Annotated in this window: 57 protein-coding genes (1 of these 57 cut by a window edge); 26 read left to right on the top strand and 31 right to left on the bottom strand. The window is 56.9% G+C overall.

The genetic code is table 11. The annotated features are described in order from the left end of the window. The 8 genes from MJ257_RS15220 to serS all read right to left on the bottom strand — a co-directional run. A protein-coding gene (locus tag MJ257_RS15220) for a glycosyltransferase family 2 protein (protein ID WP_240270036.1) crosses the window boundary here: on the bottom strand, positions 1 to 128 show its beginning. It extends 1249 nt beyond the left edge of the window; only the first 128 of its 1377 coding nucleotides appear in the window; the start codon lies at positions 126 to 128; its stop codon lies off the left edge, out of view. Between the two features lie 87 nt (positions 129 to 215). After that, positions 216 to 608: a hypothetical protein gene (locus MJ257_RS15215; RefSeq protein ID WP_240270035.1), complete on the bottom strand. Its 393-nt coding sequence runs from the start codon at positions 606 to 608 to the stop codon at positions 216 to 218. Further along, positions 608 to 925, bottom strand: a complete 318-nt coding sequence (locus MJ257_RS15210) for a hypothetical protein (protein WP_240270034.1) — start codon at positions 923 to 925, stop codon at positions 608 to 610. Before MJ257_RS15210 ends, MJ257_RS15215 begins: the two co-directional genes overlap by 1 nt. Beyond that, complete coding sequence (locus tag MJ257_RS15205) at positions 903 to 1799, bottom strand: ABC transporter ATP-binding protein (protein ID WP_240270033.1); 897 nt, start codon at positions 1797 to 1799, stop codon at positions 903 to 905. Before MJ257_RS15205 ends, MJ257_RS15210 begins: the two co-directional genes overlap by 23 nt. Beyond that, positions 1789 to 2172 carry a GntR family transcriptional regulator gene (locus MJ257_RS15200; RefSeq protein WP_240270032.1) on the bottom strand — a complete coding sequence of 128 codons (384 nt, stop codon included), beginning with the start codon at positions 2170 to 2172 and terminating at the stop codon, positions 1789 to 1791. The genes MJ257_RS15205 and MJ257_RS15200 overlap by 11 nt, the downstream gene beginning before the upstream one ends. 463 nt (positions 2173 to 2635) lie before the next feature. Then, entirely contained in the window at positions 2636 to 3349 is a 714-nt protein-coding gene (locus MJ257_RS15195) for a guanylate kinase (protein ID WP_240270031.1), read from the bottom strand. 106 nt (positions 3350 to 3455) lie between these two features. Beyond that, a complete protein-coding gene (locus MJ257_RS15190) occupies positions 3456 to 4574 on the bottom strand; it encodes a C40 family peptidase (protein ID WP_240270030.1) in 1119 nt (372 codons plus the stop codon). Positions 4575 to 4651: 77 nt separating this feature from the next. Further along, positions 4652 to 5944 carry a serine--tRNA ligase gene (serS, locus tag MJ257_RS15185; protein WP_240270029.1) on the bottom strand — a complete coding sequence of 431 codons (1293 nt, stop codon included), beginning with the start codon at positions 5942 to 5944 and terminating at the stop codon, positions 4652 to 4654. A 312-nt stretch (positions 5945 to 6256) separates the two neighbouring features. Between serS and pcp the strand changes: the two genes are divergently transcribed. Continuing rightward, on the top strand, positions 6257 to 6865 hold the full coding sequence (gene pcp / locus MJ257_RS15180; RefSeq protein WP_240270028.1) for a pyroglutamyl-peptidase I: 609 nt from the start codon (positions 6257 to 6259) through the stop codon (positions 6863 to 6865). 510 nt (positions 6866 to 7375) lie between these two features. On the opposite strand, the gene MJ257_RS15175 is transcribed toward pcp, so the two are convergent. From MJ257_RS15175 to MJ257_RS15165, 3 genes are all read right to left on the bottom strand, one after another. Beyond that, positions 7376 to 7939: a hypothetical protein gene (locus tag MJ257_RS15175; RefSeq protein WP_240270027.1), complete on the bottom strand. Its 564-nt coding sequence runs from the start codon at positions 7937 to 7939 to the stop codon at positions 7376 to 7378. A gap of 97 nt (positions 7940 to 8036) precedes the next feature. Then, a complete protein-coding gene (locus MJ257_RS15170; protein ID WP_240270026.1) occupies positions 8037 to 8828 on the bottom strand; it encodes an isocitrate lyase/PEP mutase family protein in 792 nt (263 codons plus the stop codon). Further along, positions 8803 to 9882, bottom strand: a complete 1080-nt coding sequence (locus MJ257_RS15165; RefSeq protein ID WP_240270025.1) for a bifunctional transcriptional activator/DNA repair enzyme AdaA — start codon at positions 9880 to 9882, stop codon at positions 8803 to 8805. The genes MJ257_RS15170 and MJ257_RS15165 overlap by 26 nt, the downstream gene beginning before the upstream one ends. A 282-nt stretch (positions 9883 to 10164) precedes the next feature. Between MJ257_RS15165 and MJ257_RS15160 the strand changes: the two genes are divergently transcribed. Together MJ257_RS15160 and aguB are read left to right on the top strand one after the other, a co-directional pair. Further along, a complete protein-coding gene (locus MJ257_RS15160; RefSeq protein ID WP_240270041.1) occupies positions 10165 to 11208 on the top strand; it encodes an agmatine deiminase family protein in 1044 nt (347 codons plus the stop codon). 29 nt (positions 11209 to 11237) lie between these two features. Then, the gene (gene aguB / locus MJ257_RS15155) at positions 11238 to 12116 is read left to right on the top strand and encodes an N-carbamoylputrescine amidase (RefSeq protein WP_240270024.1); all 879 of its coding nucleotides are present in this window, start codon (positions 11238 to 11240) and stop codon (positions 12114 to 12116) included. Between the two features lie 86 nt (positions 12117 to 12202). Here the strand turns inward: aguB and MJ257_RS15150 are convergent, their stop codons facing one another. Continuing rightward, a complete protein-coding gene (locus MJ257_RS15150; protein WP_240270023.1) occupies positions 12203 to 13249 on the bottom strand; it encodes a hypothetical protein in 1047 nt (348 codons plus the stop codon). A 130-nt stretch (positions 13250 to 13379) separates the two neighbouring features. Here MJ257_RS15150 and MJ257_RS15145 point away from each other — a divergent pair, with 130 nt between their 5' ends. Next, a complete protein-coding gene (locus MJ257_RS15145; RefSeq protein ID WP_240270022.1) occupies positions 13380 to 14339 on the top strand; it encodes a DMT family transporter in 960 nt (319 codons plus the stop codon). Positions 14340 to 14416: 77 nt separating this feature from the next. Here the strand turns inward: MJ257_RS15145 and MJ257_RS15140 are convergent, their stop codons facing one another. From MJ257_RS15140 to MJ257_RS15130, 3 genes are all read right to left on the bottom strand, one after another. After that, the gene (locus MJ257_RS15140) at positions 14417 to 15907 is read right to left on the bottom strand and encodes an aminotransferase class V-fold PLP-dependent enzyme (protein ID WP_240270021.1); all 1491 of its coding nucleotides are present in this window, start codon (positions 15905 to 15907) and stop codon (positions 14417 to 14419) included. A 137-nt stretch (positions 15908 to 16044) separates the two neighbouring features. Then, positions 16045 to 16524 carry a DsrE/DsrF/DrsH-like family protein gene (locus tag MJ257_RS15135; RefSeq protein ID WP_240270020.1) on the bottom strand — a complete coding sequence of 160 codons (480 nt, stop codon included), beginning with the start codon at positions 16522 to 16524 and terminating at the stop codon, positions 16045 to 16047. 365 nt (positions 16525 to 16889) lie between these two features. After that, entirely contained in the window at positions 16890 to 17249 is a 360-nt protein-coding gene (locus MJ257_RS15130; protein ID WP_240270019.1) for a DUF5412 family protein, read from the bottom strand. A gap of 312 nt (positions 17250 to 17561) precedes the next feature. Between MJ257_RS15130 and MJ257_RS15125 the strand changes: the two genes are divergently transcribed. Beyond that, positions 17562 to 18419 carry a M23 family metallopeptidase gene (locus MJ257_RS15125; protein WP_240270018.1) on the top strand — a complete coding sequence of 286 codons (858 nt, stop codon included), beginning with the start codon at positions 17562 to 17564 and terminating at the stop codon, positions 18417 to 18419. A 112-nt stretch (positions 18420 to 18531) separates the two neighbouring features. After that, a complete protein-coding gene (locus tag MJ257_RS15120) occupies positions 18532 to 19038 on the top strand; it encodes a hypothetical protein (RefSeq protein WP_240270017.1) in 507 nt (168 codons plus the stop codon). 59 nt (positions 19039 to 19097) lie between these two features. On the opposite strand, the gene MJ257_RS15115 is transcribed toward MJ257_RS15120, so the two are convergent. After that, a complete protein-coding gene (locus tag MJ257_RS15115; protein ID WP_240270016.1) occupies positions 19098 to 19940 on the bottom strand; it encodes an aldo/keto reductase in 843 nt (280 codons plus the stop codon). Further along, complete coding sequence (locus tag MJ257_RS15110) at positions 19937 to 21178, bottom strand: MFS transporter (RefSeq protein WP_240270015.1); 1242 nt, start codon at positions 21176 to 21178, stop codon at positions 19937 to 19939. Before MJ257_RS15110 ends, MJ257_RS15115 begins: the two co-directional genes overlap by 4 nt. Positions 21179 to 21365: 187 nt before the next feature. Between MJ257_RS15110 and MJ257_RS15105 the strand changes: the two genes are divergently transcribed. The 9 genes from MJ257_RS15105 to MJ257_RS15065 all read left to right on the top strand — a co-directional run bounded on the left by MJ257_RS15105 (position 21366) and on the right by MJ257_RS15065 (position 29609). Continuing rightward, positions 21366 to 21737, top strand: coding sequence for a winged helix-turn-helix transcriptional regulator (locus tag MJ257_RS15105; RefSeq protein ID WP_240270014.1), 372 nt, complete (start codon positions 21366 to 21368; stop codon positions 21735 to 21737). Between the two features lie 42 nt (positions 21738 to 21779). Beyond that, positions 21780 to 22481: a response regulator transcription factor gene (locus tag MJ257_RS15100; RefSeq protein WP_240270013.1), complete on the top strand. Its 702-nt coding sequence runs from the start codon at positions 21780 to 21782 to the stop codon at positions 22479 to 22481. Then, a complete protein-coding gene (locus MJ257_RS15095) occupies positions 22474 to 23583 on the top strand; it encodes a sensor histidine kinase (RefSeq protein WP_240270012.1) in 1110 nt (369 codons plus the stop codon). Before MJ257_RS15100 ends, MJ257_RS15095 begins: the two co-directional genes overlap by 8 nt. Before the next feature lie 98 nt (positions 23584 to 23681). After that, the gene (locus tag MJ257_RS15090; protein WP_240270011.1) at positions 23682 to 24599 is read left to right on the top strand and encodes a carbohydrate ABC transporter permease; all 918 of its coding nucleotides are present in this window, start codon (positions 23682 to 23684) and stop codon (positions 24597 to 24599) included. Between the two features lie 88 nt (positions 24600 to 24687). Further along, on the top strand, positions 24688 to 25542 hold the full coding sequence (locus MJ257_RS15085) for a carbohydrate ABC transporter permease (protein WP_240270040.1): 855 nt from the start codon (positions 24688 to 24690) through the stop codon (positions 25540 to 25542). An 18-nt stretch (positions 25543 to 25560) separates the two neighbouring features. Beyond that, entirely contained in the window at positions 25561 to 26700 is a 1140-nt protein-coding gene (locus tag MJ257_RS15080) for an efflux RND transporter periplasmic adaptor subunit (RefSeq protein WP_240270010.1), read from the top strand. A gap of 39 nt (positions 26701 to 26739) precedes the next feature. After that, the gene (locus tag MJ257_RS15075) at positions 26740 to 28059 is read left to right on the top strand and encodes an ABC transporter substrate-binding protein (protein ID WP_240270009.1); all 1320 of its coding nucleotides are present in this window, start codon (positions 26740 to 26742) and stop codon (positions 28057 to 28059) included. A 187-nt stretch (positions 28060 to 28246) separates the two neighbouring features. Beyond that, entirely contained in the window at positions 28247 to 28603 is a 357-nt protein-coding gene (locus MJ257_RS15070; RefSeq protein WP_240270008.1) for a PadR family transcriptional regulator, read from the top strand. Next, positions 28581 to 29609: an HAAS signaling domain-containing protein gene (locus MJ257_RS15065; protein ID WP_240270007.1), complete on the top strand. Its 1029-nt coding sequence runs from the start codon at positions 28581 to 28583 to the stop codon at positions 29607 to 29609. The genes MJ257_RS15070 and MJ257_RS15065 overlap by 23 nt, the downstream gene beginning before the upstream one ends. A 66-nt stretch (positions 29610 to 29675) precedes the next feature. Here MJ257_RS15065 and MJ257_RS15060 read toward each other — a convergent pair whose 3' ends face one another. The 8 genes from MJ257_RS15060 to MJ257_RS15025 all read right to left on the bottom strand — a co-directional run bounded on the left by MJ257_RS15060 (position 29676) and on the right by MJ257_RS15025 (position 40552). Then, positions 29676 to 31043, bottom strand: coding sequence for a sodium/glutamate symporter family protein (locus tag MJ257_RS15060; RefSeq protein ID WP_240270006.1), 1368 nt, complete (start codon positions 31041 to 31043; stop codon positions 29676 to 29678). Positions 31044 to 31055: 12 nt separating this feature from the next. After that, positions 31056 to 32267, bottom strand: a complete 1212-nt coding sequence (locus MJ257_RS15055) for a lysophospholipid acyltransferase family protein (RefSeq protein WP_240270005.1) — start codon at positions 32265 to 32267, stop codon at positions 31056 to 31058. Between the two features lie 127 nt (positions 32268 to 32394). Then, on the bottom strand, positions 32395 to 34221 hold the full coding sequence (locus MJ257_RS15050; RefSeq protein ID WP_240270004.1) for an S-layer homology domain-containing protein: 1827 nt from the start codon (positions 34219 to 34221) through the stop codon (positions 32395 to 32397). Between the two features lie 8 nt (positions 34222 to 34229). After that, positions 34230 to 34448 carry an S-layer homology domain-containing protein gene (locus MJ257_RS15045; RefSeq protein WP_240270003.1) on the bottom strand — a complete coding sequence of 73 codons (219 nt, stop codon included), beginning with the start codon at positions 34446 to 34448 and terminating at the stop codon, positions 34230 to 34232. Positions 34449 to 34655: 207 nt separating this feature from the next. Further along, positions 34656 to 36059, bottom strand: a complete 1404-nt coding sequence (locus tag MJ257_RS15040; protein WP_240270002.1) for an NAD-dependent malic enzyme — start codon at positions 36057 to 36059, stop codon at positions 34656 to 34658. A gap of 3 nt (positions 36060 to 36062) precedes the next feature. Further along, entirely contained in the window at positions 36063 to 37331 is a 1269-nt protein-coding gene (locus MJ257_RS15035) for a Glu/Leu/Phe/Val family dehydrogenase (protein WP_240270001.1), read from the bottom strand. A gap of 703 nt (positions 37332 to 38034) precedes the next feature. After that, a complete protein-coding gene (gene pruA, locus MJ257_RS15030; protein WP_240270000.1) occupies positions 38035 to 39606 on the bottom strand; it encodes an L-glutamate gamma-semialdehyde dehydrogenase in 1572 nt (523 codons plus the stop codon). 31 nt (positions 39607 to 39637) lie between these two features. Next, positions 39638 to 40552 carry a proline dehydrogenase family protein gene (locus MJ257_RS15025; RefSeq protein ID WP_240269999.1) on the bottom strand — a complete coding sequence of 305 codons (915 nt, stop codon included), beginning with the start codon at positions 40550 to 40552 and terminating at the stop codon, positions 39638 to 39640. A gap of 229 nt (positions 40553 to 40781) precedes the next feature. Here MJ257_RS15025 and MJ257_RS15020 point away from each other — a divergent pair, with 229 nt between their 5' ends. Together MJ257_RS15020 and MJ257_RS15015 are read left to right on the top strand one after the other, a co-directional pair. Beyond that, positions 40782 to 42614, top strand: coding sequence for a sigma-54 interaction domain-containing protein (locus MJ257_RS15020; protein ID WP_178022322.1), 1833 nt, complete (start codon positions 40782 to 40784; stop codon positions 42612 to 42614). A gap of 129 nt (positions 42615 to 42743) precedes the next feature. Then, complete coding sequence (locus MJ257_RS15015) at positions 42744 to 44162, top strand: hypothetical protein (RefSeq protein WP_240270039.1); 1419 nt, start codon at positions 42744 to 42746, stop codon at positions 44160 to 44162. 345 nt (positions 44163 to 44507) lie between these two features. Here the strand turns inward: MJ257_RS15015 and MJ257_RS15010 are convergent, their stop codons facing one another. After that, positions 44508 to 45185 carry a PDDEXK family nuclease gene (locus tag MJ257_RS15010; protein ID WP_240270038.1) on the bottom strand — a complete coding sequence of 226 codons (678 nt, stop codon included), beginning with the start codon at positions 45183 to 45185 and terminating at the stop codon, positions 44508 to 44510. 655 nt (positions 45186 to 45840) lie between these two features. On the opposite strand from MJ257_RS15010, the gene MJ257_RS15005 reads away from it, so the two are divergent. The 6 genes from MJ257_RS15005 to MJ257_RS14980 are packed head-to-tail and all read left to right on the top strand — an operon-like array spanning position 45841 to position 50123. Continuing rightward, positions 45841 to 46044 (top strand): hypothetical protein, encoded by a 204-nt coding sequence (locus MJ257_RS15005; RefSeq protein WP_372489814.1) that lies wholly within the window; start codon positions 45841 to 45843, stop codon positions 46042 to 46044. Between the two features lie 30 nt (positions 46045 to 46074). After that, entirely contained in the window at positions 46075 to 46827 is a 753-nt protein-coding gene (locus MJ257_RS15000) for a hypothetical protein (protein ID WP_240269998.1), read from the top strand. Continuing rightward, complete coding sequence (locus tag MJ257_RS14995) at positions 46824 to 48026, top strand: glutathionylspermidine synthase family protein (RefSeq protein ID WP_240269997.1); 1203 nt, start codon at positions 46824 to 46826, stop codon at positions 48024 to 48026. Before MJ257_RS15000 ends, MJ257_RS14995 begins: the two co-directional genes overlap by 4 nt. Further along, the gene (locus tag MJ257_RS14990) at positions 48027 to 48668 is read left to right on the top strand and encodes a hypothetical protein (protein WP_240269996.1); all 642 of its coding nucleotides are present in this window, start codon (positions 48027 to 48029) and stop codon (positions 48666 to 48668) included. It begins immediately after the preceding gene. Continuing rightward, positions 48665 to 49057: a DUF350 domain-containing protein gene (locus MJ257_RS14985; RefSeq protein ID WP_240269995.1), complete on the top strand. Its 393-nt coding sequence runs from the start codon at positions 48665 to 48667 to the stop codon at positions 49055 to 49057. Before MJ257_RS14990 ends, MJ257_RS14985 begins: the two co-directional genes overlap by 4 nt. Before the next feature lie 43 nt (positions 49058 to 49100). Further along, the gene (locus MJ257_RS14980; RefSeq protein ID WP_240269994.1) at positions 49101 to 50123 is read left to right on the top strand and encodes a potassium channel family protein; all 1023 of its coding nucleotides are present in this window, start codon (positions 49101 to 49103) and stop codon (positions 50121 to 50123) included. Between the two features lie 129 nt (positions 50124 to 50252). Here the strand turns inward: MJ257_RS14980 and MJ257_RS14975 are convergent, their stop codons facing one another. The 3 genes from MJ257_RS14975 to MJ257_RS24915 form a co-directional block, all read right to left on the bottom strand. After that, entirely contained in the window at positions 50253 to 51539 is a 1287-nt protein-coding gene (locus tag MJ257_RS14975; protein WP_372489813.1) for an MFS transporter, read from the bottom strand. 116 nt (positions 51540 to 51655) lie between these two features. Then, complete coding sequence (locus MJ257_RS14970) at positions 51656 to 52651, bottom strand: ABC transporter substrate-binding protein (RefSeq protein WP_240269993.1); 996 nt, start codon at positions 52649 to 52651, stop codon at positions 51656 to 51658. A 92-nt stretch (positions 52652 to 52743) separates the two neighbouring features. Continuing rightward, positions 52744 to 53586: an AraC family transcriptional regulator gene (locus tag MJ257_RS24915; protein ID WP_240269992.1), complete on the bottom strand. Its 843-nt coding sequence runs from the start codon at positions 53584 to 53586 to the stop codon at positions 52744 to 52746. A 137-nt stretch (positions 53587 to 53723) separates the two neighbouring features. Between MJ257_RS24915 and MJ257_RS14960 the strand changes: the two genes are divergently transcribed. Further along, entirely contained in the window at positions 53724 to 54446 is a 723-nt protein-coding gene (locus MJ257_RS14960) for a glycosyltransferase (protein WP_240269991.1), read from the top strand. 64 nt (positions 54447 to 54510) lie between these two features. Here MJ257_RS14960 and MJ257_RS14955 read toward each other — a convergent pair whose 3' ends face one another. Beyond that, positions 54511 to 54693: a DUF2524 domain-containing protein gene (locus tag MJ257_RS14955; RefSeq protein WP_240269990.1), complete on the bottom strand. Its 183-nt coding sequence runs from the start codon at positions 54691 to 54693 to the stop codon at positions 54511 to 54513. A gap of 62 nt (positions 54694 to 54755) precedes the next feature. Continuing rightward, positions 54756 to 55217: a MarR family winged helix-turn-helix transcriptional regulator gene (locus MJ257_RS14950; RefSeq protein WP_240269989.1), complete on the bottom strand. Its 462-nt coding sequence runs from the start codon at positions 55215 to 55217 to the stop codon at positions 54756 to 54758. 273 nt (positions 55218 to 55490) lie between these two features. On the opposite strand from MJ257_RS14950, the gene MJ257_RS14945 reads away from it, so the two are divergent. Together MJ257_RS14945 and MJ257_RS14940 are read left to right on the top strand one after the other, a co-directional pair. Then, a complete protein-coding gene (locus tag MJ257_RS14945) occupies positions 55491 to 55973 on the top strand; it encodes a glutathione peroxidase (protein ID WP_240269988.1) in 483 nt (160 codons plus the stop codon). A gap of 183 nt (positions 55974 to 56156) precedes the next feature. Then, a complete protein-coding gene (locus tag MJ257_RS14940) occupies positions 56157 to 56831 on the top strand; it encodes a hypothetical protein (RefSeq protein ID WP_240269987.1) in 675 nt (224 codons plus the stop codon). Positions 56832 to 56989: the final 158 nt, after the last annotated feature.

Raw genomic sequence — 56989 nt, 5'->3', positions numbered from 1 at the left:
GTGGATCCGTCGTTGACGACCACCACCTCGAATTGGTCATGCGGATAGGTCTGGGTTTCGAACGCCGTTAACGTCAGCATCAAAGGCAGCGCCTTATTATAGCTGGGGATGATGACACTATATTTCATTGGACAGGGATCACCTCGGGCATCGTGATTTCGTACCCATTATACGAATCCCCAGCGGCGGCGAAAGGGACAAAGAACCAGGCCCGGTTACTTTATTTTTATGCGGACCCGTTTCATCGTGGCCCATATGATTCCGAGCGTAAGAGCTGCTAGAAGCAACGTTCCCAGCAAGGATCCCCAAACCGGCAAATGGCCAATATAGACGACGCGGTTAAGGAGATCCTTGAGTTCCAAATCCCACATGGACTCGGACGCAAACAGAACAGCCAGGGCCAGAACGATATACAGCATGCCTCCAAGCTTGCCGAACCGGTAAAAGCCGGCACCGATCACATAACCCGCTAAATAATATACCAGGGCGTTCAAAACGTAGACGATCACGGTCAGCAGCCAGGAGGCGTCCTCCCCCAGGAAGGAAACCTTCTCCGGCGCGGGAATCAGCCAATGCTGCAAGCTGCCGAGCACCCCTACACCCCCCATCAATACCAAAGCCACCGTCGCAGCGGCCAGAGAGGAACCGTAGAAATAAGCTTTTCGCGTACCCCAAATCTAGCGTAAAAACTCAGGAAGCCGGATACCGAGATGATCCCGATGACGAGCATAAACACCTTGGACGGTTGAAAAGCAAACGTTATGAAATTTTGCGCATTGATTTCGATTAACGCATACGCCAAGATGACGAAGCTGATAAACCAGGCGGACCAAGTCAACTGGAGCCAGGACATATCCGCGGCGACCCGAAGCGCACGTCCTGCATGATGAATGGGCTGGGCTTTACTGCTCGGATTGGACTTCATGGGAATCCTCCTCCCCGGTTAAGTGGATAAACAAATCCTGCAGCGGAACCGGCCCGATGTCGAGACCTTTGCCCGCAGCGGCTCTGCGCCGAGCGTCGTCGATCTCCCCATAGACCATGGCGGCTTTCGTTCCGCCTAGCTGTTGAACGTTCAGCACCTTCATGCCCTGCACAAACTCGTCGACGTCGGCGGCCGCTCCGGTGATGGATGCACCGCGGTCCAGCAAACGGTCGATCGGCTCCTTAAGCAGCATTCGTCCTTTGTGCAAAATCACCACGTCCTCGAACAAATAGTCCATCTCCGATACGAGGTGGGTGGACAGGATGATCGTCCGCGGGTGGCCCGCCTGATCCTCCAGCAATTGCTTGTAAAAAATCTCCCGGGTCGGCGCGTCCATTCCGCGGTAGACCTCGTCAAAGATCGTCACCGGCGTTCGGCTCGCCAGCCCGATGGCGGCATTCAGCGCCGACTGCATCCCGCTGGAGAGCTTCTTGATCGGCACGTCCTGCGGCAGGCCGAACAATCGTACCAGCTCCTCGGCATATGCCCGGTCAAAATGAGGGCGGTATCGCTCAGCTACCAGCAGCATGCCCCTCACTTTTTCGCTTTCTTCACTGTAGTCGGTTTCAAAAACGAAGCTGACCTGAGCCATCGTCTCGGCGTGCTCGAACGGATTCCGGCCGCCGATGCGCACCTGTCCTGCCGTCGGCTCCATATAGGAAGCCAGCAGGGAGAGCAGAGTGGTTTTGCCCGCGCCGTTTCTGCCCAGCAGACCATAAATTTTTCCGGCTTCCAGCTCTAAGGTAATATCGGTTAGTGCGGGGTGGCCGCCAAAATGGACACTAACCCGCTCTAGCGTAATGTCAAAGCTCATGTTTGATCCCTTCCTTTGCTTTGGTGATCAGTAGATTCATTTCACCCTCGGCAATGCCCAGCTTCGCGGCTTCCCGCATCATCGGAAGGACATATTCATCGAGAAACCGTTCTTTGCGCTGCGTGAGCAGCATTTCCTTTGCCTTCTCGGCCACAAACATGCCAACCCCTCTCTTCTTGTACAAAATACCGGCGTCCACCAGCAAATTGATGCCTTTGGCAATCGTCAGGTGATTGATTTTGTAAAACTGCACCAGCTGCGTCGTTGACGGGATTTGCTCATGTTCCTTCAACTGGTCGTTCACGATCTGATCCTCGATCAGCTCTTTGATCTGCAGAAAAATCGGCTTCTTGTCGTCAAAAGACGGACTCAACGGGAAATCACCTCCGTGTCCCTTTATTTTTAGTTATATGGTTATATAGTCTTGTATATAACTATATAAATAAATTTTCCTCCCGTCAACCTTCTTTCGTACCGAGGTACGACGGCATTGCCGCTTAGCAGCCACCGCCGCCTAGCCGCTTTGCCTCTAACGCTTGTCACAAAGCTTATATCCGCCGAAACAGACATTTTGCGATTCTAACGCGGATCACGGCGCCTATTGTTCATTTTTACGGGGAAAAACGGCTGATTTCTGCAAAATAGTGTTGCTCAGAAGCGTTAGAATTTCTAGAGCGGCAAATTTGCCACATTAGCGTTTCTGATCAGCGTTAGCGCGGAATTCGCCACATCAGCATTGCTCACCAGCGTTAGCGTTGGCACTGCAACCGTTATAGCACCCAAAGCACAAAAAAACGGGCTGCCTGGCCGCAATGACCGGGTCAACCCGTTTCCGTTTAGATTTTGTCCTGCAAAAAATCCTTTATCTTCGCCAGCGTCGCGGCGGGATCGATGTTTTGCAGCAAATAGTCGGAATCTTTCTTGTAAACGACCTGCTCGGAATAGTTCCGCAAATACTCTTCGATGACCTCGGGAGGCGCCCCTTCCCGTTCCTCGCGCAGCCGAATGTCTTCCTTCGTCACGTAGAGGAAAATCCGAATCGCCTGCGGCCCAAACCGTTTTCGCAGTGCCTGCAAGCCGTCATGATTCACGACGACGATCGCCGCGCCACGCTGCTCCAAGGCTTCGCTCAGCTCGCGTTCTGCGATTCCGTAGCTGCCGCGCTCCAGGCGGACGCTTTCGCTGAACTCCTGTCTGCCGACCTTCGCCTGAAAGTCCGCTTCCGCGATAAAACGGTAGTGCTCGCCGTCTCGTTCCCCCTTGCGCATGGCACGGGTCGTGAAAGGCAGCACATAAGGAAGGTCCAGCTCAGCGCTTAGCTGCTTGGCGATGCTCTTTCGGCCGGAGCCGCTCGTACCGGTGATGACGATCACCTTGGGTTGCGGGGCGCGATCGTCCGCCAGGACCGTGTCGGTCGGGCCAAGGGTTTCGCTCTCGTTGCGGGCAGGGTCAGAGGTTGGTTTCGAGCCTTTCATCCATTTCCACATCGCGTCTCCGTGCGCGTTATCCGGCTTAACGGGAATGCCGCCGGCAGAACCGCACGGATTCACCTCCTTTGCGAACGTCTTTACTTCCTATGTCGGCAAAAAGAGGAAAAAAATTGAATGAATCCTGGTTTAACCTCTGGATATTTCCGCATTTACTCCGGCCGCTACCTCAAAACACCCGCCGCGCGGTGACGAACCGCTTTTTCCACTGGCCATCGAACGCCTCGACATGAACTCCCTGCTCTTTGGAGTAGGTGTGCAAAATTTGATTGTCGCCGATGTAGATCCCGACGTGGCCGATATCCAGCCCGCGTGCGCCGAAGAATAGCAGATCCCCCTTGCGCAGCTCGTCCAGACCAACCTCCGTGCCTTCTTTGGCTTGGTCATAGGAAACGCGCGGAAGCTCGATCGAGAGAATATCTTCGTACACTCTTTTCACGAAAGAAGAGCAGTCGAACGTTTTCGTCTGGTCCGGCGACGCGCCGAATTCGTAAGGCGTGCCTTCGAACGTTTTGCCATACGCGATCAGCTCGTCCGCCTGCTTGTCCGCGAGGGCGTCGCTTCGATAGTCGGTGTACTTCGGCTTGGCCGATACATAACCGGAGCGTCCGTCCGCAGTGCGCACCTCCAGCCAAAGGGCGCTGGCCTCGCGAACGACATGCAGCTTGCTGCCGGCGGGAAGCAGTTCCTCGCCGACCGTTTCGCTATCCGTATCCGGCGCGCTGCGCAGGTTAACGCCCCACGCAACGGTGGTTTCGTATGTAAACGCCGAGGTGATCCGCACCGTGCGGTGCTCGCCGTCCCAAACCACGTCGCAGCCCAGGGCTTCGCTTACGAACCGCAGGGGCACCAGGGAATAACCGTCCATGATCTGTCCAGGCACCGGCAGCGTGAACGTTTGGCCGTTCAGCAGAGCCGTTGGGTCGCCGATCCGGTAAACCAGTGTCATTTGGCCTCGAGTGGCCGTGACGGTCTTGCTGTCGTCGTCCCAGACCAGCTTGGCGCCCAACGCTTCAAATACGTCGCGGATCGGCAACAGGACGCTGCCGCTCACCAGGACCGGCGGCGTCTCCGTCTGCAGCGGCCGCCCGTCGAGTTCGACCGCGATGCGGCCCGTGGAGGCGGAGGCTGAGGAGGTTTGGGTGGCCGGAATCGCCGCCGTCAAAGCCCCTGAAGCCGCGCCGCCCGCAGGCTCCGCACCGGCCGTTCCCGCCTGGGCGGACAGCACGAGGGAGGCCGCCAGCAGCCAGGTGAATCTTCGTGTTCTTGTGTTGAATGGTTTCGTCATGATAAATCACCTATTTTCTGGATGGATTTATATAGTTGGACGAAACCAAGGCCGATAAGTTGTGTGGAAAATGTTTCCTACCCCTGCGAATCCAGCGGTGTCAGGCGCTCCAAGCCGTTCATATACTTGCGCAGTGCGCGCGGAATCCGGATGCTGCCGTCTTCTTCCTGATGATTTTCCAGTAATGGAATCAGGATACGCGGCGAGGCGACCATGGTGTTGTTCAACGTGTAGCAATATTGCGGCTTGCCGTCCCGGTCTTTGAAGCGGATATTCGAGCGACGCGCCTGAAAGTCCAGCAACTGCGACGACGAATGAGTCTCCCCGTAAGCCCCGCGGCTCGGCATCCACGTTTCGATGTCGTATTGCTTATACGTTTTTTGCGACATGTCTCCGGTACACACCGCCATCACCCGGTAAGGGAGCTCCAGAAGCTGAAGCAACTCCTCGGCGTTTTGCGTGATTTCCTGAAACAGCCGCTCCGACAGCTCCAGATTGTTCTCGCACAGCACCACCTGCTCGACCTTCGAGAACTGATGCACGCGGTACAAGCCGTGCACGTCCCGGCCCGCCGAGCCGACCTCGCTGCGGAAACATAACGAAGCGGCGGCCAACTTCACCGGATGGGCGACGTCGACGATCTCGCGGTCGAAGTACGACACGAGCGGGACCTCGGCGGTGCCGACCAGCCATCGGTCATCCTCGGCCATCCGGTACGTCTGATCCGCTCCCAGCGGGAAGAACCCGGTGTTCACGAGCGCCTCCGAGCGCACCATTAACGGGACCTCCAGCAAGGTGAATCCTTTGGCCGCGAGGAGATCCACGGCCAGTTGCTGCACTGCCCGGTGCAGCAACACCCCTGTGCCGCTCAGGTAGTAGTTGCGAGCACCAGCTGTTTTGACCCCGCGGGGGATGTCGATCATCCGATGAAGCTCGCCTAACGCCACGTGATCCCGCGGTATAAAGCCGAATGCCGCCGGTTCGCCGGCCCGCTTGACCTCGACATTGTCGAGATCCGACCGGCCCTTGGGGGTATCCGGCGAGACCGGGTTAGGGACGAGCAGCATCAGCCGCCGATATTCGCGTTCGGCTTCCTCCAGCTCTTTCTCCAGCCCGTTCAGCCGCCGGTTCAGCTGCTTGACCTCTTCTTTCAACGCGGCGGCGGCCTCCGGCCCTTGCTCCCGGAGTTGCGCCTCGATCTGCGGCGTCAGCCGGTTGCGCTCCTGCCGTAACCGTTCCGTCTCTTGCAGCAAGGCCCGGCGTTGGTCGTCCCAACGCAATAGCTCCGAGACCGACAAAGCGATCCCTTTTTCCTCTGCTACCGTTTGAACCTGCTCCTGATGCTCCCGAATCCATTTCACGTCTAACATGGGTGATCCGCTCCTTTACGTATGGGAATACAAAAAGCGCCCTTCGTCCGATTGGGACGAGGAGCGCTTATCGACTCGCGGTGCCACCCAAATTGATCAAACCGGCAGGTCCGGTTCAATCCCCTTTAGTTCCGCGGTAACGGGCGGACCCGGTTAGCTTAGGAGGGAGATTTTTGCGAGTTAAGCGCGCAGTTCCCCTTGACGAAAACGCCTCCGAGTTGGATGCTCATCATAGGCATGATTCCGAGATTTGATTTGTATAGCAGTATAGCGTAAGTGACCCAGGATTTTCAAGAGGGAGGGAAACGTCAGATGAGAAAATTGTTGCTTACCGGCTTCGAACCCTTTGGCGGCGAACCGATCAATCCGGCGGTTGAAGCGGTTCGCCGGCTGCAGGGGCGTGGGGTCGGCCCCTTTGAGGTCGTAGGGTTGGAGCTTCCGACGGTGTTCGGACAATCTGTCGAGCGCTTGTTGTCCTGCATCAAGGAAACCGAACCCGAGGTAGTAATCACGTTGGGGCAGGCCGGCGGACGAAAGGGGATCTCGTTCGAGCGGATTGCCGTTAACCTCAGCGATGCCGCCATCGCCGACAATGCGGGATATCGGCCGGTCGACGTTCCGGTCGTACCGGAGGGTCCGGCGGCTTACTGGACCACGCTGCCGGTCAAGCGCATGGCGGAACGGCTGCAGGAGAAAGGAATCCCCGCGTCGCTTTCGCTGTCGGCAGGCACCTTTGTGTGCAACCATGTTTTTTACGGGCTGATGCACCACCTCGCTGTCAGCGGCAAGCCGATCCGGGGCGGGTTCATCCATGTCCCTTACCTGCCGGAACAGGCGGAGCGGCATCCCGGCGCCCCGAGCATGGCGCTGGAGCAGCTCACCACCGGTTTGGAGCGGGCGATTGAAGTCTTGGAGGAGTAACTAGGCAAGTTGGCCAGGGGGAAATGTTGTAAAAAGTGCAACATTTCCAGGCGATTTGAAGGCCTGAGGGCTTAAATGTTGCATTTTGTACAACAATTTAGCGGCAATCAGGCGAAAAGGGGGCAAAATGCTGCATAAACTGCAACATTTTGCCCCCTTTCCGTTTTCACCTGGGAGAAATGTTGTATAAAATACAACATTTCTTGCCGCTCAGCGAGTATTAGTTGCCACGGTCGAGCCGTATCCGGGAAGTTTCATTAAGGATGCATCCCAGGCATCCGCAAAGCGCAACTGTCTAGCGCAAACTCCAGGTGGATCCGCCCCGCGCAACATCCCCGCAACCCATGCAAACTCCGCATGCACCCGCTCGGCGCAACCGCGCAAGGTCAACCGCTACGGGCACCCGCCCAGCGCAATTGTCTCGCGCAAACTCCGCACGCACCTGCTCGGCGCAACCGCGCAAGGTCCTCCGCTCCGCCGCCAATCGCCATTACCCCGCCGATCCCGCGCTCACCGCCCGCGCTTGCGGCCGGCTTTCTTGCTGTGGCCGTACTGGTTGGCGGCCAGACTGCCGCTGCCGCCGCCGACGGCGTGCTGCTGCCGCGTCCCGGGGCTGCCGATGGCGGAGTTGGTGCCGCCGGTGCTATGGCGGCCGCCACCGCTGGCCACCTGCGTGGCGGCCGCATCTTGCCGCCCGCGGGGCAGCTTGGCAACCTGATCGTTGACCACGATCACGACCTCCTTGCCGCGGCGGGCTTTGCCCCGCACCGTGGGCTGGCTGCCCCGCAGCCGCCATGCTCCAACAGGGCCGCTTTTGCCGTCCCTGTTTATCGCCTTGCCGCCAGCGCCGACGCTTTGCTGCTGCCGCACGTACGGCGAATCGATCGCCGCGTTGCTGCCGCCGGCGCTGCTATGGCCTGCGCCGCTGGCGATCTGCGTCGTGTTGGGCGCATTCGTGAACTGGCGGTTCACGACGACGACAATCCGGTCCACGCCTGGGAGGGGCGTTTTGGCGATCAGCCGCTGGGTACCTTTTTTCAGGATGATCGTTAATTGATCCTTGCGAGAAGTCATGGGACCCTCTCCTTTTAGACTACCCTATGCCAAGTTCGGAGATCGGCAAGGGATAAGGGACCGGGAGGCTCAAATAAGGCTGAGCCGCTATGCTGCTTTAGTGGTCCTTCTGCAGCGCCTTGCGCCCGGCTTCTTTCAAGGCGGTCATCATCTGCAAGTATGGATGGGGCCCGTAACTGACGCGGGCCACGCCTGCCTTCGCCAACTCGCGTTGCGAAGGCGAGGACGCGCCGCCAACCATGATGTTGACCGGAAGCGGGGACGATTGGCACAAAGCCTCGATCAATCGCAGGTCGCTCAGGCCCGGCACGAACAAACCGTTGGCTCCGGCTTCGGCATAAGCATGGGCGCGCCGGATCGCCTCGTCCATCTGCGTATTCCCATGCTCGGCGGAATCGGTATGAAAGAACACGTCACAGCGCGCGTTGAGGAATAAAGGCACGCCGGCGTCCTCCGCGGCTTCGCGGGCCGCGGCAATCCTCCGGCTTTGCTCCTCCACGGCGTACAGACCTTCTCCGCCGATTTGTTGATCTTCGATATTGATGCCGACGGCTCCGGCTTCAACGATTTGGCGAACGTGTTTGCGAACCTCAACCGCACTAGGCCCGTAGCCGCTCTCGATATCGATCGTTACCGGGAGGTCGGGGATCGCCCGGACGATGCGCTCCAGATTGGCCAGCACCAGCTCGAACGGCAGCTGTTCGCCGTCCTCGTAGCCATGGGCGGCGGCAACGGACCAGCTTCCCGTCGCGATCGCCTCGGCTCCGGCTTCCTTCATCGCCAAGGCGCTTCCGGCATCCCATACGTTAAATAACACCAGCGGTTCACCAGGGACATGCAGTTCTGCCAGAGCGCGGGCTTGTTCAATTTGCTTGGTTCGAATAGGCATCGTAGGCTCCTCCTTCTTGTTTCTCGTGCTTCAGCAGCCAGCTTTTGCGCGACAATCCGCCGCCATAGCCCCCAAGATCGCCATTCGCGTTGATGACGCGGTGGCAGGGGATGACGAGGGCGAGCTGATTGGCTCCGTTGGCCTGGGCGACGGCACGGAAAGCGGTCGGTCGGCCAACCTCGGCGGCCAGCTCGGCATACGAGCGCGTCTCCCCTGGGGGGATTTGCCGCAGTCGGGCCCATACCTGCTGCTGAAACGGCGTGCCGAGCAGGCGCAGCGGGGTGACGAACTCGGTCAGCCGCCCGTCGAAGTACAGGGCGAGCTCCCGCTCGATCGAGCGGATGGGACCGGTCACTCCCGGGATGATCGCGGATTTCGTCCGCAGGCGAAGCCGTTCCACCTCGCGCTCAAGACCGCGGCGGTCGACGAACTCGAGCAGGTACAACGCTTCCTCATCGGCGATCGCGATCATCGGCCCCAGCGGCGTGTCGATCCACGTCGCCCGCAGTACCTGGCTCTCCTCCAGGCGGGTCGGTGCAGCCCCCATAATCCGGGAGAAGGCATCCCGGAATCCGCTGCTCGACTCGTACCCCGTGGAGAGCTGGGCGTCGATGACCGGCCGGCCGGAGCGGATGTTCCCGAGCGCCAGACCCATGCGCCGGGCGCGGGCGTATTCCACGAAGGTCATGCCGAAGCGTTTCTTGAATTGGCGGCGCGCCGTGGACGCATCGACGGACAGCTGCCGGAAGTCTTCGTCTCTCCAGCGCTTCTCGGGATTGGCTTCCACCGCTTCCACCAGTTGGCGGACCAAATCGGACACGCGGTTCGGATGGGATAAAGGACGGCAGCGTTGACATGGCCGGTACGAGGCGAGCAGCGCTTCCTTGGCCGTCTCGTAAAATTCGCAGTTTTCGAATTTCAGCTTTCGCGCCGGGCACGTCGGGCGGCAGAAGACGCCGGTCGTTTTGACGCCGACGTAAAATACCCCTTCGTACTCCGTGTTTTTTTCCAGTAAAGCTTGATAGTACACTTCTTTCCGTTCGGCGGGAATCATTCAGGCCGGGCCCTCCTTGGCATTCATCTTTGTGTCCTTATTATATCGTTTGCGACCAAGCGGTGCCGCCGAAAATCAGGCATCGATTTTCCGGTCAAGACTTCCATTGTAGGCGAGGGAGATTTGTTATATGATATCATGGTAAATTGGGTGAACGCGCTAGAAATCCGGGGTTGCCCGCGAGCCTAACGCTTGCCGCAGCGCTTCTTATCCACGCTAAAGCAAGAGAGGCGGTTCCGGATTTAGCTTGAAACGATAATAATTATGGGTGTGGGGGAAACGATGTATCCGAAAGACTTAAACTATAAAATGCCGGCCGAATGGGCGGCGCATGAGCGTACTTTCATCTCCTGGCCCGTCCAGGAGTCCATGGTTTATCCTGACCGGTATGCCGAGGTATGCGACGGGTATGCCGAATTCATAACGGCGATTGCCGAGTTTGAACCGATCACCGTCGTCGTGAATCCGGACGATTTGCCAAAAGTGAAGGCCCGCTTCGAGCAGGACCCGAACACGGGCCGCATTACTTTTTTGCCGATCGAGCATAACGACGCCTGGCTGCGGGACAATGGACCCACGTTCCTGGTCAACCCAGAAGGCGATCTGGCCGGGGTCAACTGGGGCTTTAACGCCTGGGGCGGGAAATATTCGCCGTGGGATCTGGATGATGCGGTGGCGCTGCAAATCCTCGAAGCCATGAAGGTCAGACGCTTTGACGCGCCATTGGTGCTGGAGGGCGGCTCCATCCATACGGACGGAGAAGGCACGCTGCTGACTACCGAGGAGTGCCTGCTGAACAAGAACCGCAACCCGCACATGAGCCGGGAAGAGATTGAGGCCGCGGTCAAGAACTTTACGAACGTCGACCAAATCATCTGGCTGAAACGGGGCTTAAGCGGGGACGAAACGGACGGACACGTCGACAACGTGGCTTGCTTCGCGGCGCCGGGCAAGGTGATCCTGCAGGTGTGCGACGATCCAAGCGACGAGAACTATGCCATTACGCAGGAAAATATCGCGATCCTTAGCGAAGCGACGGATGCCCAAGGCCGCAAGCTGGAGATCATTCCGATCCCGCAGCCGCCGCAGGCGTTCTACGAGGACAGCCGGTTGACGCTCAGCTATTTGAACTTTTATTTTGTCAACGGCGGCATCATTTTACCGGTCTTTGGCGGTGTTGCGGCGGAAACCGACCGTCAGGCCGTTCAAGTGCTGAGCGAGGCGTTCCCGGATCGCAAAATCCGCACCGTCGACGGCATGGCCATCATCCGCGAAGGCGGCAACGTACACTGCACGACGCAGCAAATGGCGGCTAGACGCCCATAAACGATAATGAAGGGGGTTCGACCAACGACATGAGAAACGTAAAAGTAGCGGCGACGCAAATGAGCTGCTCGTCCAATAAAGAAGAAAACATCGCGAAGGCGGATCGGCTGGTTCGGGAAGCAGCCCGGCAGGGAGCGCAGATTATTTTGCTGCAGGAGCTGTTCGAAACCCCTTATTTCTGCCAAAAAGAAAAGTCCGACTACTACGTCTACGCGACCGAGCTTGAGGAGAACGCGGCCATCCAGCATTTCCGCAAGGTGGCGAAGGAATTGGAAGTGGTCCTGCCGATCAGCTTCTACGAGAAAAAGAACAACGCCCGCTACAACTCGCTGGCGGTCATCGATGCGGACGGCGAAGTGCTGGGCCGTTACCGCAAGAGCCATATCCCGGACGGGCCGGGGTATGAAGAGAAGTTTTATTTTAATCCGGGCGACACCGGGTTTAAAGTGTGGAAGACGCGTTACGCCAAAATCGGCGTTGGCGTTTGCTGGGACCAGTGGTACCCGGAAGCGGCCCGCTGCATGGCGCTGATGGGCGCCGAGCTGCTGTTCTATCCGACGGCGATCGGTTCCGAACCGCAGGACGGCTCGATCGACTCCAAGGATCACTGGCAGATGTGCATGCTGGGGCATGCTGCTTCCAACCTGGTGCCGGTCATCGCTTCGAACCGCGTCGGCACGGAAACCGACGAAGATTCGAGCATCACGTTCTACGGCTCGTCCTTCATCGCCGGGCCGCAAGGCAACAAGGTCGCGGAAGCGGACCGTACGGAAGAGACCGTGCTCGTAGCGGAATTTGACCTTGACCAGATGGAGATCCAGCGCATCGAGTGGGGCATTTTCCGCGACCGCCGTCCGGATCTGTACAAGATCATTACCTCTTACGACGGTGAGCTTCGCATCGACTAACCGCATAGGCAACGCCAGATCGTATAGCCCCCATTCCACCGTACCTTGTGATTGGGGGCTTTTGCCGATACGGCGGGCCTGACGGGTCAAGCCGACCCGGGTTTCACGTCCGGGTTGGCGTCCAAGATGGCTTGCGCAGCCGACATGAGGCGTGGCAGATAACGAAGCACCTCGTCGGCCCGGTTCAACAATGCCGCGGTCGTCCCGACGCCAAGGTCGGTCAGCAAGGCATGAAAGTCAGGGGCGAGCCGCTCCCCGGCCTCCGGGGCGTCGGCCGCCAGAACCTTGTGGCAGCGCGCAAACGTGGCGGCAATCCAAAAGACCGCCTCTTGGTGGCACCCGTTCCGAATCAGCTCGCGGCTGCCGTCGATGGCGACCGGACGCGCGTCAGGAGTGATGTCGCTCGAGAAGGGGAACGGCGTGACGGCTCGTGCTGCAGCGGCATCAAACGTACGCTCCAGCGCCTCCAGATGCGACATCGCCTGCCGGGTAGTGAGCTGCGCGCAGCCAAGGAGCCGCAGCAGTTCGGCATATTTATCGCTATGCCCATATGCCTCGAGCACCTCGCGGGCCGCCAGGTAGCGAAGCCGTACGGTGGGATTGCGAAGGGCGGCAGTCAGCAGGACATGGGTCGTAACCCCGGTCGGGAACAACCATCCCAAGACCTGATCTGGCCGCGGCGCATCGGGACCGATACTGCGCAGACCGCGTTCGATCCGGTCCAGCGCATGCTTGCAGCGCCGCAGGACCCAAGGCCGTTCGGCAAAGCGGGGGGCCACTTCGGCCTGCAGCCGGCGCAGCTGACCCGTCGGATCGGCGATGATCGTATCCGTCCGGAAGCTTCCGGCCAGATGGTAATCCGATAATACGGATTCAGCGGTTGCCAGTTGGTTCCATGAGAGGGAGGTCGCTTCGAGCAACGCCTGTTCAAAACGGAATTTCCCCCGTTTTGCCGGAGGTTCCGCCAATCTGGTTACGATGATGAGGTCGATGTCGGAGCTCTCCGGCAGCTCCGCTTCCTCCGGTAATCCTACCGTTGAACCGCTGAAATAAGCTCCCAGGAAGCCGGCTTCCCGGCTGGCGTGTTGGGAGACCCACTTGGCGGCTGCCTTTCGAGCTTCTCCGACTTTCATCCGTACCTCCTCGTCATGAACAGGCATACTTCGATGAAGATCGAGGCATCCCCGTGATACAATCAAGATCATTAGTGATCCGGTTTCGTTATTAAATATGCCGGTTAGTACCTAGAAAGAAGGGATAAGAGTGGGACGTTCGCTGTATTTTGCCTTAATTTTGCTCAGTTTGATTTGGGGCGGTTCGTTTTTCTTCATCAAAATCCTGCTGCCCGACTTCGGGCCCTGGACGGTGGCGTTCCTGCGTTCCGCCTTCGGTCTGGCGACGATTACGGGCGTGATGCTCGTCCTGCGCAAGCCGTTTGGATTCCGTTCGATCCCTTGGGTGGCGATGGTCATCATGGCGCTGATCAACACAGCGATTCCGTGGGCGTTGATCGGCTTCAGCGAGACGCGGCTGACAAGCAGCCTGGCGTCGGTGCTCAACGCGACGACCCCGCTCTGGACGCTGGTGGTCGGCGTCGTATTCTTCCGCGTCGCTACGAGCCGCATGCAGTGGGCGGGGATGGGGATCGCCTTTCTTGGTCTGCTCGTGCTTGTCGGCGTCAGCCCGACTTCGCTCGCCTCAGTGGATTTGCTTGGATTCGCCTGCATGCTGGCGGCCACGCTCTGTTATGCCGTCGGCACGCACCTGTCTAAGCGGTTATCCGGAGGGTTATCCATGTATCAGGTGACCTTCGGCACCTTGATTAGCGCGATGGCCGGCAGCGGACTTATGGCGCTGACCGTCGAAAGGGACTCACTGGCCCCGCTGGCTTCGCTTCCCACGCTGGGTGCGGTGATCGGGCTAGGCGTGTTTGGCTCGGGGGTAGCCTATATTTTGTTCTATTTCATGGTGCAAAAAGGAACCCCGCAATTCGCCACCACCGTGACGTATCTCGTGCCGGCCAGCGCGATTCTTTGGGGATTCACGCTGCTGAACGAGCCGGTGAGCTGGCGCTTGCTGGCCGGGCTGGTGTTCATCCTCGGCGGGGTGTATCTGGCGAACCGAAGCGGCTCGCGCGGCGCCGGACAAAAAGCCAAGCCCCAGCGGGATACGGCCGGCTCCGACCCGGAAGCGGCGGTCCTCCCTGCTAAACCGTCTCGGTAGCTCTTCGTCGGAAGTAACCTTTTTCCCGGAAGCTGCGTGCCATAGCGGAAATGGGTGAACAACGGAGGAAGACCGGGTTACGTTGAAGCCCCTGGCAAGCGAAACCATTCGTCCAGGTTGATCCGGGGTTCTCCTCGCCGATGTTTCCACTCATTGGTTCGCGGATCGTAGGTATAATCCCCGGCCCAATCTCGACCATGGGCGGCCACCTGACGAAGCGCGTATCCCATATAGGCGACCTCGCCGGCCGTCATCATCGGATGCAGGGAGATCCGCACCCAACCGGGCTTCGCGGCGTAGTCACCGCCGGCGATCCGGCGGGCGATCCGCTGCGAGGCGGCCCGATCGATGCCAAGCAGATAATGGCCGTACGTTCCCGCGCAGGAGCAACCGCCGCGTGCCTGGATGCCGAAGCGGTCGTTCAGCAGCTTTACGGCCAGGTTATAATGGACCGGCTCCAAGGTGAACGAGACGATCCCGAGACGCTCGCGGCTATGTCCGCCCAGGATGTTCAGGCCCGGGACGGCTTCAAGCTCCGTCAGCAGCCGGTCCGTCAGCGCCCGTTCCCGGCGCAGCAGGCGGCCGACGCCCATCTGCTCCTTGAGCCGCAGGCATAACGCGGTACGGGACGCCTGCATCACCCCCGGCGTGCCGCCATCCTCCCGCGATTCGGCGTCGGCCAGGTACTGGACTTCGCCCCAGGGGCTGGTCCAGGACACCGTGCCGCCTCCCGGGCGGTCCGGCGACGCCCCTGCGCCTAGCCCCGCATCCATTACCAGCACCCCGCCCGTGCCGGGGCCGCCCAGGAACTTATGCGGGGAGAAGAGGAGGGCGTCGAGCCGCTCCTCCGGCGCTCCCGGCGGGTGCATGTCGATCGGCGCGTACGGCGCGCTGGCGGAAAAATCAATCACGCAAATGCCGCCATGCTGATGCATCACCCGCGCAAGTTGGCGAACCGGCGTAACGAAGCCGGTCACATTGGAACAGGCGGTAAACGCGCCGATTTTGACACGGCGGTCCCGGTAGCGGCGGAGCAGGAAGTCCAGCCGGCCGGGATCGACGCGGCCGTCGGCCCCTGGCGGGAGGCAAACGACCTCGCCGATCGTTTCCGCCCAGGAGATGTGGTTGGAGTGATGCTCCATATGCGTGATGAAAATAACCGGCCGCTCTCGACCGGCCATTCCGCCCCGGTAGGCCGCCCGCCAAGCGGCGGGGGTCTTCAATCCGAGCAGGCGCTGCAGCTTGTTCACCGCGCCCGTCATCCCTGTTCCCTCGAACAACAGGATGTCATTCGGGCCGGCATGGACGTGGTGCTTGACGATCCGTTTGGCCTCCTCGTAAGCGGCGGTCATGGCGGTGCCGGTCAAGCTGGCGGCGGTGTGGGGATTGCCCGCGAGCGGACCCAGCTCCCGGGTCAGCTTCATTTCGATCGGCCGATACAGGCGGCCGCTGGCAGCCCAATCGGCATACAGCAGCGTTTGCGTCCCATACGGCGTGACGTATCGGTGGCGGTAACCGATCGTATTTTCACGGTAAACCTCGAATTCCAATTCTTCTGTCTCCAGCAAGCCGAGTCTCCCCCTGTTAAGGAACTGTAATCACGCTTTAGGTTATGTGTATTCGCCTAGGGGGGTCAGGGTTAAGGGAGAGAGTTCAAAAAACGTCCACAAAGGGGACGGGCGGCTTGCTTAAGACCGCCTCGGTTTCAAATAAACAGCTGGATGTCCGATTCCAGCGCGTCGCGCAGGTACGTTTGGGCCTCGATGATCTCCAGCTCCGGGAGGAACTCCTCCGGCTTGAAGCCCATAATCTCCACCGACAGCTTGCAGCCGTAGAACTTGATGTTTTTCTTGCGGGCTCCTTTGAGGAAGTGGATCAGCCGGGGAGCTTCCTGGTCTTCGATCATTTCGTTCAGCATCCATTTGCCAAGCCCGCTGTAATTCATTTTGGAGAGCGGCAGCTCGTCCGGCCCTTTGGGCGTCATCCAGGTCATCAGCTTCTCGTACAACGTCTTGTCCTCCAGCGTCATTTTCTCCGGATCCCGCACCAGAAACAGGCCCCAGAAGGCAAAAAACATCGTCACCTCCACGCCGATATCCCACGCGCTGTTCGCCAAAATCAGCCCGGCCATCGCCTTGTCGTAATCGCCGCTGAACATCAGCAAGTTCATTCTTTTTTGCTCCATTACGGCCAGCCTCCATCGTATGTGGTTTGGATAAAGCTGGTATTAGTATGGTTTCGGGGAGGCCGTCTATTCCCGGTTCATAAATCGCTCAAAATTCACTGCAATTTCGGGTTTCTTTTATTGCAAGCCTACCTGGTGAAGACTTCGGAAACGGTCACTAGGGTTTTGTAGGAAAAGCATACTTTACGGATACCACGTTATATGCAACTGCAGGGCTTGCCTCTATTGTTGATAATGGTGGTTTCAATATGGGTTCTTTACAAAAGAGTTGTGCTCAACGGGCAACCATGGAATGCTACAAAAGTAGTTCCCTAATGCAAAAAAAAGAAAGAAAGCTCTATTTGCAAATAGAGCTTTCTTTCTTTTTAGTGTCTCCTTCCGTCAAACACCTGATTAGGTAACTTCATTTGATGTCCATTGATTTCCACTGTATTATTGTCTATCCAATTTACTTGTGCTTCAGATTCCCCCGGATTCCAATAGATATTTTTGCTTCTCTTGCCATTATCCCAGATTAGTTCGCCTCTAATCGAAGGATCTGATGTAGCCATAGACCCCCAATATATGTATGTCTGAACTGCATATTCACCATTAAATGATTTACTTTCATTTAGGAGTTCTCCTTCGGGTAAACATCTCATACAGTATCCTTTATACCAAATGAAGCCTCCAATTAACCCTAAAATAACAGCAAAAGCCAAAACGATAATAGCGAATTTTTTCATTAATTCAGCCTCAACTTATTCTTAGCTCGTTTTTCTATATTTTATCATAATTTCAAATCAGTCGGAAAATGTTGGTCTCTATCTGCTGCTTTGGAGGTAACAATATGGGTCTCAAATTTAGGCCCTTGTTGTGTAGTTTTTGCCGGTCACTTGTACTTAGCCCAAAGTTCTCCATGGAATCAGAGCCTCCGTTTTTTTCTTTTTCCGTAACTTGCGCATCCTCCGTCTTCCAGAATTCACCGCTTATCCCTCCTTCCGATTTCCTGTAAAATGGAAGTAGTCCAACAATTTCATCTGCTAGGGGTTGACATCATGGGTAACAAGAAGCGGATGCTGGGCATCGCCGGGGCGATCATCGGCACCCTGCTGTTTGGGGGCGTTTCCCAGGCTGCATCGTATACCGTCAAGTCAGGGGATTCCCTGTGGAAAATCGCAAATGCCTACCGAATCAGCACGACACAACTTAAAACGATGAATCAGTTAACCGGTGACTGGATTTATCCGGGACAGGTGTTGCAGGTTCCGGGAACGACCGCATATACCGTGCAAAATGGGGAAACGATGTGGTTGATCAGCTTGAAATTCAATGTCACGCTCGACTCGCTCCTGAAAGTGAACCCGCAATTATCGAATCCGAACAATATCTGGACTGGCTTGCAGATCAACCTGCCGGCCGAAGCGAAAATAACCAGCACCGTAGCCAAGCCGGACCGGTTCGAAAACGGCTTCTTCCCGCTTGCGAAAGGGACGTACACGCCGATGACGAACAGTTATGGCGATGGCCGGGCCTGGGCGGAAGAGGGATCCGCGCAGCGTACGCACGAGGGCATCGATATTTTTGCCGATGAAGGAACCCCCGTGTATAGCGCGATGGCCGGAGAGGTCATCAACTATGGCTGGAACGAACTAGGCGGTTGGCGATTGACCGTGCGCGTCGACGGCTCCACCGCATTTTACTACGCGCATCTATCGCGCTATGCGGAGGGAATCGGACCGGGCAGCAAGGTGACGAAAGGCCAGCTCATCGGTTATGTCGGCAGCACCGGCTATGGCCCGGAAGGGACCTCCGGCCTGTTTTTGCCGCATCTGCATGTCGGAATCTACCAGACGTCGCCTTGGAAAGCCCTAAACGCCTACCCGTACTTAAGCTGGTGGGAAGCGAACCGTTAATACGCCGGGCCGGCCAAAGGCCCTTGATTTCGGGGGTACCTTTGGGGTACCCTTTCTTTACACCGCTTGCCGCATAACAGGCGGGATCACGTTTTTTTCGAGGTGATATGTTTTGAAAAAATACGCGCTAGGTTTGACGGTCGTGCTGTTATCGCTCCTGCTTGCCGGATGCGGCACCTTCGATCCGGTCAACAAGGCGTTGAACCAGCTGAGACCAGCCGACGCCGCGGATTCGGCCCAGGATGCGGAAGGCCCCTTCACCGTAGAGTTATCCGTTCCGAAGCGCGCCGGTTTAGACCAGACGTTTACGCTGATCGCCAGCCTGCATAATCTGTCCAAAACCCGGTTCGAGCTGCAGAGCCGGCCCCGGGTGTTCCATTACCTGATCGTGGACAGCTCGGGCAACCGGGTGAATACGATTTCCGAAGTGGATAGCGCGGTGGTTCGCAGCATGGGGGGAGAAACGGATATCAACGAGTTTTTCGAAACCCGGATCGATCGGATCGGGACGTATGAAATATATGCGGTCGCCGAATTCTCGGTCAAAGAGAACGGCATCTACAAGGACCACACCTACGAGACGGAGCATCACCGAATCGAAATCGGCCCCTACAGCTGACAAAGAGCAGACCCGAAGGATCCAGCGGATCCACGGTATCTGCTCTTTTTTTGGCGTGTTTAGAAATCGAAGTGGTCGGGGTCCGGCCCGACGCGAAGGTTCTCGTTCAAGGCGCTGATCCGTTCCATATCCTCGGTCGTTATCGCAAAATCGAATACGTCCGCGTTCTCCGCTATCCGGTGCGGCTTGGTCGACTTCGGTATCGTGACCACGCCGTTCTGCAAATCCCAGCGGAGGATGATTTGCGCGACGGATTTCCCGTATTGGCGGGCAAGCTCCTGCAGGAAAGGATGATCCAGCAATTGCCCTTGCATCAGCGGGGACCAGGCCTCCATCTGAATGCCGCGCTCGCGGCAGAAGGTTTGCACTTCCCGCTGCGTCAGACGCGGATGGTATTCGACCTGGTTAACCATCGGCACGATCTCCGCGTCCGCCATCAAGTCCTCCAGATGATGGACCTGGAAGTTGCTGACGCCGATCGCTTTGACCTTTCCGGCTTTGTAGAGCGTCTCCAGCGCTCGCCAGGCGTCTTTGTATTTGCCCGCCACCGGCCAGTGGATCAGGTACAGGTCAAGATAATCCAGCCCGAGCTTTTGCAGACTGGTTTCATATGCGGCCAGCGTTTCTTCGTATCCGAGGTCGGCATTCCATACCTTGGAGGTGACGAACAGCGCCTCGCGCGGGATGCCGGTTTGCCGAAGACCCTCGCGAATGCCTTGCCCGACGCCGGATTCATTGCCGTAGATGGCGGCGGTATCGATGCTGCGATAGCCCTGCGCGATTGCGGATTTGACCGCATCTACCAGCTCTTGTCCTTCTTCGACCTGGAAGACGCCAAGGCCCAGCCAAGGCATCTTCACTCCATTGTGCAGCGTAGTGGTATCTTGTAAATTGGTGATCATAACACTTGAACCTCCTGTTGAGTTTGATGGGGAATGGGATGTTGAATTTGCGTCTCCTGCCGATCTTTCCTTTCCAAGGCGCGGCTCCAGCCGGTCAGCAGCACGGCGGCCGCGACCATCAGCGCGCCGATCCATGAGGTATGGATGAGGCCGATCGAATCGGCGATGACCCCACCCAGGTAAGACCCCAGGGCGATCCCGGCGTTAAAGGCCGCGATGTTGATCGCGGAGGCGACATCGACGGCGGACGGGACGAACCGCTCCGCCAGCATGACGACATACACCTGCAACCCCGGCACGTTCATGAAGGCCAGCAGCCCCATAAGGAAAATGGTCGCCAAGCCGGCGCCTTTGAACGGGGCCGTAAACAGCAAAGCGAGCAGGACGAACGCCTGAACGATAAACATATAAAACAGGGCTCGAACCGGCTGCCGATTGGACAGCTTGCCGCCCACCATGTTGCCGATGGCGATGGCGACGCCGTACACGAGCAATATGACGGCGACGGCGCTTTCCTTAAAGCCCGTAATTTCAAGCAGGATCGGCGACAGGTAGGTATAAACGACAAAGGTGCCGCCATAACCCAAGGCAGTGATTAAAAACAATAGCAGCAGCCGCCCGTTCGTCACCAGCTTCACCTGGTCGCGGAACGCGGTTCGCGCCCCTTTCCGCAAGCCGGATGGGACCAGCAGGCTATTGGAGACAAAGCCAAGCAGGCCCACGGCGACGATCAAGATAAATGCGGCCCGCCAGCCGAGCTGCTGTCCGACGAAGGTGCCGATCGGCACGCCGGTCACCGTCGCGACGGTCAAGCCGGTGAACATGATCGAGATGGCGCTGGCCCGGCGATGTTCCGGCACGAGGTCGGCGGCAATCGTAGAACCGATCGACATGAATACGCCGTGCGAGAAAGCGGAGACGACTCTAGCCGCGAGCAGCATGCCGATCCCGGTCGCCGCGGCGGCCAAGGCGTTGCCGATCATGAACACGACCATGATCCACAGCAGCAGCGTTTTGCGCGACAATCGCGCGGTCAAAGATGTGAGAACCGGCGCCCCAAAGGTCACGCCTAACGCATATAAGGAAACCGTCAGCCCTGCCGTGGTCGTGGAGATGTGCAGGTCCTCGGCGATCAAGGGCAGCAGGCCGACGCTGATAAATTCGGTGGTCCCGATGGCAAAGGCGCTAATCGCCAAGGCCAGCAGCGCCAAGATGCTTCTTCGTTGATTCATAAGCATTTCCAACCTCCCAAGATGATATGGTTTGAAGGTCGCCGCTGGTCTGCGGGGACTTGCGCAGAAGCGAGCGACAAATGCTATTATGGGAGATAGGGCTATTTTTGAGAAGTACGCACTTTGAAGTGATATAGGAACCAAAAAGTAGGGTAGGCACTTTTTTGTGCCTATGAAAAAAGGAGCAATGCACATGAAAGCGAAGAAATACAATATTTCCGTAGAGGCAACGCTGGAGGTGATCGGCGGGAAGTGGAAATGCGTGATCCTGTGCCACTTGACGCACGGCCGTAAACGGACCAGCGAATTAAAGCGCCTGATGCCCGACATTACCCAGAAAATGTTGACCCAACAACTGCGCGAGCTGGAGTCCGACGGCGTCATCCATCGGATCGTCTATCAAGAGGTTCCGCCCCGAGTGGAATACGAGCTAAGCGAATACGGGGAGAGCCTGCGCGGTATTTTGGATGCGCTGTGCGCCTGGGGAGAGCAGCATATCTGCAAGGTTTACGGCAACTATGACGTCCTGGATGAGAACGTGCTGAACGAACATTTGAAATCGTGAGCCTTCATCAGTTATGCTGTCCATGAAAAGGAGCGATGATCGATGAAACCCATCACGGTATTGATTGCGGACGACGAGGCGGAAATCGCCGACTTGATCGAGTTGCACCTGGCCCGGGAAGGATACCGCTGCCTCAAAGCGTCCGACGGACAGGAGGCGCTCGATGCCATCCGCACGCAGTCCGTGGATCTGGCGATCTTGGATATTATGATGCCGAAGATCGACGGGTACGAAGTGACCCGGCAAATCCGCGAGCAGCATCATCTGCCAATCATTTTTTTAAGCGCAAAAGCAACCGATCTAGATAAAATCACCGGCCTGGTTCGCGGGGCGGACGATTACATGACCAAGCCGTTTAACCCGATGGAGCTGGTGGCCCGGGTGAATGCCCAACTGCGGCGTTTCATCCAGCTGAATCCGTCGGTCGCTGCTCCGGCGGACGAGCCGGTGCTGGAGGCCGGAGGGCTCGTGATCCATCCCGAGCAGCGGACGGTGTTCCTGTACGGCGAACCGGTAGAGCTGACGCCCAAGGAGTTTGATATCTTAGTGCTGCTGGCCGGCCATCCGAAGAAGGTGTTCAGTTCGGAGCATATTTTCGAGAAGGTCTGGGGCGAAGCGTATTCCGAGGGCGGAAACACGGTCATGGTGCATATTCGGACCCTGCGCAAAAAGCTGGGGGAAGACCAGCACAAGAACAAGCTGATCAAAACCGTCTGGGGAGTAGGGTATACGTTCAATGGATAATTACGCGGACAAACCGAAATTTCGCAGTTTTCGCTTCCAAATGATCCGGCTGTTCGGGCTCAGCATGCTGCTGTCCGCCGGGACGACCTTTCTGGTTTACCTGGCGTTGCGGGGGTATTATCATACGCTGCTGCGCGAGGACCCGCTTTACGATGTCCGTCGGATCATGCGTGAGATCGGCGACGTCAACGTATTTTTGATTATTTTTATTCCGCTCTCGTTCCTATACTTCTATCTGCTTACCCGGCGTTACGTCGCTTATTTTCGGGAAATTTCCCGGGGAATCAATCAGCTGGCGGGAGGGGATTTCACCCACCGGGTCCATGTTCCTTCCGGCGACGAGTTCGGGGAGATTGCGCGGGACATCAACTTGGCCAGCGAGAAGCTGCAGCAGGCGGTGGAACGCGGCGATTTTGCCGAGAACAGCAAGGAACAACTGGTGCTGAACCTGGCCCATGATCTCCGAACCCCGTTAACCTCCGTCATCGGGTACCTGGATTTCATCCTTCAAGGGAAGGACTTAACCGCCGAGCAGATGAAGCATTACACTACGATCGCCTACACCAAATCGCAACGTTTGGAGAAGCTGATCGACGAGCTGTTTGAAATTACGCGAATGAATTACGGCAAGCTGAATATCCACCGCCGGCCGCTTGACCTGAACGAGCTGCTGGTTCAATTAACCGAAGAGATGTACCCGGTATTTGAGAAAAACGAGCTGACCGCCCGTCTGAAGACCGATCCGCAGCTGATGATCTCCGGCGACGGTGACCTGCTCGCCCGCGTCTTTGAGAACCTGCTGTCCAATGCCGTTCGTTACGGCAAAGACGGAGAGTACGTCGATGTCCGCGTGGCTCTGGACGGGGGAGAGGTCGTCGTGCGCGTCACCAACTACGGGGATACCATCCCGCCGGACGAGCTGCCGCACGTGTTCGACATGTTCTTTACCGGTGATCGGGCGCGTACGCACCAGGAAGGCAGCACCGGGCTTGGCCTGTTTATCGCCAAAAATATCGTGGAGCAGCACGAGGGCTCCATCTCGGTGCAAAGCGATCTCATCCGTACCGAGTTTGAGGTGCGCTTGCCGAAACTGATGAGTTAATTCCGGCTCAATTTAAGGAAAAGTTTAGATTTACCCCACTTTTGATTTTAACAGTCCGCCTTAAGCTTGAAGAGCAAGAACGGCAGGAGGATTGGGAAATGAAAAAGTGGGTTTTTTGGCGTGCGCCCAAAAGCCGGGCCCCGTCGGGTTTTGCAAGGTGGCGTCGCAGGGATGCCGCGGCGGCCGGGTTGTTTCTGGCCCCGAGCGCGGTCGGGTTCGCGGTCTTTTATCTGATCCCGTTTGGCATGAGTCTCTTCACCTCCTTCCAAAGCGGAACCTCCGGCGGAAGTTTCGTCGGCTTGGCGAATTACCGCGAGCTCCTCGCTAGTGCCTCGTTCCGGAAGGCGGCGGCCAACACGCTGTATTTCAGCGCGCTTGGCGTTCCGATACTGCTGGGCTTGTCGCTGGGACTGGCCCTGCTGCTGAATCGGCAGGTTTACCTGAGGAAATGGCTGCGCACCTCTTATGTACTGCCGCTGGTCGTGCCGGTGGCTTCGGTCATCTTCATCTGGCAGATGGTGTTTGATTGGAACGGGGTCTTGAACTACCTCCTCGGTCGTTTCGGTATCGAGCGCGTGGACTGGATGAAGACCAGCGCCGCCCGGTATGTCGTCATCGCGGCGTATTTGTGGAAGAACCTCGGCTACAACGTCATCTTGTTCCTGGCCGGCTTACAGCAAATTCCCCGGGACTATTACGAGACCGCGCAGGTGGAAGGTGCCGGGCGGGTGCGCCAGTTTTTCGGCATTACGCTCGTTTATTTGACGACAACGACGTTTTTCGTGACCATCCTGTCCATCATCAATTCGTTTAAGGTATTCCGGGAGACGTATTTGCTCGCGGGCGATTATCCGCATGACAGCATCTACATGCTGCAGCATTACATGAACAACATGTTCGTATCGCTGGATGTCCAGAAACTGACGGCTGCCGCGGTCCTAATGGTCGCCGCCATCCTGGCGATTGTTCTGGGCTTGTTCGGGCTGGAACGCCGATACCGGCACTTTATGGAATAGGGGGTCGGCTTCATCCAACCTTCTCGATCCTGAAAAGCCGAAGAGGACGCACATATAGGAGGTGTCGGGGGTGCAAGCGTTCAAAACGATGAAAAAGGCTTTGTTGACAGGGGTGTTGGGCGTATTCGCCGTGCTGCTCCTGTTCCCCGTCGTCATTACATTCACTAACTCGCTGATGAGCGAACAGGAGCTTGAAATTAATTACGGACCGATCGGAGAGCTGACGGCGGCCGCTTCGACCGGAGCCGACACCTTCGTTAACCTGAAATGGGTGCCGGATCAGGTGACCTTGGCGCAATACGGCCGACTGTTGGTGTATACCCCCAATTATTTGCTGATGTTCTGGCATTCCGTGGGGCTGGTCTTGCCGATCATCGCCGGACAGACGGCGGTGGCCGCGATGGCGGCTTACGCGCTGTCGAAACTGCGGTTTCGCGGCCGGGACGCCATTTTTCTGATCTACTTGCTCTCGATGCTGATGCCCTTTCAAGTGACGCTGGTCCCGAATTATCTGATGGCCGATTGGCTGGGACTGATCCACCGTCCGGCGGCGGTGATTCTGCCCGGCATCTTCGCCGCGTTCGGGGTCTTCCTGCTGCGCCAATTCATGCTGCATATCCCTTACGCCTATATCGAAGCCGCCCATATCGACGGTGCCGGCCATCTGCGGATCTTCCTGACGATCATCCTCCCGATGGTCAAGCCGGGAATTGCCGCGCTGGTGGTTCTGCTGTTCGTTGATTACTGGAATATGGTCGAGCAGCCGCTGATCCTTCTGGACCCGCTTCGGCAGCCGTTGTCGGTCTTCCTATCGAGATTAAGCGGCGAGTGGGGGACCGCCTTCGCCGCTTCGATGTTGTACATGTCGCCGATGGTGCTGCTGTTTCTATACGCCGAATCGTATTTCATCGAAGGCGTGCAGCTGTCCGGAATCAAGGGGTAGGAAGGAGAAAGATGCGTCATGGAATTCGAGAAAGATCAAACGGATCGCAAACGCAAAAAAATGATTTTTACCGCCTTTATGGCATTGATGGGAGGCTTGCTGTTTTTCACGTTTTTCAGCAACACGCTGCAATCCATGACCTTGCCGAAGGTCCGAACGAACCCGGCGGCGGCCAGCGGACTCACCTATCGGCTAACGGGAAGCGGGATTTTGAAGCCGGCGAACCCGGCAGGTTGGAAGGTCCGAAAGGTGCTCGTGAAGGAGGGCACCGCGGTTAAGGAGGGCCAGAAGCTTGTGTTATACGATAGCGCCGCCGCCGAGCGGGAATTGGAGGACGAGCTTGCGCAGTTCAAGAAACAACGAATCGCGCTGGAAACGATACAGGATCAGTTCATTGAGGCCACGGTAGGCGGCGACGAAACCGGACTCCGTGAGGCCAAGCGCGAGCTGGAAACGCGCAAGCTCGACCTCCAGGTGCAGGAGCGGAAAATCGAGGGGCTTCGGGAGCAACTAAGCCGCCAGCGGGAGCTTGTGGCCCCGTTTGATGGAGTGGTCGCGGAGGTGAACGCGGTGGCAGGATTGGCTTCCGCCTCCCTCCCGGACGTGGTGGTTTCAAGCGGCAGCGCGGGCTACCGTGTAGACATCACCGGAGATGCCGGGGTGATCGACCGCCTCGGGATCGCAACCGGCCAAGCGGTGGGGGTCGAGGTTGCCGCCACCGCCGAACGTCCGGCGCACCGGCTGGAGGGGACGGTCGAGGAAATCGCCAATGCGGACTCGCGGCTTGCCGATTCGGCGGAAGACGGTACCGGACCGGCCGCGGTGCCGCAAAGACGACTGCGCATCCAAGTAGCTGCTCCCGACCTGAAAGGGGGTGAGCAGGTTTCGGTCCGGCTGGAGCAGACCTCGTCCGAGCAGGGCTGGGTTGTTCCGAACGAAGCGATTCGCCGCGATGGCGATACGCGTTTTATTTTCAAAGTGGAGGAGCAGCGCGGGGCGTTGGGTAACGTATTCGTAGCCCGGAAGGTGCCGATCGAGATAATGGGAGCAAATGAAGAAGAAACGATGATTCCGGCGGACCTTCTCTATGAAGGAGAGCGAATCATTCTGGAGAGCAGCGAACCTTTGCAGGACGGCAACCGGGTACGTTTGCAATAGAAGATAGGCGAGAGAGCTGAAACATAGGAGGGAATACCCATGAAGAAACGGATGGGGAAGACGGTGATCGTGGCCTTGGCGGTTTCAATCGCTTTGGTTGCATGTAGCAGAGGGACGGAAAATGCCGGGAAGAAACCGGCCGGGGACGAGGGCAAAACCGTTCTCACCTTATCGGTTGAGGAGGCAACCCCGTTCTACGCGGCGCTGGAACGGAAGTTCGAGGCCGAATACCCGGACATCGATCTGACCCTTCAGGCGTACAAGCAAGCCGGTGAGGAATGGAAGGCCGGCGAAATCGAGGAATACCGCAAATCGGTCAACACCGCGCTGCTCTCGGGGCAGGGGCCGGACGTCATCGAAATGAGCAGCCTGCCGATCAGCGACTACGTTGCGAAAGGATTGCTTCAGAACATGGATGAGCTGCTACAAGGAGATTCGTCCATCAAGAAGGCGGAACTCCAACAAAATATCCTGGACGCCACGAGGGAAAACGGAGGTTTATATGCGATACCGGGCGGCTATTCCCTGAGGGCGTTCATCGGCAACGGCGAAGCGTTGAAAGGGGCGGACATCCGGGAGAAAACCTGGACCTGGCAGGATTTTGCCGAAATGGCGAAGACGTTGACGCAAGGGAAAGATAAGACCTTTGCAATGGCGGAATACCCGCCGGACATGCTGATGCAGGAAATAACGGTGGATAACTATAAGACCTACGTCGATCCGAACGCGAAGCAAGCCAAGTTCGATTCCCCGGAGTTCGTAGCGCTGTTGCATCAGGTGAAGCAGATGTACGACGACGGCGTGATGACTGAGGAATCGGCGGGGCCGGGGAAGCAGCTGTTTTATTCCGCCGTGCTGCGTGATCCGGCGGACGTCATTAACGTGCCTCACCAGTATTTCGAACATCCGATTTTCATGCAGAAGCCGCATAACCCGGATCAATCCGGCACGATGCGAATCATTCCTGCCACCCTGTTCGGAATCCGGGCGAAGTCGGCGGTTCCGGACGACGCTTGGAAGCTGATCCGCTTCCTCCTGTCGGAGGAGGTGCAGCAAATGCCGGAGCGCAGCGGTTTCTCGCTGCTTTCCTCGGTCAACGATCAAAGGCTGGACGAGATGCGGCAGCAGATCGCGGACGGCAGCTATAAACTGCCCGATGGAACCCCGGTCAAGGCGGAGGACGAGGAATTCAACCGTTTCCGACAGATGTTGGATGCGGTGGACCATTATTCGCCGCTTGACGCCAAGGTGATCTCCATTGTCGGCGAGGAATCGCTCGCTTTCTTCAGCGGGCAGAAATCCGCAGAGGAAGCCGCGAAGCTGATGCAAAACCGGGCAACGACTTTTTTGAATGAATAGAGTAAAGCTAGTTGACCGTTAAACCTGAACTCTGGAAGGTCCTGCCTCGTTATGAGGCAGGATTTTTTATTTTATATTAGCTGATGCCTATTGCTTGATGACAAACATTAGTGTATGATGCACAGTATAAGATATATTGTATGACACACAGTATACGAAAAACAGTATTAGACAACGAGGTGGAAAGATGAACGCCTTACTGAATTCATTGATCACGGAGCTCCGCCGCGGAACGTTGACCTTGGCGGTGCTAAGCCAGTTGCGGACGCCGCAATACGGGTATTCGCTGGTTCAACGGCTGGAGCAGTCGGGGATCGCGATTGACCAAAGCACGTTATACCCGCTGCTCCGCCGCCTGGAGAAGCAGGAACTCGTGACGAGCAGTTGGGACACATCGGAGAGCCGGCCGCGCCGCTATTACGTGCTGAGCGCTTTTGGTTTGGAGATTTTCGAGCAGTTGAAGCTGGAGTGGGAGAAGACCTCCCAGGAGCTATACACCTTGTTAAAGGGGGAGAAGGATGATGATTCCGTCGGATCTGATTGAGCTTTATGTATACGAGGTCACTCGCCGGTTACCGGAACGAAACCGGGAGGACATCGCGCTGGAGCTGCGCTCCACGATCGAGGATATGCTGCCGGAGGATTACGGCGAAGCCGAAGTGAAGGAAGCGTTAGCCAAATTAGGCGACCCGGCCATGCTGGCCGCGCAGTATCGGGACCAGCCGTCCTATCTGATCGGGCCTCGCCTCTATGACGCCTATATTCAAGTCATGAAAATGGTTGTTCCGATCGCGGTTGTCATTGCGCTGCTGTCGTTGATCGCCAACCAGATCATTACGTATTCCGGCGAAGAGGCACCGGTCCATGCCGCGACGAACCTACTCAGCAAAGCCATCGAGGCGGTGCTTGGCACAGGCCTTCAGGTCGCATTTTGGATTACCTTGGTTTTTGCCATTCTGGAACGGACGGGAACCGGCAAGGAACTGCCGCTGAACGGCAAATTCAAGGCCTGGACGCCGGATGATTTGAAGGATGCCCGCTACGTTCCCAAGGAGAAGCTCATCAAGAAAAGCGAGATTTTTATCGGTTTGATGTGGACGGCGATTTGGGGGTGCGTTTATTTTAATGCGGATCGATTGATTGGCGTGTATGAGAACGGCCGAATCGGTTTGGGTATGACGACTCCGGTCTTTAATCAGGAGGTGCTGATTTCCTATTGGCCGTTTATCGTGGTGATTCTCGTACTGGATGTTGCTCTGGCGATCTATAAATGGGTCGTTTCCCAATGGACGATGCCCATTGCGTTCCTGAACGTGGCCAACCACGTCCTTTCGCTGGTGGTATTCGGCGCCATGATCGGCAATGCGGAGCTGCTTTCCCCAGGTTTCGTTGCGAAAATGGAGGACATCTTCGGGTCGACAACATTGAGAGAGACCGGCTTCAGCTCCGGATGGATCATGTGGTTGGCGTTGTTCGCTTACATGTTAGCCGCAGCCCTCGATAGCTACCAGGGGTTCCGCAAAGCCAACATTTCCAAACCGGCGAAATAATGCCGTCAAGCAGAAATCCCCACTCTCTTGGTAAAGAGGTGGGGATTTTCGATTTGGGAGCCAGGCTTATGCCGTCGCTTTTCGGGATCGGTAAAGCAGCAAGCCCAGCAGGATGATGAAATACACGAATAAAGCGGCGAAGGTGTACAGGTACATCATCGGTTGATTTTGCAGGTACCCGACGATCGGGATGTTCAAAATCAACAGCAACGGGAACCCGAACATGATCGCGGTCGCGCTTCCCATGACCAGATTATCCGTCGTATTCGACTGGAATTTCGGATCGACGGCTTTGACGAGCGCCAGCCCGGTGGAAATTGTTCCGGTCAGCATACCGTAGAAACCGAGGATGTTCGGCAGTTTATCCTCCGGCAGCACCCGCGGCACCAACCAAACCATAAACCACAAGGTAACCAACCCGCCGACCGTCGTGAGGATAAGCACCGGCGTGAGATATTGCTTTAGTGAGTAAATCGAGATCGCGGCGATCGAGGCGGCGATCATGTAATCGAAGGAGAATCCCGAGATCCGCTGCAACAGGTAGTTGTTGGGGGAATGCTCCAATTGGAAGCCCGCTTGCTTCCAGCGGTTAAGAATCCACCGGAACAACATCGCATACAGGCTGCCGATCAAGAAGTGGAAGCCGATCAGCAACTGAGCCAGCGTTTCGCCATAGGTCCCGAGCGGGGTCAGTACCGCTTCCAGCCCGCGCAACGTCAAATACGTGACGAGATAAATGAAGCCAATCAGGGCGATTTGGTAGGTCAGCTTGTCGATCGCGTCGCTAAGCGGAATTTCGCCTTCTTCCGATTTTTCCGTGACCTCGGTCCGTTCCTTGCGGGAGTCGGATGCCGCCTGTTTAAATTTAGGATGGCGGATCAGGAAATTCATCAGGATGATCCCCGGAATCACGGCCCAGATGAAGCCGAACCCGGCGATCGTCAGGCCGAGGTTTCCGCCGCCTTCAAGTCCCAATGCCTCCCAGCGGCTGCCGATCGAATAGGCTTGTCCCGGACCTTGTCCGTAACCCAGGGGAAGCAGCAATCCGATACCCGGGAACATGCCGGGATAGAAGAACTCCGTCAGCAGCAGGAGCAGCCCGAACCCCACCAACCCTTGAATCAGGTAGGTCGAAACGATCAGCATCCCGGATTTCATTACCGCCGGACTGTTCGATACCTCCCGTTCTTTGAGGGAGAGGGCGATGAACCCGACGGCCATCAGGTGATAGACGAGTTGACCCAGGCGGTCGATATCGAATCGGAGCCAACCGAGCAGCTCCGGACCGACGAGCAAACCGAGGATGCCAGCGACCATGGAGGTCGGGACGATGATTTTGCGCAGCAGCGGAATGCGCGCTTTGAGGATCGCCGACACGACCATCAGCAGGGAGAGAAGCGTAAAGTCAATGACGAAGGACCATGAATTATCCAAAGGGTGTACCTCCTAGTTGTGCCGGGGTGTACGCTGTTCCAGCGCAGTGATAAATTTAAGCCACTTGTAGGCCGATGTTCGCGGCTGGTAAAACAGGAACCGATACAGCTTGTCCCCGCAATAAAATTCGAATTTGTGGTGAAGCTGCACGTTCAAGCCCTCCAGCTCGGCAAACGGGAAGGAATAGGCCGGTCCGGTCTCCCCCTGAAAAGTAAAGGAAGCCTCCTGATCGGCGTCCCATCGCAGCTGTCCCGTTCCCCGCGATTGAAAGGGCTGCTCTCCTTCCGATACATACATATGTACGGGATCGCGCATGACGGATTCCCAGGTGATCAACTGCTCGGGTTCTTGTACCGATTGGTTCAGGCGTTCCAGCTGCCAGCGGTTCCAGTCCCGCGTAGTGGTAAAACGCGGGGGATGGGTGAATTGGGCGAATGTGCCTTGCGGCGTGTAGCGAACGGTGTAACCGCAGGCCGTGCAACCGAACAGGTCTTGTTCGGAGCGGAGGCGGCCCGGCATCTCGCAGTGCGGGCAAATAAACAGCAGGCGCTCCAGATAATGAGCCGGGGCTTTGCCGTAGTAAGAGGCTCCGGTACGGGCTTGCCACTCTGAATCGTCATGCGCCAACGCCTCCGTCAGCAGATCGTGTATCGCTTCCGGCGTGTGGTTCGCGAACGTACCGGCCTCCCATTTTTTCACGAAGGATAGGCGTAGGGGACCTCTTCGGTGGCTCTCCGCCCAGCGAGGGAACGACAGGTGGCCGCCGGAAATGGTTGCGATGACCACCGGAAGATCCAGCATTTTCACCAGCTTGGCCGTGGAGTAAATCAGCGGTTCGGTCGTCCCGTCCCAGTTCCGGTTGCCTTCCGGGAACAAGCCGATGACCCTTCCGTGCTGCTTGGCCTTCAGCATGCCGCGGATCGTTCGCGTGTCGTTTTTATATTTCGTTTTGGGGATCGCCCCGGTATAATTCAGCAGCTTGGCGAGCAGCGGGTTGCGGAACAAGGAGGCTCCGGCAACGAAGCTGATGGGCTCGTCCACGTAGCAGTTGATGTACAGCGGGTCCCAGTTGGTGACATGGTTCGCCAAGATGAGATAAGGCGGTTTGAGGCCCACCGTATCATTCCGCTCGACTTTGATCCGGGAACGGCTCCGGATGATCGCGCGCGCCACGGACAACACCACCCGTTGCACGAGTTTTCCCGGTTTCTTCTCTATGCTCACTGGTTCACTTCCTGAAGAATGATTTTTCAAAAAACACATTAATATTGTTATATCATATTTTGGGAGGATTCGTTGGCGAGAAGTTCCGGGGCAGAAAAAAGAACGGCCGGGGGCCGTTCTTGGGGGGTTAGGGAATGTTGATTTCCACTTTTCCCACGTTTAGGTTCAGCGGAAGGTTAGCGTAATCCGTGCCGTTCAGCGCCGTAATGCGGAATTTTCCGGGGCTCTTGAAGTCGTACCTCGTCATCGTTTCCGGCTTGAATTGGATGCGCAATTGCGAGCTGCTCATTTTGCTTACGGTATATCCTACGGGGTCAATGCCTACCATATCTTCATCCGTTAAAAAACCGGAAGGAGAGTAAATCAGCAATGGACTGGATGGGAACGCCCCGCTTGGGAGTTCTTCGCTGAACGTTAGGGTGATGCTGCCTTCCGCGTTATACGTTGCATCACTTACAGTTGGCGGAGTTTGATCCGCTTTGATCATCAAGTCTTTACTCGCGATAAAGACATCAAGATCCAATAGTTTGAATGTCAAAGCCACCTCGTCATTTTCCTCCAGTGCTTCAAGCGGTCGAATCACCACACCCGTTGACGACGGTTCGATTTCAATCAGTGGCGATGCGCTTTCCAACCTAAGTGTCGCTACCTCGACGTCCGTTTCTGGGTCAAAAACGGAGAAAATATAGGTATCCGGGTGATATTCCAGCCTCTGAACGACATGATTTCGGGTCACTTTCAGAAAATCATGGATACTTCTTTGCGCATACTGGTAAGCCCCCGAGCCGGAATCGGTCAGCGTGATTTCGGCACCCGAGGCTAGTTCGCTATTTAGGACGAGCTTGGCTCCTTCCGTCAGCTGAAGTTCAAGTTCACTTGGCTGCACTTGGGTGCTTTTGAAGACGGAAATGGCTTCCCGGAGTGCGGCGGCTGCATTATTGAAGTCAGTGGGAGTTGAGGCGGAATTGTTCAAAATACTTTGTGCGGCCATAATGGCATGTCTCAACTCTAGAATGGCAACTCCCGGATAATTTCCGGGCGCTTCTCCTTCAACTGCGGTGTTCGCCAGCGTTTGGGCATCTACAACCAAGTCTTGCAGGCTTTTTTGCAAGACGACCGCCGTGGTTGGCGTTGAGACATTTCCGGCCGCATCAACCGCATAAGCCTTGTAATTCCCTTCCGGCAGACCTGAGGTGGCGATCTCCACGGCGGTGTTCGCGATGGCGATGGCCTTCCGGGCGACGCCTTCCGTTACCAATGCGTCCAGCGCCGACTTCGTCAGCGGGCTGTCGGCAGCTCGGACGAGATACACGTTCCCGGCTTCGCTGCTTTGAACGGACAAGCTCTGGCCGATCGTAACCGGAGATGCAGAAACCAGAGCGATCGCCGGCACCGTCAGATCGGGTTGGCTGGAACCGCCGCTGTTGCTGCCTCCGGAGCTTGGGCTTGGGTTGGACGGCGTTGAAACCGGAGGCTGGGCTGCAGGCTTGTCCGGCTCGGCTGGCGCGGGCGGCGTTTCTCCTGGGGAAGGTGTATTGCTGCTTTCGGTTGGTTTCTTCGTTTCCTCATATTTTTTCAAAAAATAATTGGCTACTGCGGCGACGGCCTGTCTTTCCGCGGTCCCGGTTGGGTTAAAGTTGCCGTCCGTCCCCCCGGAGAGCAGTTTGAGTTCCACCGCGGCTGCCACCGCATCCTTGGCATAATCGGAAATATTGCTTGCATCGGAAAAGGTCAGGTCGGCTCCTTTGCCGGTGGCATCGATGCCCAATGCCCGCACAAAAATAACCGCCATATCCTGCCGAGATAAGTTTTGGCCGGTTCCAAACACTCCGTCTCCGTAGCCGTTAATCAATCCGGCCTCTACCGCGGCTTCGACAAATTTATAAGCATAATGATCAGCAGGCACATCTCTGAAAGTAGCAGATGCCGGGGCTTGATCCATCTCCAAGTTCAAGGCTTTGGCTAGAATGATTGCGAAATCCTCCGCTCGATCTTCCCCGTGGGATCGAATTTCCCATCTCCTTTTCCGTTTAAGATGCCCGCGTTGACGAGTTCTTGAATGGCATCTTTGGCATATGAACCATTGATGTCCGTCAAGTCGGTGGCCGCTTGGGCAGGCAGCGCAATTGCGCTAAGCAGGGCGGCGCTGGTCATGACTTTGGCGTAAAGTTTTTTATTCATCAATACTCCCCTTTCCCTTTTCCCGAAAAATTTACAATGGCGTCGCGAGTTTTGTCTAAAATTAATATATATTAATTTCAAAATCATGCAATCAAATTTTGAACCATTTATCTGTGGGTATAAAAATGCCCTAGCTGCGAAGGGCAGAAGGGCAAGAAGGTCAAAAGTTAGGAAGCTAAAAAGACGAGGATACCCATTGATACAGGATCACCGGAAATCCGGCGGGATGCGCCGGGCGACGCCGGTGGCAATGGCCGCCTCGATGACGGCTTTTCGCACGAGCGGGACGACTTGATCATTAAAAATACTCGGGATGATATACTGCTCATTCCGTTCCTCGTCCGTGACGGCGGAGGCGATGGCTTCCGCTGCGGCCAGCTTCATTGCCTCGTTCACCACGCGAGCCCGGCAATCCAGCGCTCCGCGAAACACGCCGGGGAACACGAGCACGTTGTTGATTTGGTTCGGGTAATCACTCCGGCCGGTCGCGAATACGGCCGCATGCGTCAACCCTACTTCGGGATCCACCTCGGGCTGCGGGTTAGCGAGCGCAAACACAATGGGCTGCTCGCTCATGGACCGCAGGTGTTCGCCGCGAAGCAGGTTGCCTGCTGAGACGCCGATAAATACGTCGGCACCGGGCAGGATGTCCTGCAGCGAACCCGCTTGATCTTCCACCTGCGGTTGCTCTGCCAGCCACTGCCACATCGGATAGCGGTACGTTCCGCCACGGACGATCGCCCCCTCCTTGTCCACCGGGGCAAGCTTCGTCACGCCGGCAGCGAGCAGCATTTTGCAAATGGAGACACCAGCCGCACCGACGCCGCTCACCACGACCCGCACCTCAGATATTGGTTTGCCGACGACCTTTAGCGCATTAATCAACCCCGCGATTACAACAACCGCCGTTCCGTGTTGATCGTCATGGAAGACCGGGATGTCCAACTCTTCAGCCAGCCGCTGCTCAATTTCGAAGCACCGCGGTGAGCTGATGTCCTCCAGATTAATCCCGCCAAAAATCGGGCTAACCGCTTTGATCGTACGAATGATCTCCTCCGTATCGCTCGTATCGAGGCAGAGTGGAAACGCATCGACCCCGGCGAGCTGCTTGAACAGCATCGCTTTGCCCTCCATCACCGGCGCTGCTGCGTACGGACCGATATCGCCGAGCCCCAGCACGGCGGTGCCGTCCGTGATGACCGCCACAGTGTTGCGCTTGATCGTCAGCGAAAACGCCTTGTTCGGGCTCTCATGGATCGCCGTGCAGACTTTGGCGACCCCGGGCGTGTACACCTGCGACAGATCGTCGCGGTTGCGGATTGGCATCGTCGGCTCAATCGTGATTTTGCCGCCAAGATGCATGAGGAACGTGCGATCGGAGACGTTGATCAGCCGGACGCCATGCAGTTTGCGCAGCGCCTTAACGAAATCCGCTTCCTCCCGATCTCCGGTATCGACGGTAATGTCGCGCACCGAAGACCCTTTGGCCGAGGAGATGACGTCGATCGATGTAATGTCGCCTCCCGCACCGCTCACCGCAGCGGCGACATCGCCAAAGCTGGCCTTCTTATGGTCGAGCTCCAATCGGATAATAATTAAGGTACGTGCCATAACTTAAACCCACCCCCGCCATTTTACCGCCTCGGTCATTCGCTTCAGCCCAACGATATACGCGGCAAGACGCATGTTCACCCGGCGCGTCGCCGAGGTTTGATAGACCTTGTGAAATGCGTCCACCAGCAGTTGCTCCAGCTTCGCGTTCACTTCCTCCAGCGGCCAGTAGTAACCCTGATTATTTTGCACCCATTCAAAATAGGATACGACCACACCGCCCGCACTCGCTAGGACATCCGGCACAATCAGGATCCCGCGCTTGGATAAAATTTCGGTTGCCGCATAAGTCGTCGGCCCGTTGGCCGCCTCGACGATCAGCTTCGCTTGGATGTTTGGCGCATTTTGCTCGGTGAGTTGATTTTCGATCGCCGCCGGGACGAGGATATCGCATTCCTTCACGAGCAGTTCCGGATTCGTGATCCGGTTGGGATAGAGGTGCGTCACGGCCCCAAAAGAATCGCGCCGGTCCAGCAATTCTAGGATATCGAGCCCGTTCGGGTCGTACAGCGCGCCGCGCGCGTCGGCGATGCCAACGATGACGGCACCGGCGTCGTGCAGGAATTTCGCCAGGTAGCTTCCGGCGTTGCCAAAGCCCTGGATGATGACCCGCGAGCCTTCCACCTCCATGCCAGCCATCTTCGCGGCTTCCTTCAATACGATCGTGACGCCGAGGGCCGTCGACGATTCCCGACCGTAGGAGCCGCCAAGCACTAGCGGTTTGCCGGTGATGAAGCTGGGCGAGTCGAATTCGCGAATTCGGCTGTACTCGTCCATCATCCAGGCCATCACCTGCGAGTTGGTGTACACGTCAGGCGCTGGAATATCCTTGGTCGGCCCGACGATTTGGCTGATTGCCCGGACGTAGCCGCGGCTTAAAGCCTCCAGCTCCCGCATCGACATCGTCCGCGGATCGCAGGCAATCCCGCCTTTGCCGCCGCCGTAGGGCAGCGACACGATGCCGCACTTGATGCTCATCCACATCGACAAGGCCTTCACTTCCTCGGCCGTGACGTCGGGGTGAAATCGCACGCCGCCTTTGGTTGGCCCGATCGCGTCGTTGTGCTGGGCACGGTATCCGGTAAAGACTTGGACGGAGCCGTCGTCCATCTTCACCGGAATCCGCACGGTCAGCATCCGCAGCGGCTCCTTGAGCAAGTCGAACATCGCCGGCGGCTCGTTCATCGTCTCCAGTGCCGTCCGGATGACCTGCTGGGTGCCGGTCAAAACGTCCGTATTTTCCGAAAGTTTGCGTTTCCCGTTCATAATCATGGGTTACCCTTCTTCCGTCCCGTTTTGGGAAAATTGTTGGAGGTTCCGCAAAAAGTGATCCATCTAATGTGAAGTAGACCTGAGAACTACTGAGCCCTAATGAAGGCTTTCAGGGTCGCTTAGCTTTCACGTTTGTCGCAACGCTTAGATCAACATGCTCGCCGCCGTAGCTCTAACGCTCGTCACCTGACCAACAAACCCGCCGCCGTAGCTCTAACGCTTGTCACAAACCTTAAACTGGCTAAAATCGCCTTTTTGCGATTTTAACGCTGATCACGGAGCTTATTGCCCCATGTTGCAAGTGAAATCAGGTGTTTTCGCTGAAATAGCGTGGCTCAGCGTCGTTAGAAAATTTGTCGCATCGAAATTGGCTTAATAACGTTCCTCATCAGCGTTAGAGCGGGGTGGCGACTGAGTAGCTAGCAATTAGCGGGTAGACAACCAAGCGAGCAAGGTGCACCCAGCCCAGCAATCGCTAACCAAGCGAGCAAGGAGCGACCAACCAGTGATCCGCAATCAAGCGAGCGAGTGGCACCAGCCTAATGAACAGCGACCAACCGAGCGAATGTCCACCTGGCACAGTCATCAGCACCAAGGCGCTCCTACCAGCAACGCCCTGACCGGCGACCCACGCGACCGTGCAACTATATACGTCCACGCGGGCGGTACGAGCCCCTTTGGAGCCTGGTAGTTCAACGCTTCCTTACAATTTCCGCGAAGTCAGCTTGGCTTGGGTGAACAGCAGCAGGTAGTCGTACCCGCCGGCTTTCGAGTCGGTTCCCGACAGGTTAAACCCGCCGAACGGGTGGGCGCCGACCAACGCTCCGGTGCACTTGCGGTTGACGTACAGGTTGCCGCAGTGCATCGTTTCCAGCGCTTCGCCGATGCGGTCTTCATCCCGGGAAAAGAACGCCCCCGTCAGCCCAAACTCGGTGTCGTTATACATCGCGATCGCCTCACGCCAATCCTTCGCTTTACCGATGGCCAGCACCGGCCCGAAAATTTCCTCCTGCATGATACGGGCCTTCCCGTCAACGCCGGCGAAAACGGTGGGTTCTATATAATAACCGTTGCCCTCGGCCCGCCGTCCGCCGGTGAGCAGCTGCCCTTCCTGGTTGCCGATCTCGATGTAATCGAGAATTTTGCGGAAGGAAGCCTCGTCGATCACCGGCCCCACTGCCTTGTTGTGCTCGGGGAGGCCAACCTCCAGTTGCTTCGTTAAATGCACGACTTTCTCCACTACTTCATCGTAGACGGACTCCACGATCAACGCGCGTGATCCGGCGGAGCATTTTTGCCCCTGGTAGCCAAAAGCCGAGGCCACGATGGCCTGCGCAGCCGCGTCCAGGTCCGCAGTTTCGTCAACGACGATGCCGTCTTTGCCGCCCATTTCGGCGACGAGCCGTTTGATCCAGATTTGCCCTGGCGCCGGATCGGCCGCGAGCTTGCTGATGCGCAGCCCGATCTCCTTCGAGCCGGTGAAGCTGACAAACCGGGTTTTCGGGTGCGTAGTCAGGTAATCGCCGACCTCGGCGCCGCTGCCCGGAATGAAGTTCAGCACCCCGGCCGGTAGGCCGACCTCTTCCATCAGCGCAGCGAACTTGGCGGCAATGACCGGCGTGTTGGAGGCGGGCTTGAGCAGCACGGTATTCCCGGCAACGATCGCTGCTGAAGTCATGCCGACGCAGATCGCCAACGGGAAATTCCATGGAGGGATGATGACGCCGACACCCAGCGGGATGTAGGTCAATCGGTTTTGCTCCCCGGGGACCGGAGTCAGCGGCATCGTTTCGTTGATCTCGCTCAGGCGGATCATTTCCCGTGCGTAGAAATTCAGGAAATCGATCGCTTCCGCCGTATCGGCGTCGGCCTCCGCGTAGTTCTTGCCCGCTTCGAGCACCATCATGGCGGAGAACTCATACTTCCGTTCGGTCATAAGCCCGGTGGCCTTCAGAAGGTACTGCGCGCGTTCGCGGGGCGGGACTTTTTTCCACGATTCAAATGCCTCGAGCGCCGCCTGCATGGCTTGTTCCGCCAACTCCCGGTCGGCTTTGCTGACCCACCCGATCGTTTCATCGAGGTTACCGGGGTTGATCGAGTGAATTTTTGCATCCGTAAAAATATCCCTGCCGCCGATCTTCAAAGGAATCTCCCGACCCAGCTCTTCTGACTTCACGCGTGCGATCGCGGCTTCCATCGCCTGTCGGGCCGACTCCTGTCGAAAGTCGGTAAACGGTTCGTTGCGAAAAGCATCCAATTTAGCCGTTGTGCTCATGGGGCTGCTCCTTTACGAATGGATTTTTGAATTATTTAAATAAGTTCTTCAATACAAACCACACGTTAGCGGGACGCTCGGCGAGGCGGCGCATAAAGTAACCAAACCAGTCGCTGCCAAAAGGGACGTACACCCGCACCTTGTAGCCTTCGCGAACGAGCGCAAGCTGCAAATCCTCGCGAATGCCGTATAACATTTGAAATTCGTAGCGGTCTGGCGGAATTGCTAATTCTTGGATCGTTTGCTTGGCATAGTCGATGATCTGGGAGTCATGGGTCGCAATGGCGGCATAACCGCCGTTCTTGAGGTGGGCAGAGATGAGGCGTTTGAAATTCTCGTCGACATCCGGCTTGGCCGGATAAGCGACTTTGGGCGATTCCTTGTAGGCGCCTTTGACAAGGCGAAGGTTCGGTTTCAGAGCCTTGAGCGCTTCTACGTCGTCTAGGGAGCGATATAGGTAAGCTTGGATGACGATGCCCACGTTGTCGATTTGCTCGCGCAGCCGTTTGTAGAGGGAGATCGTTTTTTCGCACTGGGCAAAATCCTCCATATCGATGCGCACGAACAAGCCGTGCATCCGGGCCCGGTTCAGGATCGTGGTCAGGTTGCTCAAACAGACCTGTTCACTGATTCCAAGCCCCAGCGATGTGAGCTTCAGCGACAGATTGGCTTTCACTCCTGCTTCGGCGATAGCGTCCAGCGTCTTGAGGCACATCCGCGTAGACAGTTCAGCTTCGGCTTCCGTGGAGACGAATTCGCCGAGATGGTCGAGGGTGGCTTCCCGGCCGGTCGCATTTAACGCGCGAACGGCATTAATAGCACCTTCGATGGTCTCCCCGGCCACAAACCGGCCGGCGCCGAAGCGAAGTCCATATCGGCGGGCCATTCGGCCAACGGATTGGCTTTTGGCGAAGGATTGAAACAGAGTTCGGAGTAACGCATCCATAGGCATCCATCCTTTTCCATTTCTCATTGTACACAAAATATACAATATTTTAGATTTTTGAACAATATAAATTGAAAAAATGAACAAAAAAGTTTTTAAGTAATGATAAAGTGTTCAAAAATGAACAGTTATAAGAGGGTTCGCACTGGATCTTCGCAGCTGGAATATTGAACCTTGCCTGCTTTCGTGTTAGATTTACAAGTAAAATTTCATTACGCGTGAGGTAGTTATGTTCAATCATGAACGGATATCGTACCGGCGGGATCTGACCCGTTTCGGGCCGGAAGAGGAGAAAAGCGCGCTGCTAGCGGCGTTGCAAAGCGGGCGGTCGGCGGTCGTCGAGTTGAGCGGGACGCTGTATTTGTTGACGCCGGATGACGCTGGGCCGCTTGATGCCTTTGGCGGGGTAAGCATCGGTGAAGGGCTGCGGATTAGCGGAACGGGGTTCGCCGTTTCGGCCATGTTCCGGGAGTCGGAGATGGCGCTCCCGGTCAGCGAACTGGCGTCGCGGTGGTCCGGCGCGGATGCGAGCGGCCGGCCGGCGTTAGTGGTGAATGACGGACAGGAGCCTGTCGGTTACCTCCCGCTGGCCGACTTGCTGAAGATGGCGGCGAACCGGCAACAGCGGGCGGAGGCGTATTTCGACGCCCTGTTGGAGACGGTCAGCGACGCGGTGACCGTCGTCGACCGGAACGGAACGGTGATCGGCTGGAACGCGGTGGCGGAGGAAGTGTACGGCATCGCCAAAGCGGACATTGTCGGCCGTACGATTGGCGAGCATTTCGACCCCGATGCGCTGGTCGTATTGGGCATTCTGGATGAAGGCCGGCGGCTGCGCGGGGCTTACCATCGTCCGCGGGAAGGCACGCATGTGCTGATCAACGCGTCGCCGATCGTGGAGCCGGGCGGCGGCATTATCGGCGGCGTGGCGACGGAGCAGGACATTACGCATTTGGTGAAGCTCAACGACGAACTGACGGTGGCGACATCCCGCCTGTTCACCCAGCGGATCAACGACGAGGATCCGTTCGCCTTGATCAGCGGGCGCGGGGAAAGCATGGGCAAAGTGATCAAGCTGGCCAAAAAGCTCGCGGAAACCGACTCCGCCGTGCTGTTGATCGGGGAGACGGGCGCGGGCAAGGAGCAGCTGGCCAGGGTGATCCATCGGGCCGGCGCGCGGCCGGAGGGCCCGTTCTTGTCGCTCAGCTGCGGGGCCGTGCCGGCGGGACTGGCCGAGGCCGAGCTGTTCGGCTATCAGGGCGGCGCCTTCTCGGGACAGCCGTCGGGCCAAGCCGGCCGGTTGGAGGCGGCGGACGGCGGCTCGATCTTTTTGAATGAAATCGAATGCTTGCCGCTGGACGTGCAGGAGAAGCTGGCGCAATACATAAAGCGGCGTACGTTGACGCGGATCGGGGCTTCGGAGGCGGTTCCGGTATCGGCGCGGATTTTCGCGGCCACCAGTCAGGATCTGGAGCAACTCGTGCGGGAGGGCAAATTCCGGACGGATTTGTACTATGCGCTAAACGTGGTATCGCTGAAGGTGCCTCCGCTGCGCGAGCGGCGGGAGGATCTGGGCGCGTTGGTGCAAATGTACTTGCGTGTCTTTTCGCTGCAGTACCAGAAGCCGCTGCCGGTGGTTTCGCCGGAGGTCATGCTGGCATTCGCGAATTACGGCTGGCCGGGAAACGTGAGCGAATTGCGAGCGGTGATCGAACGCTGCGTGATCTTAAGCGACAACGAGCAAATCACGCTGGAGCACTTACCGGAAGCGCTGCAACGGCAGCAAGCCCAACTGGAATTCGCGGCGGCGGCTCACGCGGGCATGACGTTTGGCGGTGGCAATGACGGGTCCGGCTTGGGTAAAGGGACGAAGCTGTCCTTTTCGGAACAAGCGGATCGTCTGGATAAGATGCTGCGTCCGCGAATCACCCCTGAGGAAGAAATGGAACTCATGAAGGAAGCGCTGGAGCGCACGGCGGGCAACAAGAGCCATGCGGCCAAGCTGCTGGGCATCTCCCGCGGCACGCTCTATAAAAAAATACGCGACTATAATTTGGTATAGCTAACCCAAACTAGAAAATATTGCAAAATTCGACGCCGACCCTCAAGTTGCCTCGACATGGGCCGAACCCTTGCTTGGGCTCCTGCATAGCATATAGCACATTTGCAGGAAAAGGGGCGTGACTCCATGATAGGGATAGAGTTGTCGGCGATTCATTATGTATACCTGGCGTTCATCGTCTTGATTATGGCGTTGTTGATCAAGCGGCGCGATACGACGATGATTTGCGTGTTGGGGATATTTACGCTGGGGCTGCTGGCGACGGAGACGCTCAGCGGTTCGGTTTCGGGCATCTTCAACTCGTTTATTTATGCGACCAAAGAGTTAATGGGGACGATCATGATCATCTCGATCATCGTGGCCATGAGCCGGGTGCTGATTCGCACGGGCATCAACGAGACGATGGTTGCTCCGTTGACGCGGTTCATCCGAACACCAGGGATGGCGTATTGGGGCATCGGAATCATTATGATGGTGACCTCGTTGTTCTTCTGGCCCTCGCCTGCCGTGGCGCTGATCGGCGCCGTCCTGCTTCCCGTGGCGGCTCGCGTGGGGCTGCCGGCGCTGGGGGCGGCGGTGGCGATGAACTTGTTCGGTCACGGCATCGCCTTGTCCGGCGACTATATCATCCAGGGGGCGCCGAAGCTGACGGCGGACGCCGCGGGCTTGCCCGTGGGCAACGTCATGACGGCCAGCGTGCCGCTGGTCCTCGTCATGGGCCTGGTGAGCACGGTGACCGCCTATTGGCTGATGCGCCGCGATCAGCGGAACGGAACGTGGCGTGACGGCCTGGTGGCCGGGAAAGGCACGGGCGGCGTGCTTGGCGAGGATCTTCCAGCGAGCAAAGAGGACCGAGCGGCCATTTCCCCACAGGCGAAAAAATGGCTGGCCGTCCTGATCCCGCTGCTCTTCGCCGCCGACGTCGTCGCCATGTTCCTGCTGAATTTGCAGGGCGGCGACGCGACGGCGCTGGTCGGCGGCACGGCGGTGCTGATCCTGATCGGCGTGACGCTGCTGGCCCACCGGAACCGGGGCCTGGAGAAGGTCACTTCGTACCTGATCGAAGGGTTGACCTTCGGTTTTAAGGTGTTTGGCCCCGTGATCCCGATCGCCGCGTTCTTCTACCTTGGCGACGCCGCGTTTAAGGAGCTGTTCGGGCAGGTGCTCCCCGAAGCGTCGCACGGGATCGTGAACGACCTCGGCGTGGCGCTGGCCGACGTCGTTCCGCTGAACGGCATCGTCGGCGCCGTGACCCTCGCCGTCACGGGTGCGATCACCGGCCTGGACGGCTCCGGCTTCTCGGGCATTTCGCTGGCCGGCTCGATCGCCCAGCTGTTTGGCACCGCCATCGGCTCCGGCACGGCCGTGCTGACGGCGTTGGGGCAGGTCGCCGCCATCTGGGTCGGCGGCGGCACGCTGATCCCGTGGGCGCTCATCCCGGCCGCCGCCATCTGCGGCGTGAGTCCGTTCGAGCTCGCCCGCCGCAACCTGAAGCCGGTGCTCATCGGCCTGGCCGCAACCACCGTGGTGGCGATGTTTTTGGTGTAACGAGTTTTACCTTGCGAAGGAGGCGGGGATCCGCTTCCTTTTCTTGTATTTCAGCCTTGACTGGTAAACCAACCACCTTCTAATTAACGCCTCGGCTTATTGATTCGATAATGGGCCGGCATTATAACTAGTTGGAAATCCTCCACTTAAATCCTCCGCATGAGAGTGTTTAGAGCAACTAAGTGGATTTTGTGCACCTAATTTCCGGAGTTTTGTTCGTAAATGCTGATTACCCGCGAAATAAGTGCGGTTTATCCAACTATTCTCTTCAAAATCCCACGTTTGAGAGAAAATAGATGCGTATTTTCCACTTAGCCGATTGGTTCGATCAGGAGAATTGCCGGGTTAGCTCATATATTGAATCGCCCCACGAATCAGCTCATATCGCAGGATCCGCTCGCCTTTCCCGTTAAATACGGGTTTAAGCCAGCCCTTGTCACAACACTTCTTCAGCATGATCATGGCAGTGCGGTAGTCTACTTCAAAATGCCGTCTCACATCCACCGGCCGAATCGGCCGCGCCAGCTGCACGGCGAGCCGGATGAGCTCCTTTTCCGCCAAAAGGCCGCGCGAGACGGGAACGCGTTCCGGATGGTAACGGCTGAGTACCATGCGCAGCAGGTTGATGCAGAGTTCGGGGCGCTGCTCCACGTCGTCGTAGGCGAAAGAGATCACCTGGTAGCCCATGGCGTGCAGGAAGGTTTCGCGATTGAGCTCGTGGCAGTATTTTTGGCGGTCCATGTCTCGAACGTGCACGGCGTAGCCCTTGATCTCGAACAGCAGCTTTAACTCGCCGTCCCCCGGCAGCCAGGCGAAATCGGCAAAGTAAGACCGTCCCCGCCAATCGCTGACTTCATACTCCGGATGGAGGCCCTCGAAATCGCCGCGCAGCGGCCACCAGACATTCCGCAGGAACAGGGACTCCGCATGGGCATGTCCACGTTCCAATCTTCCTCGCCGTTCCCCTGATCTTCGCGCCAAATGATACTCCAGAAACGCCGCGTAGTTTTCTTCAAAATTCATTGAACTCATATGCCGCCCACCTTCCCCAATAAAATAAAAACGTCCCGCATTCGCTCCTTGAAGCTCGAACCACAATCGCTAGGGAGCGCTGACCTAAAGGTCATGGCGCCCACCCGCGGATTAGGATTCAAACCTCGGAGTAATACGGGACGTGCTTCGTCTTAGATCCAGTATAGTGCCGGCTGCCTTGTCCGTCCAGAATGAGAGGTTCAATCGGGTGGGGTTCGTCTACAGTGGAAACCCCCAGCGTGCAGCCAGTCAGCCGCATAAGCTACCCACATGCAAAACGGTCCACCGTGCAAGCCTCCCAGCGTATGGGACTATTCTGAGGTGTGCCCATCCGCAATCTCAGCCGTCCATCGTGGAGACAGTCCCTCGAACGGAAGCGACCTTGCGCAAAAAGGTCTCCTCGCATTTTGTCATTGCGTTTCCCTGGCAACGGACGTAAGCTGGTGGGAGGGTTGTGGAAGGGTTTGCCAATTTTAGGTTTGGCGGCTTGTCCGCAGAACTCCTGGCGCATCCCCTTTGACCAAACAGAACCGCTCACCCGCACGTTCCCTATTTCTCCCTGCACAAAGGATGAAACTAAGCGGGAACCGGTGCGTAACATTACTTAGTGTGTACATGGAAAGGGTGAAATGCATTGGATAATGGCATGAGCGTCAAGTTGTACGAAAAGTTGCCGGATGGTGAGCTGCGGGAACTGGAAGAGCGCGTTTGGAGCGCCAATATGGTGGCTGCGTTGGAGCATGTGAACTACCTGGTCGTCGGCAACCGGGAGTTTGAAACGGTGGAAGGCCGGCTCAACGTTGACGAGGGCAAGCTGGAGCTGCTGCTCGTCCCGATCACGCATGAATAAGATGGTTTTTTCGTAAGGAGGGAATCGGTTTTGGCAAAAGAAGAGGAAGCAACACGGACGGACACGGCCGCCGCGCAAGACGCGACGGCGAAGGAGCCGTTCGCATCGAAGTTTTTCACTCCGGAAGGAAAGCCGATCCGCGTCTTGTCGACTTCGCTCGGCATCGCGCTGTTGGCTAACGCTTTCCTGATTCCGGGTGCCGGGGCTACGGCCTCGGGGAGCGGCACGTCGGCGAATGAACCGAAGCTGGTCGCCTGGTCGACGGAAGAAGTGAAACAGTATTTCGACAAAAACGTGGACTGGAACATCCCGCTTCCTTTGGAGGAGGAAGAAGAGGGTGCTGGGGCGGCTTCCGGGTCCGACGGTTCAGGCGGTTCGGGCGGCACCACCGTCATCAACAACTACGGGGGTTATAACTCCGGGTTCGGTTGGGACGATATGCTGCTGTACCACCTGTTGTTCAACAACGGGGCCAGCTATTCGTCCGGCCGCTGGTACGACAGCCATCGCGGTTACTACGCAGGATCGTCGACGCCGTACAAACCGAAATCTTATTCCAGCGAGACGTTCCAAAACAAATCCATGGCCGGATCGGTGGTTCGTCCCAAAACATCGACCTCATCCACCGGCTCGATCGTCCGACGCTCCACCTCCTCGAAGGCGGGCGGCATCGGCGGGAAATCGAGCTCGCTCGGCTCGTCGAGTTCCTCGTCCGGCTCTTCCAAGAGCTCGTTTTCCGGCTCGAGATCCAGCGGCACCAGTAAGGGGTCTTTCGGCGGATGACGGACGGGAGCAGCATTTTCGAAGTCGTGGGCCGGCCGCATCCCGACCGGGGCGAGCGGGTCGCGAAACTAGCCGAGCTGGGGTTTACCTGGGCGGATCTCGAAGAAGAGGAGTACTGGATCGACCAGCTGGTGTTGATGCCGAAGGCGACCTACGCGGAGCTGGAACAGGCGGCCGCGGCGTTGTGGCGCATTCTCGACAAGGCCGTGCGCTATGTCCATCGCCGGCCGGATCTCTATGAACTGATCGGCATTCCCCCGATTCTGTGGACGATGCTTGATGAGCTGCCGATGCCGGAGCCGGGAGTGATCAGCCGCTACGCGCGGTTCGATTTCGCCGTGGCGAACGACGGCACCATCAAGCTGCTGGAGCTGAACGCGGATACGCCGACCGGCTACGTCGAGGCTTCGATCGCCACCCCATGGCTCATGGAGCAGGCAGGGTATGCCTCGCCTAACGCGCGGATGAAAGACCTGGTGTCGGAAGCCTGGGGGATCGAGCGGCCGGATACCGCGGCTTGCGTCGATTACAGCTGGCATCTGGAGGATTCCGGCACGATCGAAGCCTTAGGGCGTCACAGCGGGCTGGATCTGCACTATGAAGATTGCCTGGAGTTATGGGTCGACGAAGGGACGCTCAAAAATAAGGACGGCCGCAGCATTGAACGCCTGTTCGCGTTGTACCCGAAGGAATGGATGGCGGTGGACGATGCCGGCGAAGCGCTGAGCTACGCGATCGAAACCGGTCGGCTCACCATCTTCAACGGGCCGCACAGCATTTTGCTGCAATCCAAAGGATTGCTTGCCGCTGTCTGGGGGCTTTACGAGTTGGGCTTGCTGTTTGATGAAGAGGAACGCCAGGCCATCGCCAAGTATGTACTGCCAACTTACAATAAGCCGGTCTTCTCTGGCGATTTCGTGTCCAAATCGATGTTCGGGCGCGAAGGCGGTTCGGTACGCCTGTTCGATGCGGAGGGCGAGCTGGAGCTGGAGGACCAAGAGGGTTTTGATAGCAGCGTCTTGTTTCCTACGGTGTATCAAAAAAGAGCCGAGTTGGCCCGGATCGAAACGGTCGTGGGCGAGCGGCATTTGCTGACCGGCATGTTCGTCCTGAACGGGACCCCTTGCGGCCTGCTGGGGCGGGCCGGCGGACCGATCACCGGCAATGCCAGTCATTTTATCGCGTTAGGAGTGAAATAAATGCATTATACGAAGCAGCCTTGGGCGCGGCGATTCCTCGTTACGCTGATGCTGGTGTTGTCCGTAGCGGTACTCGGAGCCTGCGGCAATACGACCAGCGTCTTCTCCACCGATACCGGTTCGGAGTCGGAGTTAACGACCGCCCGAGTACCTTGGGATTATAAAATCATGGAAGCGACGGTCGGCGATCTGGTGGGCAGCGACATGACGATTCTGCCCGATAACGATCTGCTGCCGAACGACAGCAATTACGCCACCGGGGACAAAATCTGGATCCTGCAGTTCATGGATGCCGAGCTGACCACGGACGAGAATCAGAAGAACGAAGTGCGCTTGTCCTCTTGGACGACGTTGAAGTCCTATCCGGATCAGGCGGCCGCCGAGAAGGATCTGGCCGAGCTGAAGGTGTCGGTGACGACCGACGTTAGTCTTGTCGGCGTATACAAAACGGAATACCAAGGCAAAACGCGGAACTTTGCCGTATTGGAGCTGCCGACCGGGAACCGGATCAAGCAGCCGATCGACGACGCGCGGTACGCGGCGTTGGAGAAAGCGAAGACGGCGTCGGTCGTGCTGGAGGAAGTGCATGATTTTGCCGATTATGATTTGGCATTTGCGAAATTTCGGGGGTGGGCGAAGTGACGATCGTAGTGAATATTGTGGTTAGTGTCGTCGTAATGATTTTGCTGCAATTACTCGGGATGGTGGTCTTCAATTGGATGACCCCGTACCGCGACATGGAAGAGCTCAAGAAAGGTAATGTCGCCGTGGCCCTGGCGCTGGGCGGTAAATTCCTGGGCACGGCTATCATTTTGGGGGTGTCCGCCTTCACGAACACCTCCATCTTGCATATGATCCTGTGGTTTGCCGTTGGTTATGTGTGCCTCGTGGCGTCTTACTGGATCTTTGAATTGGTGACGCCGGGATTTAATATCTCCGAGCAGTTGAAGAAGGGGAATGTCGCGGTAGGTACCTTGCTGTGCTTGGTGTTTATTGGCATGGCATTCGCCGTCAGCAGCCTAATCATCTAGTAAGAGGTTAGTTCACAATGAATTTTGAAAAAGGGGCAGTCACATGCACTTTTTGCTCAGAATTACGACGCGTTTGATGCGTTTACGCAAAACGTCAATCGGACTGATTATCCTGTTATTTATTACGCTTAGCGCAACGGTGGCTTACGGGCTGGAGCCGGCGACCTTCGGGAGTTGGTTTAACGCGCTGTATTGGGTAATGACCACCATGGCCACGGTGGGTTACGGCGATTATTTTGCCGAGACCGTGCAGGGCAAAGCGTTTACGATGTTTTTGTACATTTTCGGAATCGGGCTGCTGAGCTTGGTGATCGGGAAAGTCATCGATTCCATCGGGAGCCTTCAGCGGCAGAGAGGAGCAGGGGCTTTGAGTTATCGGGGCGAAGACCAGATTATTCTGATCAATTGGAGCAAAAAAGCGTACTCGGCGGTGGAGGAAATCCTGTGCTATTCCCCCAAAGCCCACATCGTGATCATCGACGAGACGGATCGGCATCCGCTGGAACATATGCATCAGGTGCATTTCATCAGCGGGGATCCGTCCTCGGACGAGATTTTGTTGAAAGCCGGCATCGACAAGGCGAAAGCCGCAATCATCTTTGCCGATTCGCGGATCGAGGAGTATTCGCTAATCGACGGCAAATCGCTGTTGATTGCCTCCAGCATTGAACGTTTGGCGCCACAAGTACATACAACCGTAGAAATCATGCAGGAAAAACATATCCAGAACTTCCGCCACGTTCAAGTGAATGAATTTGTGCTGTCCCATGACGCCATCTCGCGATTGGCGGTCCGTTCTGCGCTGCAAGAAGGCAATTCCGAGGTGATCCGCCAACTGCTCAGCCGCCAATACGGCGACGACATTTACGAAATCCCCGTTCAGCACGGGTGGAGTTCGTACGGAGAAGCGTTTGAGGCGCTGCTTCGGCAAGGCGCAACCTTGCTGGCGGACCGCGGCGATTTGGGCATCAACCGCAAGCTGGACCAGCCGATTCCTGCGGGGGCACGGCTTTACGTTGTAGCCGATGAAGCCACGTATCGGCGGCTTGCCGGCTTATCGTCATGAATTGCAATCCGCTTTAGAGCGGTATATGCCCTATAATGAGGAAACCCCCGCATCCATCGGCAGCTATCGCTCGGCTGGAGGCGGGGGTTTTTCGCGTCTGTATGTGGATAGAGCGGCGCGGGCAGGTCTCTAAAGCAACTCGTTCCGTTTGCGCAGATAGGCGTATAGGATCACGCTGCACACCGCGCATAACAAGGCGCATACGCCAATAAAGGCGTACCCGGCCTGAAGTCCGCGCAACAAGCCAAGTCCGGTGTCGGCGCCGCCTGCGACGAGCTCCTTGATCCCGTCGGTGATCGCGCCGATCAGATAGTTGCCGATGACGCTCCCAACCCCCATCAGCGTCACGATGAAGGTGATGGCGGAGTCGCTAGAAGAGCGGTATTTCTTGGCGATCAGCGCCATGACGGTCGGGTAGATCGGGGCGATCCCGATGCCGGCCGCCGCGAACAGGAAAGCCCCGGGCTCGCCGGCCCAAATGGCAATCAAGGTACAGATCCCCGAGAAGGCGGAGAACAGAATCAGCGAGAGCGTAAAGCCGATTTTATCCGTAATGGGTCCCAGCGCCAGCCTGGCGAACGTAAAGCAGAGGAAGAAGGCGGACAACATGCCGGAAGCGCTGGTGGTATTCCATTGGTAGGCTTTCTCCAAAAAGTTGACCAGCCAGCCGCCAACGGCCATCTCCGAGATAACGCCGAATGAGAGCACCAGCACGATCAGCCAGATGGCCGGATCGCGCATGAGTCGCGTAAACGGAACCCGCTCGCCGCCTTGTTCTTCTTCGCCCGGAAACCGGCTCAGCAGCGTCGGGATCATCGGAATGACCGAGAGCGACAGCATAATCAAATACATGCCGCGCCAGTCGAGCACATGCCCGCCGATGGAGACGGTCATCAGCCCCGAGGCGATCATTGGCGCTACCGTGGAACTCAGCCCATAGAAGAAGTGGGCGAGGTTCATCATCGTTCCGGTGTTGCCGACGAAAATGCGGGCGGCCAGGATGGCCAGCGCGATTTCGAGCATCCCGTTGCCGATGTACATCAGGAAATAGGAGCCCGACAACGCCGGGAAGCTGCGCGATGCGAAGATGAGCACCCCGGATGCGGCCATCGAACCGAAGGCCAACATCGTCACCGTTTTGGCGCCCCATTTGCGGGTCAAGTAAGCCGTGAACGAGCAAGCCAGCAGATATCCCAGTGAATTCAGGGAGAGCAGCGTCCCGATCTGCATCTCGTCGATACCGAAGTCCGTTTGGATGCGCGGGATGGCGGGGCCTTTAATATTTTCCGAGAAGCCGAAAATAAAGAAACCGATAAAGACGGTTAACAGCTGAAATATATAGTTCCGTTTGACGGAAGCGGAACGGACGTCGCGTGCGGCCGACGTTTCCGCGTCAGGTTGAGATTTAGTTTTCAAAGGATGCCCTCCTGCGGTCACGATGAGATGGAATGAAAATGACAAAATGAACAGCCACATCGTAACATACTTTCGGGCACCCAGCTATCCCTACTTTGGTGGAATAGGGAAGGCGGCTACTTCTCCATGATTTGCCCGATCACGTCGAGGCCTTTCGATTGGCCCATGGCCAGCGGTCCGACGATTTCCGTGTCGATCACGTGAAGGTTGCCATTCTTGACCGCTTTCAGCCCGTTCCAGACCGGATTATCGGCAAGTTCGTCCAGTGTGAGCTCCGCGGCGCCGGTGAAATCCTCCCCGAGGAAAATGTAATCCGGGTTGACGTCGGCCACGCCCTCCAGGCTGATTTCCGCCCAGTCCTCCATGCCATCGAATTTGGCGAAGCCCAGGCGATCGTAATACGGCTCCATTCGAACGCCGCCGTAATAATTGAAGCCTTTGCCCCAGGTCATCATGAAGATGGCCGTTTTTCCTTTTGCGCCGGTCTCGTCCATTTTGGCCGCAAGCGCGTCCAGCTTCGCGTTGTAATCGGCAACGTACTGCTTGGCTTTGTCTTCTTCCCCGATGACCGCGGCAACTTTCTCGATGGTATCCTGCCAGTTTTCGGATTGGCGAATCAGGATCGTCGGGGCGATTTTGGACAGCTGGTCATAAATCTTCTCGTCGTCCTCCCAGGCGATGATGACGTCCGGATCCAACGCCAAAATACTCTCCATGCTGGCCGTGTCGCCCAAATCGGCGATCTTGTCCTGTTTCGTGTAAGGATCATAAACGGGGAAGTTCTGCAGCGATTTCAGGCCGACGACGCCGGCGACGACGTCTTGCTCCCCGATCGCAAACAGATGGTCGGCATACGGGAAGTACGTGATGGCGACTTTCTTCGGCTTTTCGTTCAACACGGTTTCGCCTTTGTCGTGTTTAATGGTAATCGGGAATTTTGCATCCTGCGCCGCGTTGCCGGAAGCCGCGTCCGAACCGCTGGCCGATGCCTCGCCCGTTCCGCCGTTACCGGTTTGGGTACCCGTATTATTTCCGCAGGCCGCCGCCGTTAGGGAAAACAATAAAATAACTAGGAGGGGAAGAAGTCCCCATTTCTTGAATGATTGCAACACGTGTAGCTCCTCCACTTCGGCATATTGATAATGATTTTCATTTTCAAATCAAATTATAATCAACACCGGGTGGGCTTGAGAATAGACAATTTTCAAAGGATAGGTGGATCATTCCCGATTCGGGCCCGAAATTCGCTGGGAGAGCAGCCGACATGCTTTTTAAAAAGGCGACTGAAGTAATGGGCATCGCCATAACCGACGCTCTCCGCGATGTCACCGACGCTGCAGCGGCTGGTGGCCAATAACTCGCTGGCCCGGGCCATCCGGTGCCGGATCACGTAATCGATCGGGAATAAGCCGACGTATTTGTGAAAGGCGTAAGCGAACTTTTTAACGTCCCAATCATGCAAGCCGGCCAGCTTCCGCAAACTGAGCGGTTCCATATAGTGCGCATGGATGTACTCCAACGCGTGCTCGACGGTGCTGCGGCTCTCCACGTTCAAGCGGTTGCGGGCGCAGCCGATCACCTCGCCGATCGTTCCGTAGAACAGTTCTTTCACGCGAAGCGACTGCAGGGAGCCCGGCGTGTTGGCGGCCGCGTGCAGTTGGCGCAGCATTTCCACGATCCGGGGGTTCTCGCCCGGTTCCAGGGAATAATGCGTCCGATGGTACTCGAGCTTACTTTCAGCGGGCAGCTCAATCGTGTAATGGATCAGGACGTATTCGAAACCCGTAGCGGGCACCTTCAGTTGCAGCGTCATATTTTTCGCGCCGTGCGCAATGACCCCGGGGACGAGTTCGCAAGGGGTGCCGTCGAAAGCGAATTCCGCTTGCCCCCGCAAGGCGAACACCAAACCGGCATGCGGCGTAGGGCGTTCCTTGGAATGACCGTCATATTGCCCGGGTTCGAGCCTCGATAGATAAACGCCATGAATCGTTAAAGCGCCGGCAGCAAACTGCCCGGCCAGTTCGTTCAAGTCAACGATGCGAATCACCTGCTCTCCAGTAGGTATGGGGGTCGTGCATTTTTATTGTACTCGGACGGGCTCGCGGGGAAAAGGGAATGAAATCGGCAGGATCAACCATAATAAAAGACGGCGCATAACATTTATATCCAAAAGGAGTAGATGGAATGAGACGGATATGTCAAAAAACCGCGGGGTTCTTCATTCTCATACTGATGCTTGCTAACGCCCCGTCCGTAAGTGCGAATGCCGGCGGCGCGCCGGTGGTCGAGGAGCCCTATCAAGGGCAGCCGGTGTTATCGCGGCACGCCGGGCAAACGTCCCCGTGCCCTTGCCATCTGGAGGCGGAGCGGCTGCGGGCGGATATGCGCAAGCTGTGGATCGATCATGCCAGCTGGACGCGGGATCTTCAAGTCAGCAGCCTCGCCGGGTTGGAGGATCGCGAGGCGGTATTGGCGCGGGTGCTTCAAAACCTGCAGGATATCGGGGACGCGCTCCAGCCCTATTATGGGGAAGAAGCGGGCAACCGGCTGACCGAGCTGCTGCGGGAGCATGGCCGGATCGCCGCGGAGCTGACGGAGGCGATTCAAAAGGGGCATCGGGAGGATACTTACAAGTACCGGGCGGATTGGCAGCGGAATGCCGAGGATCTTGCCATTTTCCTGAATAAAGCGAATCCTAACTGGCCGGCCCAGGAATTGAAACCGCGGCTTGAGCAGTATTTGGACCAGATTGAAGAGGGCTTGAATGCAAGGCTGAGCAAGGATTGGCCAACCGAAGCCCGTCTTTATGGTGAGGCGGAGGATCAACTGATCCGGCTTGCGGATATGCTGGCCGAAGGCATCGTAAAGCAGTTTCCCGAACGGTTCGGCATAACGGGACCACGATAAGCAGGCAAAAAAACACCCGTTTACCGCACGCTGTTCCAGCGGCGTAATCGGGTGTTTCTCCATCTTAATGATGAATGTCGCATTTGTTCATGATAAACGCGATTTGGTTTTCGAGCCGGTTGATTTGCTCCTGCGTCTCCGGGTCGGCGTGGCCCATGCCTCGCATCGAGGCCAGTTCTTGCTTCAACCGGTGCAGGTCCTCGCCCGCGTGGGCGCAGTTATAGTTGCTCTCGAGATTTTCCAGCATGCAGATTCTCCTCCATCGGTTACTCGGTGATCCTTCCCTATTATGGAGGGTTTAGGGTGGCCTTATTCAGGCTGTTCAAGCTGGGCGGAGCCGCCGCCGATTTTGCGCAGGAATTCATTGATCTGCCGGTGCATGGCGGTGATATCCTCCACCTCGGCATCGGTGCCGGCAAACAGCCGCATCGGTACGGTGCAGGCTTTGTCGCGCAGGGCTTTGCCCTCCTCGGTTAATTCAATGATGACGCTGCGCTCGTCGGATTTATCCCGCGTCCGGGTGACCAGGTTCATTTGCTCCAGCTTCTTGAGCAATGGAGTTAAGGTGCCCGAGTCGAGGTACAACATCGCGCCTAGCTCTTTAACGGTGACGCCGTCCCGCTCCCATAAAGCGAGCAGCGTAATGTACTGCGTATAGGTTAAGCCGAATTCCGCCAGCAAAGGCCGATACAGCTTCATGATCTCCCGGGAGCAGGTATAAAAAGCGAAGCAAAGCTGATTATCCAGTTTCATCAATTCATCGGTATTCATTTTATATTCACCTGCCATTTAATTGTATGCAATATATTTACTGTTGAGCCATTATAGCATTGCTTCATATTTCGAGTAAAGGGCTGAGGGCTGCGTTGGCGGACTGGACCGTGACTGGACTTGACTGGATCGGAACGGACCGGACCGGAAGGGTCCGGTTGGCCGGCAGGCTTGGGGAAGACAGATGGCCCGGCGATTCGAAATTGACACGACGATAAAGATTGTATACAATTAAATCACACTTAATTTAAATGGATGATGGAGGTGCCGTGGATGTCATTATTCGATATTGAAGTGAAAACAATTCAAGGCCAGGTGCAAACCTTGGAGCCTTATCGCGGTCAGGTGATGCTCATCGTGAATACCGCGACCAAATGCGGTTTTGCTCCGCAGTTTAAGGGGTTGCAGAAGCTGCACGACACGTATAAGGACCAAGGGTTTTCCGTGTTGGGATTCCCCTCGAGCCAGTTCGCCAACCAAGAGCTAGGGACGGACGAAGAGGTGGCGCAAGCTTGCGAACTGAATTTCGGCGTGTCGTTCCCGTTATTTTCGAAGATCGATGTGAATGGGAAGACCGCTCACCCGCTGTTTAAGCACCTGACGAAGGAAGCCCCGGGCTTGCTGGGGTCAAAACTGATCAAATGGAACTTTACGAAGTTCCTTGTGGATCAAGAGGGGAAAGTCGTCAAGCGTTTCGGCCCGACGGACGAACCGGAAAGCATCGAAGGGCAAATCCGCGAGCTGCTTGGCGTGTAAGCTGCCGTGGCGTAATGTGGCGTAATGGCCGGATACGTAAAGTCCTATTGCGTTAACTTTATTCATGTGCCACACTAGGAGTATCATATAGTAACTTGCGTGAGGCAAAGCCTGCCCCGTTTCCTTTCCAGGATGGAGAGGAGCGGGGCTTTTTGTTTTTTACGATGTGGAGGGGGGATGACTATGGGCTTTCAAACGGAACATGATGCCTGGATCCAGGATCATATGAAACGAAGAACCGGCGAGCGTCTCGATGCGCTTAAACGCGGCCACGGTTACGGAAATCAGTTGTTCGTCGAGTTGATTTGGTGGCCGTTGGTGGGGCACTTTAACGGATTACATCCGGAATACGAGGTGAAGGATTGGCGAGGGAGATCCTATTATGCGGATTTTCTTTGGGAGGTTGGCGGTACACGCATCGTGTTTGAAATCATGGATTACGGCTCCCATGGTACGGATCGGACCAAATATCGGATGGATTTGAACAGGGGGCTGTTTCTGCAGTCCCAAGACTGCTTGATCTACTACATTGCGTTGGACGAGTTGAAGGAGAACCCTACGTTTATCCTCTCTTCCTTGCGGAGTATTCTGTCACCGTATTTGTCTGTGGCTCAGGGGAGAACCCTGCGCACCTATTCCAAAATTGAAAGGGACCTGATGCGTGCCGCCATTCGCCATCATCGGGTGATTCGCCCAACCGAGGTGGCGCGGGAGCTCGAACTGCACACGATGACGGTCATTAAGTATTGCCGGATTCTCGTGGAAAAGGGGAGGCTCCGAGCGCTAGCGAAAGGGACTTCCGGCCGCGTCACTTCTTACGAATATGTGGGCTCCCTACTAAGCCCGGATTTGGTCTGAGCGGGTGGGTTGTGTTCGAAATTTCATATATATTCGGTCCTTGGAGGGCGAAAAAGCCCATTTTATATGAAAAATCATATAAAATAGGCCGCTGCAAAGGGAAAGTGGCTCAATCTATTCGAAATTTCATATAGAATGAGCCATTTGGCGATGTTTCG

Source organism: Paenibacillus timonensis, from assembly GCF_022427145.1.
Lineage (GTDB): Bacteria > Bacillota > Bacilli > Paenibacillales > Paenibacillaceae > Fontibacillus > Fontibacillus timonensis.
Note: the sequence above shows the minus strand (reverse complement) of the source record. Positions and strands in the feature narration are given on the sequence as shown.

What these genes read in the sequence shown, in the direction of transcription:
- MJ257_RS15110 (WP_240270015.1), bottom strand. Translation starts at nt 21,178, where the DNA reads ATGCTTATGAATCAACGAAGAAGCATCTTGGCGCTGCTGGCCTTGGCG.
- MJ257_RS15115 (WP_240270016.1), bottom strand. Translation starts at nt 19,940, where the DNA reads ATGATCACCAATTTACAAGATACCACTACGCTGCACAATGGAGTGAAG.
- serS (WP_240270029.1), bottom strand. Translation starts at nt 5,944, where the DNA reads ATGTTAGACGTGAAATGGATTCGGGAGCATCAGGAGCAGGTTCAAACG.
- MJ257_RS15070 (WP_240270008.1), top strand. Translation starts at nt 28,247, where the DNA reads ATGAACGCCTTACTGAATTCATTGATCACGGAGCTCCGCCGCGGAACG.
- pruA (WP_240270000.1), bottom strand. Translation starts at nt 39,606, where the DNA reads ATGAGCACAACGGCTAAATTGGATGCTTTTCGCAACGAACCGTTTACC.
- MJ257_RS14990 (WP_240269996.1), top strand. Translation starts at nt 48,027, where the DNA reads ATGCATTATACGAAGCAGCCTTGGGCGCGGCGATTCCTCGTTACGCTG.
- pcp (WP_240270028.1), top strand. Translation starts at nt 6,257, where the DNA reads ATGAGAAAATTGTTGCTTACCGGCTTCGAACCCTTTGGCGGCGAACCG.
- aguB (WP_240270024.1), top strand. Translation starts at nt 11,238, where the DNA reads ATGAGAAACGTAAAAGTAGCGGCGACGCAAATGAGCTGCTCGTCCAAT.
- MJ257_RS15075 (WP_240270009.1), top strand. Translation starts at nt 26,740, where the DNA reads ATGAAGAAACGGATGGGGAAGACGGTGATCGTGGCCTTGGCGGTTTCA.
- MJ257_RS15170 (WP_240270026.1), bottom strand. Translation starts at nt 8,828, where the DNA reads ATGCCTATTCGAACCAAGCAAATTGAACAAGCCCGCGCTCTGGCAGAA.
- MJ257_RS15045 (WP_240270003.1), bottom strand. Translation starts at nt 34,448, where the DNA reads ATGAATAAAAAACTTTACGCCAAAGTCATGACCAGCGCCGCCCTGCTT.
- MJ257_RS15090 (WP_240270011.1), top strand. Translation starts at nt 23,682, where the DNA reads ATGAAAAAGTGGGTTTTTTGGCGTGCGCCCAAAAGCCGGGCCCCGTCG.
- MJ257_RS15125 (WP_240270018.1), top strand. Translation starts at nt 17,562, where the DNA reads ATGGGTAACAAGAAGCGGATGCTGGGCATCGCCGGGGCGATCATCGGC.
- MJ257_RS15065 (WP_240270007.1), top strand. Translation starts at nt 28,581, where the DNA reads ATGATTCCGTCGGATCTGATTGAGCTTTATGTATACGAGGTCACTCGC.
- MJ257_RS15175 (WP_240270027.1), bottom strand. Translation starts at nt 7,939, where the DNA reads ATGACTTCTCGCAAGGATCAATTAACGATCATCCTGAAAAAAGGTACC.
- MJ257_RS15040 (WP_240270002.1), bottom strand. Translation starts at nt 36,059, where the DNA reads ATGGCACGTACCTTAATTATTATCCGATTGGAGCTCGACCATAAGAAG.
- MJ257_RS15085 (WP_240270040.1), top strand. Translation starts at nt 24,688, where the DNA reads ATGAAAAAGGCTTTGTTGACAGGGGTGTTGGGCGTATTCGCCGTGCTG.
- MJ257_RS15025 (WP_240269999.1), bottom strand. Translation starts at nt 40,552, where the DNA reads ATGGATGCGTTACTCCGAACTCTGTTTCAATCCTTCGCCAAAAGCCAA.
- MJ257_RS15105 (WP_240270014.1), top strand. Translation starts at nt 21,366, where the DNA reads ATGAAAGCGAAGAAATACAATATTTCCGTAGAGGCAACGCTGGAGGTG.
- MJ257_RS14960 (WP_240269991.1), top strand. Translation starts at nt 53,724, where the DNA reads ATGAGACGGATATGTCAAAAAACCGCGGGGTTCTTCATTCTCATACTG.
- MJ257_RS15100 (WP_240270013.1), top strand. Translation starts at nt 21,780, where the DNA reads ATGAAACCCATCACGGTATTGATTGCGGACGACGAGGCGGAAATCGCC.
- MJ257_RS15190 (WP_240270030.1), bottom strand. Translation starts at nt 4,574, where the DNA reads ATGACGAAACCATTCAACACAAGAACACGAAGATTCACCTGGCTGCTG.
- MJ257_RS15150 (WP_240270023.1), bottom strand. Translation starts at nt 13,249, where the DNA reads ATGAAAGTCGGAGAAGCTCGAAAGGCAGCCGCCAAGTGGGTCTCCCAA.
- MJ257_RS15020 (WP_178022322.1), top strand. Translation starts at nt 40,782, where the DNA reads ATGTTCAATCATGAACGGATATCGTACCGGCGGGATCTGACCCGTTTC.
- MJ257_RS15010 (WP_240270038.1), bottom strand. Translation starts at nt 45,185, where the DNA reads ATGAATTTTGAAGAAAACTACGCGGCGTTTCTGGAGTATCATTTGGCG.
- MJ257_RS15215 (WP_240270035.1), bottom strand. Translation starts at nt 608, where the DNA reads ATGGGGGGTGTAGGGGTGCTCGGCAGCTTGCAGCATTGGCTGATTCCC.
- MJ257_RS15210 (WP_240270034.1), bottom strand. Translation starts at nt 925, where the DNA reads ATGAAGTCCAATCCGAGCAGTAAAGCCCAGCCCATTCATCATGCAGGA.
- MJ257_RS14940 (WP_240269987.1), top strand. Translation starts at nt 56,157, where the DNA reads ATGGGCTTTCAAACGGAACATGATGCCTGGATCCAGGATCATATGAAA.
- MJ257_RS14980 (WP_240269994.1), top strand. Translation starts at nt 49,101, where the DNA reads ATGCACTTTTTGCTCAGAATTACGACGCGTTTGATGCGTTTACGCAAA.
- MJ257_RS14955 (WP_240269990.1), bottom strand. Translation starts at nt 54,693, where the DNA reads ATGCTGGAAAATCTCGAGAGCAACTATAACTGCGCCCACGCGGGCGAG.
- MJ257_RS15160 (WP_240270041.1), top strand. Translation starts at nt 10,165, where the DNA reads ATGTATCCGAAAGACTTAAACTATAAAATGCCGGCCGAATGGGCGGCG.
- MJ257_RS15135 (WP_240270020.1), bottom strand. Translation starts at nt 16,524, where the DNA reads ATGGAGCAAAAAAGAATGAACTTGCTGATGTTCAGCGGCGATTACGAC.
- MJ257_RS14995 (WP_240269997.1), top strand. Translation starts at nt 46,824, where the DNA reads ATGACGGACGGGAGCAGCATTTTCGAAGTCGTGGGCCGGCCGCATCCC.
- MJ257_RS15165 (WP_240270025.1), bottom strand. Translation starts at nt 9,882, where the DNA reads ATGATTCCCGCCGAACGGAAAGAAGTGTACTATCAAGCTTTACTGGAA.
- MJ257_RS14945 (WP_240269988.1), top strand. Translation starts at nt 55,491, where the DNA reads ATGTCATTATTCGATATTGAAGTGAAAACAATTCAAGGCCAGGTGCAA.
- MJ257_RS14950 (WP_240269989.1), bottom strand. Translation starts at nt 55,217, where the DNA reads ATGAATACCGATGAATTGATGAAACTGGATAATCAGCTTTGCTTCGCT.
- MJ257_RS15095 (WP_240270012.1), top strand. Translation starts at nt 22,474, where the DNA reads ATGGATAATTACGCGGACAAACCGAAATTTCGCAGTTTTCGCTTCCAA.
- MJ257_RS15035 (WP_240270001.1), bottom strand. Translation starts at nt 37,331, where the DNA reads ATGATTATGAACGGGAAACGCAAACTTTCGGAAAATACGGACGTTTTG.
- MJ257_RS15205 (WP_240270033.1), bottom strand. Translation starts at nt 1,799, where the DNA reads ATGAGCTTTGACATTACGCTAGAGCGGGTTAGTGTCCATTTTGGCGGC.
- MJ257_RS15130 (WP_240270019.1), bottom strand. Translation starts at nt 17,249, where the DNA reads ATGAAAAAATTCGCTATTATCGTTTTGGCTTTTGCTGTTATTTTAGGG.
- MJ257_RS15005 (WP_372489814.1), top strand. Translation starts at nt 45,841, where the DNA reads ATGAGCGTCAAGTTGTACGAAAAGTTGCCGGATGGTGAGCTGCGGGAA.
- MJ257_RS15080 (WP_240270010.1), top strand. Translation starts at nt 25,561, where the DNA reads ATGGAATTCGAGAAAGATCAAACGGATCGCAAACGCAAAAAAATGATT.